Origin of the sequence: Chryseobacterium viscerum, assembly GCF_025949665.1 — a bacterium.
Classification (GTDB): Bacteria; Bacteroidota; Bacteroidia; order Flavobacteriales; family Weeksellaceae; genus Chryseobacterium; species Chryseobacterium viscerum_A.
This window is the reverse complement of record NZ_JAPDFT010000003.1, coordinates 1-57671: the sequence shown is the minus strand read 5'-3', so window position 1 is coordinate 57671 and position 57671 is coordinate 1. Positions and strand designations below refer to the sequence as shown.

Sequence of the window (57671 nt, the reverse complement as noted above, 5' to 3'; positions counted from 1 at the left end):
ATCTTAATACAAGCTGAGAAAGACTTGCTCCTTTTTCCTGAGCAATAGGTTCAATTTTTTCTAAAAAAGTTTTCACTTTATTCAAATCAAACTGTGAGAAATATCCATTTCTGTGGTCATTATCTTTTAATTGGGTTTCTTTAAAATATTTACCTGTTAAAAGACCTCTTTCCATTGGGCTGTATACGATAATTCCTGAATTGTTTTCCAAAGAATAAGGAACAAGATCTTTTTCAATAGCACGGTTCAGCATACTGTAAGAAACCTGGTTGCTGGAAAGCTTTAAAGTTCTGTTAGCTTCTTCCATTTGAGCTACACTATAGTTACTTACCCCTGCAGCACGGATTTTCCCCTGCTGAATTAATAATTCCATAGCTTCCATAGTTTCACAGATAGGAGTAGTGCTGTCCGGCCAGTGAAGCTGTAAAAGGTCTATATAATCTGTCCCTAATCTTTGTAAGCTTTCTTCAACTTCTTTGATGATGTTTTCTTTGGAAGCTAATTTATAAACAGGAAGAGTTTTTCCTTCGTCTTCTGCATCAAAGAAAAATTCGCCTTTTCCATTGTTGCTTCCGTCCCATACCAGTCCGAATTTTGTTAAAAGCTGGATTTTTGAACGGTCTTTTCCTTTGATGGCTTCACCGATCATTTCTTCACTCAATCCGAAACCATAGAATGGTGCTGTGTCGATAGAAGTTACTCCGTGATCCAATGATGCATGAATGGAGTTGATAGAATCCTGTTTTTCATTACCGCCCCACATGTTTCCGCCGATAGCAAAAGCCCCATGGGTGATTGTTGATAATTCTAAGTCAGTGTTTCCTAATTTTCTGTATTCCATTTTGTTTTATACTTAATTATTTTTTTTATTAACCACTCCGTCAAACCTTTTATTTGCTAAAAGCTATCACAAAAATGTCATTCTGAATGAAATGAAATGTAATGAAGAATCTCAGGTGATTGATTGCTAATGAAATTCTTCCTTCGTCAGAATGACAAAGTCCAAATAATTTGACTTTTGAGACAATCTCAATTTTCAGTACATCGATTAACTTGTTGTGGTTAAAAATTGTCTGTTATTTATTTAATTCTTTTACTATAGCTTCTCCAACGCTTTTTGCAGATTGTGGATTCTGTCCTGTGATCACTCTCTGATCAGTTACCACATGATTCTGCCAAAGTCCTGATTTTTCAAATTTTGCTCCTCTTTCTTTCAGCTTATTTTCCAGCAAGAAAGGAACAACGTCTGTTAATTTTACTTCAGATTCCTCTTCATTGGTGAAAGCATTGATTTTCTTTCCGTCTACAAGATATTTCCCATTATTGAGTTTGATATTCACCAAACCTGCAGGACCATGACATACAGCCGATACAATACCTCCGTTTTCATAAATTTTAGAAGCAATATCTGCCAGTTCCTTATTGTCTGCAAAATCCCACATGGCTCCGTGTCCTCCCGCATAAAAGATCGTTGAATACTCTTTCGGGTTCACCTGTGATGGGGTCATAGAATGATCAATCTTGTTTTTGTACTCCTGATTTTCCCAGAACTCTTTGTTTACAGGATCTGTCAAATCGAAGCCGTCTACAGGAGGAGTTCCGCCTTTCGGACTTACGAAGTCAATTTCATATCCTGCTTTGTGAAGAACTTCCCATGGATGGGAAACTTCCCCAAGATAATATCCTGTATCTTCACCGGTACTTCCTTTTTTATCATGGCTGGTTACCACGAATAATATTTTCTTTTTCATATTTTTTGATTTTTTGGTTTGTGCCTGAGCGAATCCTATCGTGAGGATCGCCAGCATTAAAAACGCTAATTTTTTCATATTAAATGATATTGGTGGTATAAATCTGTGGTTTTTCCTGAAGTTTTTCATCCACCAAAGCTCCGAAAGCCTGAATGTAAGGTTGTTGATTGTGCTGAGCCAGCCCTTCTTTACTTTTCCAGATTTCGTAGAAAACAAATTCGTTTTTGTCTTCAATTCCCTGGTGAAGATTGTAAAGCTCGCAAGCTTCTTCCTTTCTTGTTTCTTTTACCATATTCTGAAGAGCTTCCAATACTTCTGCCTGATGTTCTTCTTTGGCTTTTATAATTGCTGTAAGATGAATTTTCATATTAAATAAAATGTTCAATTGAGTTATAGATAGGTTTCCATTCCAGTTCTGTTCTTGCTTTGTCTGCATTACATCTGCTGTTGGATGCAAAACCAAAGTAGCCGCCTGCAGGTCCGAAATTGTCAACAGCATCCTGTATACTTAAAGATTGTGCTGGTTTCAGATTATATTTTTTACTGATAACTTCTGCGATGTTTTTTAAAGAGAAAGAACCATTTTCTGCATAATAGATGGAACCTCCTTTAGCCTTTTCCAGGGCCAGTACATACAGATCTGCCAAATCTTCAATATGTAAGTTGGACCAGATGTTTTCACCTTCCCCAAAATAAATACCGGCCCCTTTTTTCTGAGAAAAATTAACCAAAGCCGGAATCTGGATGCTGTCTTTTTTTATTCCAAGACCTTCTCCATAAACCATGGTAGGAACAATAATGATACTTCTTATATCTTTTTGAACAGATTGAAGAACATAATTGTTAATAAGTACTCTTGATGCCATTTCCAGTCTTGGAGTCAAAGGAAAATCTTCTGTAAAAACAAAATCACTTCTTTTACCATTTTCTTTACCTCCGAAAATAGCAGATCCTGAAGTAAATATGAATGTTTTATGGCTTCCTTCCATTGCTTTGATAAAATTATCCACAGCATAGGCATCATCTGCAGAATCAGCATTATGGATTACTGCATCAACACCGTTAATGGCTGTTTTTATTAAATCTTCATTGTGAATATTCCCGATAATGGTTTTGATTCCCAATGATTCCAGTTCCTGTACATGAGCTTCATTACGAACTAATCCTGTCACTTCATAATTTCTGTCAAGCAGTTTTTTTGCGATACTTCCGCCAATATAGCCGGTAATACCTGTTATCAGTATTCTTTTCATGATACTAATTCTTGTTTTAATTCTTTTTCAAATACGTTTCTTACATGTTCTCTGTAAAGCTTCATATCACGCTCTACATTGGCATTTTTCTCCACATCATGGAAGTGGAAGCTTTCCATTTTCTCTAATGAGACAAAAGCATTCATTCTATGGAAACCAAATAACGGTCCATCATCCACACTTTTTTCACTGAAAAATTCTCCGGGAAGTGTGAAAGCCGTTGCAGGAGCGTTCCAGCTTGTGGTCAGCATATATTTTCTTCCTCCAAGCATTCCTCCAGTTCCATAGTTGATTTCCGGATTCTCAGCTTTTCTTCCGTCACTCATATAAATTCCTTTGGCATGTCCTGCTGTGAAAACTTCATCAATATATTTTTTCAATCCGTTCGGAAGCTGGAACCACCAGATAGGAGTATGGTAAATGATGTAATCTGCCCATACAAATTTTTGCACTTCTTCATTTTTGTCGTAGTTTTCACTTACATTGGTTATCTTTACTTCTACATTATCAAATTCTTTAAGAGCTTCTAATGTATTTTCTGCGATAGTCTGATTATATTTTCCTCCGGAATGTCCGAAATTCTGTCCTCCGTTGATGATTAGTACTTTTTTCATTTTTTTATGATTGTTTAAATTTTACTCTGCAAAGTTAGGATGGATGTTTGTATAATAAAAATAATATAAATTATAGGGAAGTATTATTTAAATTATAGTTTGTTGGGTTCAATGTTTTGGGTTTAAAGTTGAAGGTTGAGAGTGAGCGGGCAATCTGCTTTGCTTTTGAATTTTTTACACGGTTCGGGGTGCGTGGTTCGGGGTTTGTTGATTGTGAATGGTGAAAAGTCAATTCGCTTCGCTTGTGAATTTTTTACAGGTTTGGGGTGCGTTGTTCGGGATTGAGTGCAGCCGATTTGTTTATATATAACAGGTATTTCTAATCAGCAGTTAATCATTCACTATTGACTTTGCGCAGCAAAAATTGACTATTGACTATTTCCCTTTCATGGTAAAATGTCATATCATATCCGGACTGAAATTCCTTTCCGTCATGTAAATTTGTTTAACAAATTGAAGGACAATGATACAGGTAGCTGTTTTTAGTGATGTGCATGGAAATCTCCCTGCATTGGAAGTAGTGTTGAAAGATATAGAACAGAGAGGAATCAGGCAGAAGTTCTGTTTGGGAGATCTGGTGGATTTTGCACCCTGGGGAAATGAAGTGATAGAAAAAATAACAAGCCTGAACATTCCTTGTCTGATGGGAAATCATGATGAAAGAATTGCTTTTGATATTCCTGTTGTTCCTTTGTCCAAACATTCGGAAGAAGAGACGAATGCCAGATTCATAGCGATTGATCATTCTAAAAGACATATTACAGAAGAGAACAAAAAGTTTTTATCAGAGCTGCCTTTTCATTTAAAATTAAACTATAAAGTTGGGAAGAAGCACTGGAATATTCAGCTGGTTCATTCCAGTTTATCGAGCAATGATACCTATTTATATGAATCAGAAAAGGATGATATTTTTACTAATATGCTGAAAGACTCTCAATCTGACGTCATCGTGATGGGACATACTCATTTATCTTTTAAAAAGCAGTTTGAAAATAAGACATGGGCCATTAATTGTGGCTCCGTGGGCCGTTCTAAAGAAGAAAACAGACTGGCTTCTTATATCATATTGACTTTAGATGAAGAAAAAATAACACCTGAAATTGTACAATTACCCTATCCGATTGAGGAAACTGCCCGTCAGATAAAGGAAAGCGGGATTCCGGATTATTATGCATCATTTCTAAAGAATGAAAATGTATTAATATTATAATTATTTTGTAACTTTGTATCAGAATATTAATAATTAAATCATGGTCAATTTAGAATGGTATCGTACTTTTAAGGCGATATATAAAACCGGAACATTGACGGGAGCTGCGGATGCTTTATTCATATCACAGCCGGGAGTGAGCCTACATTTGAGCTCATTGGAAGCTTATGTAGGATACAAATTATTTGACAGGACCGGTAGAAAAATGATTCCGACAGAACGTGGGAAAGTATTATTTAATGCCGTTGCTGAACCTATTGCCAAACTGGAAGATGTAGAAAAAAACTTCCAGAAATCTACTGAAAAACATACGCCTACCATTAGTGTTGGAATGTGTTTTGAAACTTTTCAGACGACTTTGGAACAATATGTTTCTTCATTGCCTTTTAATCTGATTATCAGTTTTGGAGAATATCCGGAAATGCTGGATCAACTGGATAAAGGAATTCTGGATCTTATTATCACCCCGAAAAAAGGATCTTCACCCAATATAGAACATGAAGCTTTCTCTTCTGAGCAGATCATTCTGGTAGGAGGAAAGAATGTAGATACTGCAGCTTTCAGTAAAGTTTTAAAAACAAAAGATGCAGAACAGATTGAAGAGTGGCTGAAGAACGAAAAATGGTACGGAACCACCGGAGATATGGAACACCTTTTCCAGTTCTGGACCCTGAATTTTGGTCATAAACCGAATTTCCGTCCGAATTATATAGTACCCAACCTGAATTCAATTATCCGATGTCTGAAAGGAGGAACAGGATTAGCTGTTGTTCCCGATTTCCTATGTAAGAATGATATTGAAAGCGGTGAAGTAAAGCTGATCTGGGAAGGAAAGAAAAAGCTGGAAAATACACTGTATTTCGGATGTCGTAAGAAAACGAATTATCAAACCGAGATAGAGCATATTAAAGGCTTATTCCGTCAGGTGATGGGTTAATACAACCATATCGCGCATTTGTAAACCGTTTTCATAGATGGGAACCGGATAATTTTCAATAAAAAAATCTTTCAGAATTCCACTTTTGATGAAACCGTTTTTCTCATAAAATCTGATCTGTTGGAAGCCGGTATCCGACGTTCCAACAGTCAGTGTTTTATAATGGTTTTCTTTGGCAATTTCCTTAGCTTTATTCATCAGGATCGTTCCGATTCCTTTGCTTCTGTAGCCTTCAATCACTGCAATATTTTTAATTTCCAGTTCTGTATCACTGATTCTGCATAACGCCATTACAGCAATGCTTTCAATGCCATCTTGTAAAAGATAGATATCAGATTTGAAAATATATTGATTGATCGCTTCCTTGGTTTCGTCTGCCAGGAGCAGCAAATGATAAGGTATCTCCGAATCAGGATGTAATTGATTGAACGAAAAATTTTCCATTTACAGACTCATATGAATAAGTGGATAATCCTTTCCTGAACCGTCTTTTTCCGATCTTCCGATCTTTTTAAAACCCATTTTTTCGTAAAACCCTATCGCTTGTGGATTTTGTTCATTGACGTCCACTTTGGTGAGCCCGGTTTTCTCTTTCATAAACTGATACAGTGTTTTACCATAACCTTTTCCACGCGTATCATTGTGAATGAAAAGCATTTCCAGGTTACCTTCTGCAACGGAGGCAAATCCTTTAGCTTCGTTGTCTTCAGTGATTAAATACACTTCCAGATTAGGAAGATAATCTCTTGGAATAACTTCTTTAAAATAATTGAAATCCTCCTCAGCAAGAAAATCGTGAGTTGCTTTTACTGCTGATTCCCATATTTCCATAATTCTTGAATAATCTCCCGCATTAGCCAGTCTGATGTGTTGTGACATGATTTTTAAATTTAAACAAAAATAGAGAAAATAGCGATGGGATGCCAGCTGAGCCATAAATTTGCAACCAACAGCCAACAACCAACAACCAACAACCAGCAACCGACAACCAGCAACCAACAACAAGTAACTAGCAACCAGCAAAGCTAGAATTAGATCACAATTTTTTAAATGAAACAGTAAAATTGGTAGGCAGAATTTTCAAATTTTTGTTGCAAATTTGTTTATCACTTTATATTAATAATTAAAATAAAGACTTATGCAAAAGAAAACCTATACAGGACAGCCTGTGGTAACCTTAAATAACGGAGTGGATATTCCTGCTTTAGGCTTTGGAGTATGGCAGATGGAAGACCTGAAAGAATGTGAGAATGCGGTAATAAAAGCTATTCAGAGCGGATATAGAATGATTGATACCGCTGCTATTTATCAGAATGAAACTGCAGTAGGTGCTGGGGTAAAAAATAGCGGAGTAGACAGGGAAGCATTGTTTATCACATCAAAAGTATGGGTTCAGGATCATGGGTATGAAAAAGCTAAAAGTGCTTTTCAGAGAACATTAGACAGATTGCAGATGGATTATCTTGATATGTATCTTATCCACTGGCCTTATGGAGATTTTTTAGGAACCTGGAAAGCTTTGGAAGAATTATACAAGGAGGGAAAGATCAAAGCTATAGGTGTATGTAATTTTACGATCGAGAAACTGGAAGAATTAAAAGCTAATTCAACAGTGCTGCCGGTAATCAACCAAATTGAGCTGCACCCTGTATTCCAGCAAAAAGAATTACAGGTGTATGACAGAGAAAATAATATCATAACGCAGCCATGGAGTCCGCTTGGAAATGGAAACGCCCAGCTTTTAAGCAATCCTGACCTGCAGGCTATTGCTGAAAAATATGGTAAAACCGTAGCTCAGGTAATTCTGAGATGGCATCTTCAGGAAGGGTTTGTAGTGATTCCAAAATCTGTGACGCCATCGAGAATTGAAGAAAACTTTAATGTATTTGATTTTGAACTGACGGAAGATGAAATGAATGTTGTCCGTTCTTTAGATACAGGGAAAAGATTATTCTTTGATCCTAAAGATCCGGATTGGGAACAAAAAATGTTGAATTCCGTAGCGGATATTTAATTTAAGAAATACAGAGTAACTCCCGCAGTTTTCATGAATGTACAGATCAGAAATCTGAGTTATTGTGAAACCTGTGGGATTTTAAATTAATAATACTCATGACTGCAGCAGAATTCATAGAAACACTTTCATTATTTAAAAATGAAAAAGAACTCAATAAAGTTGAGAAGTTTTTCAAAGGAAATGATGGAACTACAAAGAGCTTTGGAGTGAAATTCGGAGATGTCTTTACTATTGCTAAAGAGTTTTCTGCGATGTCTTTAGATGAGGTCAATAAACTTCTTGACAGTGATTTTTATGAAGTGAGAATGGGAGCCGTGAGTATCATGGATTTTCAGGCCAGAAGTAAAAAAACAACTGAAGATCAGAAAAAAGATCTTTTTAATCTGTATCTGAATCGCCATGATCGTCTGAATAACTGGGATTTTGTGGACAGGGCGGCCAGAAATATTATTGGGGAATATCTCATAGATAAACCCAGGGACATCTTATACAAGCTTGCTTATTCCCAAAGTCCATGGGAAAGAAGAACAGCTATTGTAAGCACTCATGCATTTATCAGAAAAAATGATGCGGAGGATACTTTTGCCATTGCTGAAATTCTTGTTCATGACCCGAATGAGCTGGTGAATAAAGCTGTGGGAAGCTGGATAAGAGAAGCTGGAAAAAAAGACAAAAAGAAATTACATCATTTTCTCACTACTTATGTGAAAACAATGCCTGCTGCTACATTTTCTTATGCAACAGAAAAGCTCGATCCAGCATCAAAATTACATTATAAAGAACTCAGGAAAGCAAAATAAATCTTGCTTTGTATTATGTACAATGGATGTGATGTTTATCAACAACCTTAAACCTTGAACTTTAAACCATATTCTGAGCAATATCATAATACTGAATGATATTCATTACTGCTTTCTTCGTACATTTTAATAAAAATAATTCTTATGTTTTGGCCAGATACGATCAGTAAAAAACTAGGGATAAAATATCCTGTTATTCAGGCTCCGATGTTTGGAGTAAGTACGGTACATATGGTGGCAGCTGTTGCAAAAGCAGATTGTTTGGGATCATTAGCGCTGGGAGATCTTTCTGCAGACCAGTCTGTTGAATTGATCAGGGAAACGAAAAAACTGACTGATAAACCTTTTGCAGCCAATATATTTGTACATCAGATTCCTGAAGTGACCGATGCTTTAAAAGAAAATTTTGTCAAAACAAAGCAGTTTCTTGAGCAGCTGGCCAGAGAAAATAATATTGTAGTAAACCTTCCTGATCTTGAAGTAATCAGCATAAACGGTTACCATGAGCAGGTGGATGCCATCATTGAAGAAAACTGTAAGATCTTGAGTTTCACATTTGGAAATCTGGATGATCAGAGTATTCAGAAATTAAAAGATAACGGAGTTACCCTTATCGGAACCTGTACGTGTGTGAATGAAGCTTTGCAACTTGAGAAATCAGGGATTGATATTATCTGTGTTCAGGGAATAGAAGCGGGAGGTCATAGAGGAAGTTTTGAGGCAGAGCATATTCCGCAGATCGGAGGCTTATCTTTGCTGTCACAGGTGTATGATCATGTGAATATTCCTTTGATCTATGCAGGAGGAATCTATGGAGCTAAAACATTAAAAGCCGTTAAGGATTTAGGAGCACTGGGCTTTCAGGTGGGAAATCTTTTATTGGCTTCTCAGGAAAGTGCTTTACAGCCTTTTGAAAAGGAAAAACTGAAAAGAGTAAAAGAAGAAGAGATTGTTTTAACAAAAAGTTTTTCCGGAAGATATGCCAGAGGAGTGAAAAATCAATTTATAGAAACCGTAGAAAATTCAGAATATATTTTACCCTATCCTTATCAGAACAAACTGACCAATGCCTTACGTAAAGCGGCAAAATCTTTGCAAAACCCCGAATTTGTAGGAATCTGGGTTGGACAGTCTATTCATCAGTATAGTGAACTTTCCACAGAAGAAATTTTGAAAAATCTGATCAAAGAATGTGAAAGATAGATCAATATACTTTCAATTTGCTGTTATTTTTCTATTTTCGTGAAATATAAAAACTAAAATCAACGAAAATATAAATGAAATTTTCAGAAGGAATTCAAAGATCACTCCCGTTCGGCTATCTGTTTCTTGTTGTAATGGGAATACTAAAAGAGAGTGTCTTCTACTATCAGATAGGCATTAATATTCTGAAATATTCAACGATAATGGATATTTTGATAAGCCCGATTGCCACTTTAACTGCTCATCCGGTAATCCTCATTGCCCTGATTATTATAATCGTATTTTCATTTGCTTTTCCATCTTATTTATCAAAACAAAGCAATAAAAATAAAAAATGGGCACAAAAAATGGCTTCCCTTAAAGAACATGAAAATATGAGTAAAGAGGCAATTGAGAATCATTTTACCAATATGTTTGTAAGATTCCTGGCGATGATGTTGTTATCTTTCTTCGTAGGAATAGGATGGGGAGAAGGCATGACATTAACAAAAAGAATAAAGGAGAACAGACTTAAATATGATTATAAAATAGATTATGGCGATGATAAGTTTGAACAGGTTCATCTGATTGGATCGAATAGCATGTATTATATCTATCTGGCAAAAGGAAACAAAACAATAAAAATTTCTCCGGTAGGATCTATAAAAAGTATTGAGTTGACCAACAACAAAAGATTGAATAATTAGAAATAATGCTTAATAAAAAAGCTTCAGATGATATTCTGAAGCTTTTTGTTTATTTTGTTAAATCAAGACCACCGAAATTTCCGGAACTCATCATGAGATAAACACCATCTGTTTTATCCAATGTATTCCAATAGGCATGAAGATCTTCAGCATTCGTGAAAACCTTTAAATTTTCATTCTTGAATTTTTCTTTGATAAACTCAGGAGAAATAGGTTCCATTCTTTTGATCTTTAAAGCATCTTCAGAGTAGAAAACGATAGCTTCATTCAAACCGTCCATGGCATGATCATACTGCTCCAGGAAGGCCGGATTTAAACTGGAATAGGTATGAAGCTCCAGAAACCCGTATTTCTTATCATTTTTAAACTGTTCTGTGAATGCTTTTACAGCTGCCTTCACCTTGCTTGGTGCATGGGCAAAGTCTTTATAAAGTGTTCCTTTATCTTCTCTTTCTACTTTTTCAAGACGTTTGGATGCTCCTTTGAAGCTCATGATAGCCTCATAAAAATCTTCATCCATAATACCAAGCTGTCGGCAGATATGTCTTGCTCCTTCCATATTCAACAGGTTGTGTGCCCCAAAAACAGACAGAGGAACGTCTCCCATTTCAGTTTTTAAATACACTTTACCATTATTGATTTCGTATTCAGGAGTTTTATAAGGAATCTTTCTGAAATAGTTCTCTGCATTTTCGACTACTTTTACTACTTCAGCATCTTCTTCATTGTATACCAGAACTCCTCCTGCTGTAATGCTTGCCACAAACTTTCTGAACTGGTCAATATAGTCATCAAATGTTTTGAAAACATTGATATGATCCCATGCAATACCACTCATTAAAGCGATATTAGGCTGATACAGTAAAAATTTGGAACGAAGATCAATAGGAGAAGAAAGATATTCATCACCTTCCAAAACCATAAAATCATTATCCTGAGTCAGTTTTACCATACAGTCGAAACCTTCAAGCTGTGCTCCTACCATGAAATCCACATCTTTCTGATGAAAATTCAGAACGTGAAGGATCATTGAAGTGATGGTTGTTTTACCATGTGATCCGGCAATAACAACTCTCGTTTTATTTTTGGACTGTTCGTACAGGAATTCAGGATAAGAATATATTTTCAGGCCCAGTTCTTTTGCTCTTGCCAATTCAGGATTGTCCTGATGGGCATGCATTCCAAGAATAACAGCATCAATATCCGGAGTAATCTTTTCCGGGAACCAGCCCATTTCCTGAGGCAGAATTCCTTTCTTTTCCAACCGGGATTTTGAAGGCTCAAAAATAGCGTCATCAGAACCTGTCACCTGATATCCTTTGTCTTTTAATGCAATCGCAAGATTATGCATGGCGCTTCCGCCAATGGCAATGAAGTGGGTTTTCAATTGTATTTACTGTTTTTTAACATTAGTATTAATGATCTGCTGGAAAGCTTCAAGAATGTTGTTCCAGTTGGTCTGGTAATTCGGAATTATAAGACTGGCATCTGTTTTACTGCCTTCATTAGGACCTTTCTTGATGTTGATGGAAGTTGAAATATTGTCGTACAATTTTTTGCGGTCTTCCTGTATTCTTCTGAAATTATTCTGAGAAAGCACCTGATCCAGTTTCTTTAAATCCTCATCAGAAATTTTAAAATCCTGTTTATATTTTTTACCCTGCCCTTCAAAAGAGTAGTGTACATTATTCCCTTTTATAAGCATATTTTCATATACAGGAGCATAGCCTCCACTTTTCGAATAGCTAATATCAAAATCCGAATATACTTTCTGGCTGTTGCATGAAACTAATACTATGATTGCGAATAAGATTCCAAGTATTTTGTTCATAATTTTTGTCATTACTTTAATTATTTGAGTCCTTTTGTTCTAATTTTTTAGCTTTAAGTTCTTCATCATAACTGTGTAATAGGTTGAAATCTTCTGTCTGCTCAATGGCAGTCATGATTTTCAATAAAATTTCCGGTGCTTTTTCATTATCATAATCAATATCCAAAGGAGCCTTGAATTCCATCGTAGGTTTTACACCGGTTACCTTTACGCGGAGTCCTTTTTTATCAAAAGCTCTTCTGAATCCGTTTATTTTGATTGGAATTACAATAGGACGCTGATTTTTCACCAATTTGGCCGTTCCTCTTCGTCCCTGTGCAAAAGCGGAAGTAGTTCCTTGAGGGAAAGTCGCTACCCAGCCATTGTCCAATGCTTTCATAATATTGTCTACCTCGCTCATGTCTACCATTCTGTTGACATTTTTCCCTTCAGCTCTCCATGTTCTTTTTACCGTTACAGCACCCGCAATTTTGAAAATTTTAGGAAGAATACCTTTGTTCATGGTTTCTTCAGCTGCTACATAGTAAAAATCGATCTTGGGGTTCAATAAGTAGATCGGGTTTTTTATCGTGTTCAGATATCCATTATTTACAGCACAGAAAGCATGGTACATTGCTGCCACATCTGCAAAATAAGTCTGATGGTTGGATACAAAAAGCACGTTAGAGTCCGGAAGATCCACAAGGTGTTCTGTTCCGGTTATTTTTAACTTATTAAAGCCGTTGAATCTTCTGTATGATACAACTCCTAAAATAAAAATAATAAACCTTTTCAAAAAATAAGGTGTTCCGAATGCATCGGTGAAAATATTTTTCTTCGCCATTTCTCAATTAAACACGGTACTGCAAAGTTACATTTTTTTCAGCAACTGGCTGAATTCACTTAATATCATCGCTGTGGCACCCCAGATAATGTATCCGTTGAAATTGATCACAGGCACCTCATATCCGTTGGCATTAGGCAGTGCCATGATTTCGGGGGTATCAGACAGGTTGAGAAAGGAAGTGATTGGAAATTCTATGGTTTCCACAGCTTCCGTCTGCTGAAGAACGAAGGCGGGATTCTTTTTAGTATAAGAAATATAGGGATATACATAAAAATTGCTCGGTGGAATGTAAATAGGAGACATTTCTCTGATGATCCTTACATAATGTTTGTCTATTCCGATTTCTTCGGAAGTTTCCCGAACTGCGGTTTCCGCAAAATCTCTGTCCATCTCCTCACGTTTTCCTCCAGGCAGTGAAATCTGCCCGCTGTGTCTGTCGTGCTCATTAATTGTCCTTTGAATTAATGGAAAATACCACTCATTGTCTTTCAGATACAGAACGATATTGACAGCTGCAAATTTGGGATTCTTTGCCAATACTTCATCATAAGTAAAAACAGGGCGGGAGGGAGGTGAGAAAACTCCATGGGCATGTTCACCGGGAAGTTCTACACTTTTTATTTTTCGTAATAAATCTTTTCCAAAATTTTCCATACCTCAAATTTAACAATATATCTTGAAGAAATAAGGGCCTTAACATTAATTAACCATGTAATATTAATATGAAAAGATGAGTTGTGGTAAATTTTAGTTCACGGGTGAAAAGTGGATAGATGATAATAGTAAAGCATTTAAAACCCGGAACTGTGAAGTTTTAATGCACATGGTGAATTTGGAAAAATGAGTGAAAATCGTGGCCGGGAAAAATTAAATATTCACCACTAAATGAGCTGTTTACAGTTCTGAAAAAGACTCCCGTATTTTTCCGTAACTGAAAACAATGACTTTCGTACAACGGCAAATAGTGACCCTTGCAACTATAAACAGTGACTTTTGAAATTTACACTTTGGTGGTGGTTTTTCATTTTGACTTAGAGGCTACCTTTGCCTTACTATTAACCAATTAATTTTTACTAAGATGAAAAATTTACTTACAGGTGTACTTACACTATTCGCCATGAGTTTCGGATTCGCACAATTCAATATTGATGTGACTACCCAGACAGGAAACTTAAATGTTGCTACTGTGGATCAGACTGGTCTTTTGAATATCAACTCTTTGACACAGACAGGGAATCGTAATACTGCAGACATAGATCAGGTAGGTATTTTGAACGTTAATACTGCACAAAGTATCGGAAACAGAAACTCTATAGATGTAGATCAGGTGGGTATCGGAAACTCAAATGAAGTAATGCAGATGGGAAACAGAAACTCTGCTTCAACATGGCAGCTTGGAGTTCTTAACTCTACAGAGCAAACTCAGATCGGAAGACGAAATGATGCTTCTTCGGTACAGGTAGGATTAGGTAACTCAGTTTTTCAATATCAGGACGGAAGAAGAAATGATGCTTCAGCTATTCAGTTAGGTAGTGGTAATGACGCTTATCAAATTCAGCTGGGAAGAAGAAATGATGCCAGCGGACTTCAGATAGGAGCTAACAATGTTCTTGTTCAGTATCAGGATGGTAATGATAACAGTGCTACTCATGCTCAAGTGGGATCAGGTAATATTGCCGCTTCAGTTCAGGTAGGAGATGATAATACATCTGCCGGATTACAGATAGGTAGTGCCAACCAGCTTTATCAGTTCCAGATAGGAGATTCCAATACAGCTATTGACCTTCAGATGGGTAATGGTAACTTTACCTGGGTAGCTCAAAGCGGTACTGGTCATTTCCACTTAGGAGCTCAGGTGGGTAACGGAAACTCAATGATTGTGAATCAATCCAATTAAGCCCTATAACACATACTGTAAATCTTAGAAATTGTAAAGGAGAAACTACAGGGTTTCTCCTTTTTTACCTCCAATTTTCTTTGGTTTACATCAGTATCTTTAATACATAGAGGCCATGTTTACTTTAAGATGGAGTGTTTTTGCTCTTTTCATAATATTGCCATTGCAGGCACAGGAAATAGACTGGGATAAGATCAACAGCAATACAATCTTTAATCTTATAGCCAGGCAGCAGATTGATCAGACTTCATACGGAACCAATATCATTCAAATGGGTGATTATAACAATGCCGAGCTTTCTCTTAATGCCAGAACTAATGTTGCTGTAAAACAACTGGGAGACTTTAATACGCTTTATTTTATCAATTCATTTACAGATAAAGAAACTAAAGCTGCCATTACTGCACAAGGAAACAATAATATTATTGATGTCACGGGAAGCAACAGTATTTCGGATGGAATTCAGATCAATGTAAAGGGAGACAATAAAACAGTTTTCATGAGAAACTATTAAAATACAAATGATGAAACTTTTATATTCCCTTAGCCTGAGCACATTTTTTAGCTTCCTGTCTGTATGGATGTATGGGCAGGAAGATAAAAAAGTAAATGCAAGAATAGAGAGCAGTCTCCTTGAAAATCAGATTATCCTGAAAGCAATTGTAATGAACAATACCACCGTTTATAAGGAACTGAATTACCTTTTGGTTTCTATTAAAAAAGGAAACGGCGGGAACCTTTCAAACAATCAGCAGAGTGGTAAATTTTCTGTTAATCCCAATGAAGTCAAAATACTATCGGAGATCAGTGTCAATCTTGAATCAAAAGATGCCTTGAAAGCCTTTCTTTATATCAGGGATGAAGAAACACAAAAACTGGTCGCCAAAGACAGCCTGGAGCTTAACAGCGATCTTTTTAAAAAGAAAACAGCAAAGGTTGAAGAAGATGCTGCTTATGAACTGAGAGGACTTACCATTGATGAAACCAAAACCAAGGTTGGAAAAGATTTTTATGATCTGTTTTATATGCAATACAGCCAGCTTCCGGATAAAAGCAGCAGTGCCGTTACCATTACAGAACTTCCCCTTCGCGGAACAAGCGGCCAGATTAATATTCAGATTGAGGATAAAATTATTTATAGTTTCATGACCAACCCTGCAGAAGATTATTTAAAAGAGCAGCTGGTCTACAGCTTAAAATATATCAAAGAATTTAACGCTAAGAAAAACCTTATTAAAAATGAATTTATCTACTAAAAATGTCCGCCATGAAAACCTTTATCATTTTTTTGACCTTTATTGCGGGTATTTTCTACGGAAAATCTCAGCAGCTCGTCTACAAACCGGTCAATCCTGCTTTTGGAGGAGACACGTTTAACTACCAGTGGCTTTTAAGCTCTGCCAATGCACAAAACCAATTTGACGAGAAAAATGATTTTAGCGATCTGCTGGATCGTGTAAACTCTCTTGACAGCTTTACCCAGAGTCTCAACAGACAGATTCTCAGTGAACTTTCAAGAAAACTGTTTGATGAACAGTTTGGTGATGGAAATATAAAGCCCGGAAATTATCTTTTCGGATCGCTTTACTTACAGATTACCAATACTAATCAGGGACTTTTAATCAATATTTTGGATACCAGTAATGGCGATCAGTCCGAGATCGTAATTCCGAAATAGGAAATAACTAAAAATAAACTTACCATGACAACCTACACTTACACCAGAATCTTTTTCTGTAGTTTCCTGCTATGCATTCTGCAGGCTTGTAGTTCAATATTTGGTTTACCTTCGGATCCCGAAAAACCAACAATGGGTGAGGTTACTTCCTCTACCGCAGAATTGAAAAACCTTCCCCTTCCCAAAGAGAAAATTGTAATAGGGGTCTACAAATTCCGGGACCAGACCGGCCAGTATAAACCTTCCGAAAACGGAAACAACTGGAGCACGGCAGTCCCTCAGGGAACCACCACTATTCTTATCAAAGCACTGGAAGACAGCCATTGGTTTATTCCTATTGAAAGGGAAAATATTGCCAATCTTCTCAATGAAAGACAAATCATCCGTTCCACACGACAGGAATATATAAAGGATGCAGATAAAAACAGCCAGGCACTTCCTCCTCTTTTGTATGCCGGAATTCTTCTTGAAGGCGGCGTAATCTCCTATGACAGCAATATTCTCACCGGAGGGCTTGGAGCAAGGTATTTCGGAATCGGGGCTTCTACACAATACCGCCAGGACAGAATTACTATTTACCTCCGTGCTGTCTCTACCCTTAATGGAGAAATTCTTAAAACAGTTTATACTTCTAAAACCATTCTTTCAACCAGCGTCAACGGAAGTTTTTTCAGATATATTGATACGGAAAGACTCCTGGAAGCTGAGGTAGGACTCACCCAGAATGAGCCCGTTCAGCTTGCTGTAACCGAGGCTATTGAAAAAGCTGTAAAATCACTTATTGTAGAAGGAATAAGAGATAAAATATGGGGGAAAGCAGTGGATCCCAATGGAGGATATCAGACTTTAATCAATGAATATAACAGAGAGCAGGAGCAAAATGATGGAAGAGTAGTGGGTGGTAAATATCCGGAGAACTACAGACAGAAAGTTTCCATATTTGCCAACGTTGAAGGACAGAAAGTGAAAGATGATTATGTAGGCCCTAAAATGAATGTTGGAGGCAAAATAGGATTCAAATATTTCCTTACTCCCTACCTGAATGTAGAAGTGAATGGCAGTTATTTTACTCTTGAAAATTCAAATATTGTGAAAAGAAACTATTTCGGTCCCGAAGTGAACCTGGAATATGTACCTTTTCCTAAATATAGATTCAGCCCATACATTTATGGTGGAGCAGGAGCTATGTATTCAAAATATAAACCTCAATATAAAGCTCAGTTCGGAGGAGGGCTGGAATATATGATCAGCCGGAATGTTTCACTGAGAGCTTCGGCTCAATATGATCTGGGCTTCAAAGATAACTGGGAAGGCCTTGTGAATGGGAAAAGGAAAGATCAGGCTTTACGCTTTGGTATAGGAATCAATTTTTACTTCGGAAACAAATAAAAACACGAATTATGAAAACTTTAATTAAAATACTCAGCATATTCATCTTTGCTTTTTGTCTGTTTTCATGCAATGAAGACCTTGTAGAACAGGCTCAAACAGGAATGTTAAAAGGAAAAGTTGTAAAAAGAGGCAGTAATGTGCCGCTTTCTAATGTGAAAATCTTTACCAATCCTACAACACAAACGGTTTTCAGTGGTACAGACGGTTCTTTTGAAATCGCAGCCATGCCGGTAGGAAATTATTCTGTAAAAGCAGAACTTTCAGGATATATTACCAGCTTTCAGTCTGTCAATATACAGAATCAAAATCAAGTGGTAACAGCAGTTTTTGAAATGGATGATGACACATCATTGAATTCTCCTCCTGCTACACCACAGTTGCTAAGTCCGATAGATAACGCAGTAAATCAACCTTTGAGCGTCGAATTAACCTGGAGCGCAACAGATCCGGATACAGCGGATGTTTTAAAATACAGTTTGGCAATTAAAAATAATCTTGACACTAATGTGATTCAGGTTAATGATTTGACAGCTAATCATTATACGCTTTCAAATCTGAAGTTTGGTGTAAGTTACTTCTGGCAGGTGTCTGTTTCGGACGGCATTCACCAGCCAGTTTTAAGCTCTATCAGTAAATTTACCACCAATACAGTGCCGGCCAACAGGTACCATTATACACAAAAACAGAATGGGAACTTTGTTATCATCTCCAGTGATGATCAGGGAAATAATTTCCAGTTTACCAATTCCTCCTACAACAGCTGGCGGCCACGCAAGAACAATAATGCAGGTCTCATTGCTTTCCTTCGTACAGAAGGTGGAAGTACTCATATTTATACTGCCAATCCTGACGGCTCCAATCCTTTTAAAGTAACCACTGTGGCTGTAGCAGGTTTTAATAATTATGAAATGGATTTTGCATGGAGTACAAACGGTAAGGAGCTCATTTATTCTAATTTCAATAAATTATACAGAATTAATAAAGATGGCAGCGGGCTGAGTCTGGTATATACCACTCCTGACGGAAGTATGATATCCGAATGTGACTGGAGCTATGATGGTAGTAAAATAGCTTTGAAAACCAACGATTATAATGGTTATAACACTAAAGTTTATGTTATAGACATGACGGGAACTGTCCTTAAAACCGTGTTATCCGGTTCTCCGGGAGCCAGCGGTGGATTGAATTTCTCCGTAGACGGACAGCTTCTTCTCTTTACCCGGGATGTTTCAGGGTACCTGGATGGTAGTGGAAATTACCGACAGCTGGATTCTCATATTTTTATCTACAATCTGGTCACAGATGTTGTAAGTGATATTTCTGCCGAAAGCGAAAAAGTGATGGGAACCAATGATCTTGACCCAAGGTTCTCACCTAATAATGCACAGATCATTTTTATGAACACTTCCAATGATAATATTTCGCAAAGAAATGTAATGGTAATTGATCTTAACAGTAGTCTGACAGATCTTACCCGAACTGCACTTTTCAGCAATGCTGAGATGCCGGATTATGAATAAAATTCAAAGTTTAAAGTTCGGGGTTTTAAAGTTCCAAGTTGTGAGCCGGAGATTAGAGATTTGAGTTGTTTACAGATAAACAATAAGGTCAAAGTTATATAAGCTTTTTCATAGTTCAATTTCTGATCTCTATGCCTCACTTCTAACCTTAGAATGAATAAGGATTATTAATAGTTGCGCCTGATACACATCATAAGAGTGAATTCAGGCATAAAAAAATTCCAGGCTGTAAAGTCTGGAATTTTTGAGTTTTTCATGGGAGAACTTCAGTCGATAATATGATTCTCAATAGCATATTTTACAATTCCGACTGAGTTTTTCGCATTGAGTTTCAAAAGAATTCTTTTTCGGTGTGTTTCTACCGTATTGATACTGATAAAAAGTTTTTCAGAGATATCTTTGCTGCTGCACCCGTCACAGATCAGTTTTAGGATTTCCATTTCTCGGCGGGTGAGAGGTTCTTTAATGTGGGGATTTTGTTTTTCTTGTTCACTGCTGATGAAATTCATCATTTTTTCCTTAGCATGATCGCTGATATAGATTTCATTAAGGAGCAAAACATTAATGGATTTCAGGAACTCGTCATAGGTGCAGTTTTTGTCCAAATAACCTTTGATGCCTTTGTTGAAGAGCTTCCGCATATCTATCACGTCATAAGAGCTTCCAATGACAATGATTTTGGTGTTTTTATGTTCAGAAACAATGCTTTCTACCAATTTGCAGATTTCCGTAAGCATGAGCATGTTTGAGCTCATAACAAGCATTTCCGATGGTTCTTCTTTTAAGTGTTTGGAGAGGGTTTCTAAAGAGTTACAAATGTCAATGGTACTAAAAATTTTGCTTTGTGTAAGCAGTCTTGATAATCCCTCGGTATAAAGCATGGGCTCATCAAAAATGGTCAATCTTGGTTTCATCATGGTTTGTTTTGTTTATGTAAAAATATGAAAAAAACTTCATATTTTAAACAAAATTGCTAAATAATTTTAATTTATGCTGTTTTTGTTAGTAGTAAAACGTTGTTTTTATTAATTATTTAGCAAATAATTCTCTTTTTGTGGAGTTTTTTGGAGTTATTACTGTTAAAACGTTTTATTCATCATTGTTTTTGAAGTTCGTTTTCAAATGTGGTATCATATAACTAACGTGGTAGGGATATGCTTTACCGGAAAATTAACTGAGTTGGCAATGAAGCAATATTCGTTGGCTTTATGATGAAGTTCCTCTGCTTTTTCCTTCATAGATTCTTCTGCAACGGTTACTGCAGGATGTAAAGTTACTTCTGTGAAATGTCCGCTTCCGCTGGCTGTTTCTGCCATTATACCTGTTGCTTCATCGGTGTAATCTGTCACTATAATACCAGCTTCGGAACAAAAATGAAGATACCACAGCATATGACAGGAAGAAAGTGAGGATAAAAACATCTCTTCCGGATTATGCTTTGTTTTATCACCTCGGAATGCCGGATCGGATGAACCCTCAATAACAGCTTTGTTTTCTGCTGAAATAGTATGGCTTCTTTCATAGTCTCTATATCCACTGGTTCCGGTTCCCTGGTTTCCTGTCCATTGGGTGGTGATTTTGTAATGGTGATTTTTCATGTTTTAAAGATAAATAATTAATGATGAATGATGAATGATGAATGATGAATGATGAATGATATTGTTGTTAAAATTCAATAGGGGTGGGCTTTAGCCCGCCTTTAAAAAATGCAAAATTCACGGGCTTTAGCCAAAACTTAAATTATACATCATATTCTATGCTTATCAATGCAAAATAAAAAAACCTTCAGTACAACTGAAGGTTTTAAATTTTTTAATTAGAGAATTCTATTAATTCTTCTTTTTTAGCATTGTAGATTTTGTATTCCAGGTATTTAAAAGAATCCCTTGGAACGATGGTTACCCATTTTTTGTATTTGATAAACCATTTCATCTGGATACTTTTGATACCTTTTGTAAGGTAGGCTTCCACAAACGGATGCACGTGCAGGTAGATTTTTCCTTTTTCTTTCTGCAAGATGTTTCTTAAGGTTTCACCCATTCTTTCCACGATCACAATTGGAGCTACAATTTCTCCGTCTTTGTTCGGGTTTTCTTCTTTGGTGTCGATCTGCTTTTCCGGACGATTTCTTTGTCTGGTGATCTGGATCAGACCAAATTTACTTGGAGGAAGGATTTTGTGGCGGGCTTTGTCGCGCTTCATTTCCTCTTTCAGATGCTCGTAGAGATCTCTTCTGTGATCAGAATTCGGCATGTCTATGAAATCGATTACGATGATACCTCCCATATCGCGGAGGCGAAGTTGTCTTGCGATCTCAGTAGCAGCCATTTTGTTCACTTTTAGTGCATGTTCTTTATTGACAGCGGTTCCGGTGGTAATATTGTTACCGGAGTTAACGTCAACGACGTGAAGTGCTTCTGTGTGTTCAATAACAAGATAGGCGCCTTTGGAACTCGGAATATTTACGTGTTTTCCGAAGCTCTGTTTAAGCTGTTTTTCAACGTTGTAATATTCCAGAAGAGGAATATGGGAATCATAAAACTGGACAATATTTTTCTTTTCAGGGGCAATTACTTCCACGTAATTAGTCATTTCATTTACCATTTGCTCATCATCGCAGATGATATTGACGAAATCCTGATTAAAATTGTCTCTTAAAATAGCTGAAGCTTTGTCTTCTTCGCTTAAAACTTTGGACGGAACTTTATTTCTCTGGATGTTTTTAAAAGTGCTTTCCCATTTCTGAACCAGCTGGTTCATGTCATTATGAAGATCCGCTACTTTTTTTCCTTCGGCTACCGTTCTGATGATAACTCCGAAACCTTCAGGTTTAATACTGTCGATAAGGGTTCTCAGTCTTTCCTTTTCTTCAAAGCTTCGGATCTTTTTAGAAATAGAAACTTTATTGTCGAAAGGGATCAGAACCAGAAAACGTCCTGTCAGAGAGATTTGGGTAGAGATTCTTGGGCCTTTTGTAGAAATTGGCTCCTTAGTGATTTGCAGAAGAACGATATCATCCTTGGCGATCACTTTATCTACCGTTCCATTTTTGTCTATTTCGGGTTGTATCTCGAAATTCTTTAAGCTTGAAGTGCTTTGTTTTTTAGAAATAGTATCTTTTAAAAACTTTCTGTATGTAAGATACTGAGGTCCCAAATCCTGGTAGTGCAGAAATGCATCTTTGTCATATCCGATATTGACGAATGCTGCATTCAGATTGGGTGCGAGTTTTTTTACTTTTCCTATAAACAGATCTCCAACTATAAAATCGCTTTTGTCCTCTTGCTCATGAAGTTCACATAGTCTTCCGTCTTCCAGTAATGCAATCTTTGTAAGATCATCTTCATGCGAAACTATTAGTTCTTTCTTCATTTTTTTAAGATAAAATTGTTAAGATTATAGGAATTGGATGTTTTTCTCGATTAATTAATCTATTAAATATAAGGATTTTGAATGAAAACCATTATATGTTTATTAAAATAATATTTGAAACCATCTGCTTTCCGCGGAATCTTATAGTTGCAAACAAAAATATAGTTAGTGAACTTTAAGAATTTAAATCCACCAACTATATTATTATATTGTAAATCTCGAGAAGAAGAGATTATTTTTTCTTATGTCTGTTTGCTCTTCTTCTTTTCTTTCTTTTGTGAGTAGCAACCTTGTGTCTTTTTCTTTTCTTTCCGCTTGGCATAATTTTAATTTTTTAGTAACTAGTTAATATTCAGTTAATGTTCTTATTTTACTGCAACTTTAGTTTTTACTTTCTCAACAAAAGATTTTGAAGGTTTGAAAGCAGGAATGTTATGAGCAGGAATCTCAATTGCAGTGTTTTTAGAAATATTTCTTCCTGTTTTAGCAGCTCTTGTTTTAATGATAAAAGATCCAAAACCTCTTAGATAAACGTTATCCCCATTATACATAGAAGTTCTGATCTCCTGCATAAAAGCTTCTACAACTTTCTGTGTTTCATTCTTTTCTGTTCCCAACTTATTTGAGATGGTGTTTACCAATTCTGCCTTTGTCATTTCCTTATTTTAATTTTAAATTTTAGGTGTGCAAATTTAGTTAAAAAAATTGAATACTAGCAAATTAGTGGCAAAATATTTTTATTCAAATCGTTGAGCTTTTAATGTATATGCTATATTAAGGCAGGATTATAATAATTTAACAATAAAATAATCTAGCGGCATAAAGGTACAAAAAAAATAATGAACAAAATTTAATAAACGCCGGTAGCAATAGGTTCTGCAGGGTTTTCTTACTTTATATTAAGTATTTATCCCCCTGCTCAGTCTCTATCAGTTATCCGAAATTTTAAATTTTAAATCTTAAATCAGAATTTTTATAAACTGGAATTGTAATATCCGTTTTCTACGCAGAAGCGTATAAGGTGAAGCTTGGTTTTCAGTCCCAGCTTTTCTGTAAGCCGGTTGATATAAGTGTCAATAGTTCTTGTGCTCAGGTTAAGTTTTTCTGCAATTTCTTTATTACTGAATCCCTCATAGCAGAATCTCATCAGCTGGATTTCAGCCGGAGAAAGCTCTTCCTGACCCTTTTTCTGTCTGTCCATATATTCCTGCACCGCAAGAGGCTGCTGCTCCCATTCTTTAGAATACGTTTGGTAATCAAAGTCTTCGGAAGCAATACTTCCTTTAATAATATCCTTTATAATGGTGCTTTTTTTCTGGCAGTAATAGATATTAGGAATTTTTGAAAGAATTTCAGCCATATCTTCCTGATAAGTGCCGGAATAGGTAATAATAGGAGTTTCTGTGTTGTTTTTCCGGATGTATTTGATGGCTTCAATTCCACTTAATACTGGCATAAATAACTCAATAATGAACACATCCTCCTGTCTCCTGTAAATTCTGTTTACCAGCTCGTGTCCATTGTTACAGTCATTCAGAAGCATATAGAAAGGATTCTCCATGAGGGTTTTGATCATTATTTTTTTAAAATAAAAATCACTGTCAGCAATAGAAAAACGTACGGTATTAGATAATATTTTACTCATTCTTAATATCGATTTGGCGAATGATATTTAAAATTTAGAGGTCTAATTTATGAAAAACTTATCAAAGTGGAAATTAATATTAATTTAATCAGGGTTTTCACGAAACAGGTCTGGGGAAACTACGTATTGTGCATGAATTTTTTTTTTTATATTTTCACAGGCCAAACAAATCGCAAATTATGTCTTCTAACAGGGAAAAAAAATTAAACAAATCTGACGTCAGAATAGGCATTTGGAAGTTTATTCTGTCTTTTGTTGTTTTGTCGGTTGTCACTTTTACGTGCTTATTTCTCTTCTTTAAGAGTTATGATATACAACGTGAGGGGATCAGCCGGGAAGCTGAAGCCTATAAAGAACTGATGCTTAGAAGTGACGTTCTGAAAGATCACATTGATGATATTTATGACAAAATGAACCAGCTTAGTATTAATAAGGTGGAGAACGAGTTATTCCTCAGAACCAGCATTATGGATAACGTGAGAGATGCCAAAAATATTATGGGTAAAGACAGTGTGCAGAACTTTAAACATTATGCCATACTGATGAAGCAGATAGTGCCTATGATGACCTTAAAGGCTAAGATTATTGAGGTAGAGTATAAGAAAAAAACCGTTTTAAGGGATCTGGATGAATGTATGGGTAAAATAAAAGTAACCAATAATGAGCTTAGAAAAGACCCTACAAGAAATTTTACAGGAAGTAAAAGAAGAAGATAAAAAATAAAGATATGCAAGGACAAATCACATTATCAAAGAAAGAAAGGCATTATCAGTTTTTTTATTTAATACTGATGCTTGTGACTGCCATGTTATTTTTGGGAGTAATCTTTTTAAAAGGTTTTGTATCTCCATTTTCTGATGAAGATGTAAGAGGGATTCAGAATCTTGAACAGAAAGCTGAATTTGAGCATCATCAAAAAATTGTTATTCCTATCATGGACAGTACTTATACGATGATCACAAAGCTTACCGATGACAGTCCACAGCCTTTTATAGAAAATAATATTCAGTTAGGGGTTAATGATATCAACAGCTATTTTAGCAGTACCGATGTTATTGATATCAGAAAAGATGCCTATCCTCAGATTGCAAAATTCTATAAAATGTATTATGATGACAAAAAAGTTATTTCAACTACTTCAGAAGACATTAAAATTTTTCAGAAGCAGGTGGATGAATGCAGAATCGGATTCAAGGATAAACAAAATAAGCTTTATCAGCGTGAGCAGGATCTGAAGGCGAGAGTACAATAAATACTAAATACTAGGAACTTTACATAAAACACATCACAATTATTAACTATGAATTATTTTCAAAAGAACAAGAAAAACATTATTATCGGTGTTGTTGCAACTTTGCTCATCGCAGCATTGGTTGCTCTATGGCTGCAGAAAAAAGTTATCCATTCTGCCGATGATATTGTTGGGGTAGTTTATCCGTCTTCACTGGCGGTAGGTGACACACTTTTATTTGAAGACAAAACCCAGTTTGCGAAAACCAAAAGATGGAATTTCGGAGACGGTACAACTTCAGATAAAAACAGTGGGATTCACTTCTATAATAAACCGGGGTATTATCAGGTAAGTTTGATCGTTGACAATAAGTATACGAAATCTTTCCCTGTAATGGTAAGCGCAAGAAGCATTCAGAAAGCAAGAGATACTGCAAAAAGTGCAACTACTATTGAGGCTGTAGCTCAGGCTATGCAAAATGAAAGTGTATCTTTCCGTGCCATTTCTGATGCAAAAGTGTTTGCATGGAAATTCGGAGAAACAGGAAATACAGATTCTAAAGATAAATTTACGATCTATTCTTATAAAAAGCCCGGAGATTATGTGGTAACGCTATACACTGAAGAAAGCCAGGAACCTATCTATCACCATATCAAGATCCTTCCGGCTTATGATGCTCTTGCAGAAGAGGAAGTGTCAGTAGAAGATTCTTATGCTAGAGTAGATAGTGATTTCAAATATCACCTGCAGCAGATCGCCAATGGAAACAGTTTCAATATGCACTACAATTACCTGTTGAAAACTTATCTGTGTAATAATGAAAATACAGTAGTAAAGGTAAATGACAGCAAGGTAAACAATTTCTACATGTATTGTGCCGGTCTTCAGTTTGACAAAAACACGGTAATTCAGACTGTAAAAGTGAATCTGGATGATAAACAGGAGTGTGTAACTAAAGTAGAAATCAACCAAAGCAAATAATATCATCCGGCTTTTACGGATGCGCCAATCATTAAAGATAAAATAGGATGAAAAATAAATTTCCTCTAGCAGCATATTATATAGGGTTATCAGTATTATTGACGAGTTGCCAGGTAAAACTGCCGTCAAAGAAAACCCCGGAGCCATCACAGTATGGGCAGGTGGATGCTTCCCCTGTCGTTAACGGTTATCCTAAAAAATCAGCCCCATGGATCGTTATTTCAGACAGATCGAGAAATACGGCTTATCTGGATAAAGATGATGAGAAATCTTACAAAGAAGTAAAATTCCTTGAACCTTTAATGGTTTTAAAACATAGAGACGGAATGGTAAAAGTAGCGGAATATGTTCCGGATGCTTTAATGAAAAAAGTTTCGTCAAAATCCATCAAAACATATGGATGGATTCCGGAATCTGACCTTCTTCTTTGGAACAACGCTTTAAAAAGTGAAAAAACAGGGTATCCTGTAAGAGTAGCTGTAGTACCAAGTAACAGCGAAGTTATCAAAAGCGCTGAAAGATACTATAAGAATGACTCTATTATGGTGTTTAATTCACCAAGTCTTATTGAAACAGCCAATGTAAAGATTCCAAACGGACAAATTGTATATGTCTACAAGCAGGCTGAAAACAATAAACGATTTTTAGTAGGTAAAAAACCTTCCATTGATATAGACAGCATCGGCAAAGGACTTTACGGATGGGTAAGTTCTAACGTGATTTCCAGTTGGGGAGAGCGTTCTGCTATTAAATTGAAAAATACCACAGGGATCAACGATTCTACGTTAGGAATCTATGAAGGATATCCGGGAGGATCGGGATCAGATGCCGAAAATAAAAAAGCCATTCTTCTTACAGATGTTAACAAAAGAACACAGCTTGAGAATATATTTCCTGTAAACCTTCCATTGGAACAGGCTCCAACTCCGGATTCAAAAACAAAATATTTTACCAATATTTTAGATTACAGCAAGAACTTTGTATCGAACGTATTGGGTGAGCCTATTTATTTTGACCGTTACAGGGAGATCACAGAAAGAGACAAAAATATTAATATTGTTTTTGCATTGGATGTAAGTGCAGGAAATGCACCTTATGCACCCATTGTAAAATCATTACTGCAGGATCTTCAGCTTAGATTCGAAAAACCATCTTATTTTAACAATGTTAAATATGGAGTGGTTTTATATAAAAATAATCCTTGCGGGGAAAATATTGCTGTATCGAACCTAAGTGCAGACTACAGCAAAATGACAACATTTATTGATCAGAAAACGAATGAAATGAACTGCGCAAGCACTAGCGGGTATCAGCCGGTAGGAGAAGCTCTTACTGCAGCTGGGAACCTTCTTTCAAACGTACCTGATGAAACCAATATTGTAGTCACTGTAGGAACTTCTGCCAACCAAAGCGGAAATATGTACAGTGTGATCAGCTCACTTACCCAGGCTCAGGCAAGACTGATTATGTTCCAGACGAGTGCAAGATCATCTGATACCTATAACGATTTCGTATTGATGGCAGAAAATGTTGTTACCAATACAGCCAAAAATATTGCTGAACTTAAAAAACAAAAAATCATCGACCAGTATGATGTTCTTACCAAGAATAACTTCAGCCTGGTAGAAGGTGATGCAGGATTCTTCTCATTGGCATATCCTAAACAGAGTATGTCTCAGGGATTCGTTATCTTCCCTAAAAAAGGGGATATTACAACTCCAGGATTCCTGAAAAAATCTGTTGACAGCCTTATTTCGCAGGTTACTTTAGACAACCAGAATATTGATAAATCGCTTAATGAATATTTCCATTCATCAGTGGGAGCAGGAAAAACAGATGTTGATGTAAAATATAAATATCTGTATCCGGGTCTTACCAATCCGGTATCTGCAGGAATTGCAGCACAGCTGATCAACTACGGAAGCCCATTCCTTGTAAAAGGATACATCCCGAAAGATCTAAAAGATTATACTCCGGGAATAGAAAAAGGAATCCTTATTTCTGAAGCGGAATATGACAACCTAAAAGCTTTCTATACCGAAGTATACAGGAATACTCAGGCAGACCGTCCGGACTTTAATCAGTCAAGAGCAATAAAAGAGTATGTGAAGCTGCTGAAGAAATATAACCCGACTATAAAATTCCTTGATAAAGGAGATCTTTATGAGCAGCCAATGGCTTATGCTATTGGAATGAGTACAGGATTTGATCTTTCTGAAGAAGAACTGATGGCTAAGTACAAACTGAAAGGTTGGAAAAAATCAAAGGTTGTTCCTAGTGAAACCGTGAAAAATTATTTCTATCACTACAAAAATTTAGCAGACAGAATGCTTGCCAACAGAAATAATCCAGCTGTAAAGATTCAGCAGAACGGGCAGACTTTCTACTGGCTTAATGAATACTTTACACCTTCAAGAATTCCGACGGAACAACCGGAATACACAAAGCATTAAGAAATTCATTTTTTATAATATCAAAAGCAGGAGTACATACTTCTGCTTTTTTGTGTCCAAAAACCGGAAATGAAAAGTTGAAGTACATCAACCTTGAACCTTGAACCCAAAATTCACAGAAAAGCGAATTGACCATTCACAATTTACCTATAATTTCTCAATTATCTCTCTTAATAGTGTAAAACTGTTTTTTATCTTAAAAATGGGATTTAATTTAAAATACTGTGTTGGTGGGTGTTGTGATGTGGTGTTTAAATCTATTGTCGTAGAATTACGACAAGAAATCGTAGAACTACTACAATTTTTCAGATTTATATTGAAAAGTTTTTTTTAGCGAAATAGAGCCTCTATATTTGCTAAACAATCACCGAATCACAAAATATTACTAACGATTAAAATTTACTAATCATGGCCGAAAGAAATTCAAGAGGAATCTTAAAATTCAACAACGGTGAAGGACAGAAGCTGTTAAAAATGAATTACAGTGTGTCAAGATCTACAGACGTGTCAGGACGTGTAGCATCAGATCCTTCTAACGCATTAATAAAGGTTACAGTAGAAGCTACTGAGAAATCAGATATCCTTGAAAGCCTGTTAAACGGTAAATACAAACCGACTGTAGGAGAGATTACATTCAACAAATCTCACGAAGAAGGAACATTAATCACTTTAAACTGGCAGAACGGATATGTAATCCAGCATCAGGTAGATTTTGACGCTATTGACAGTAACAGCATGCTGATCAGCTTCGTAATAAGTGCCGAAACAATTGATTACGGTACTTCTCAATACGCTGGTCTATGGCCATCCAGCTAAAATTTACACACATTATCAACATTCATAAGAAAAAAGACTGTCCCTATTTATAAGGCGGTCTTTTTTTGCCTGGATGAGAAAACTTATACCAGAAAATTTTACTCTAACATATTTATATACTATCTGTTATATAAAATATTGTTATCTTTAATCAAACACAAAGCATATGAAAACCGAATCAAAGACAAAAGGATCTTCCTTCCGCCCGTCACAGAATGCAGACGGAATATCCGAGAATCATCATGCAGGAATCAACCGGCTGGTTAAATTGTCACTGGTTGTGGAAGGTAAAATTATTAAGTACTACAAACACTTCACTCTTAAACAGAAAGCCAGCCACCACCATGAATTCAGCCTTACCCTTGCCCACGACGCATTGGGAGACAGGCAGAGCCACACCCTTGAAGAAGCTAATAAATTTTTAGGAAAACGCCTTACTGCCGTTATTTCTTACAAAGATATTGAGAAAAGCCCTGAAAGAAACTTTGTGGGTATCATTACCAAAGTAGGATTCAGCCAGGAAAAAATGAGTCTTGGAAACATAGTGCTTTCCGGATACAGTCCAACGATTTTACTTGATGGAGCTCCGCATATTCAGAGTTTTGGCGGCGGGCAGCCCGTTAATATAGGGATTATCGCTGAAGAAGTAATCAAACAGGGAATTGATAAAGAACGATTTGATATAAGAATTGACGCAAATGATTATTCCCAGATTATCTACAGCAGCCAATACAATGAAACCCATTACAATTATCTGGCAAGAATGGCAGAAGCTTATGGGGAACAATTCTATTATGATGGCGAGGTAGTGCACTTCGGAAAACTTCCTCCACAGAATAAACCTATCAAACTTCTTTACGGAAGCAATGCAGATAACATTAGAGTAGAGTTAAAAGCTGTGCATACGAAACCTCAATATTATGGCTACAACAGCAGTAAAAATGAAAAGCTGACTTCCGGAGAAACTCCTGTAAGTCATATGGGCGACCTTGCCCGTACAGCATACAGTCATAACGATAAAATATATAAAACTCCGGCGCTTCAGGTTGCACCTATTAAAGCAACAACCCATCTGGATGTGGAGCACTCTCAAAGAAGCACATCAGGAAGTGAAGCAGTAAATGTATTTTCTGTTTCCGGATCTACAACAGTTCCGTTTTTGCATCCGGGATGTATTGTGGATATCCACATGAGAAAGCCGGACAGCAATGAAACATCCTATTTTACCAAAGTGATGGTAACAGAAGCCGTTCACGAAATTGATACGATCGGACATTATTCAGGAACCTTTGAATCTATTGCGGCAGATACTGGTTTCTTACCCAAACCGGAATTTACCACTCCCGCAGCACAGCCACAGATCGCCACCGTAATTTCAAATACCGATCCGGAAGGGCAGGGAAGAGTTCAGGTAAGATTTGACTGGCAGATGAATGATACCACCCATTTTGTCCGTGTAATGAGCCCTGATGCAGGAGGAACGGATCAGATCACTCAAAACCGTGGGTATGTAGCCATTCCTGAAGTTGGAGATCAGGTGATGGTTAATTTCGTACACAACCATCCTGACAGACCTTTCGTTATGGGAGGAATGTTCCACGGAGGAATTGGCCTTGGAGGAGGTGCAGAGAACCGGGTAAAGTCTATTCAGACGAGAAGCGGCCACAGAATCGTTTTTACAGAAGATGAAAGCATCATTATTACAGATAAAAGTGGTAATGAGATTCATCTGGATACAACGGGAAGCAATATTAACATTACAGCACCGGAAACAATTAATATTAATGCAAAAAATATAAATATAAGTGCTTCAGAGAATATTACTTCTACTGCCGGGCTAAATATTACCGAAGGAGCCGGAGTAAATCATATGAGTACCGCAGGAGGAATGATGATGCAGAATGCGGTATTGGATTATTCTTTAATGGCAGCTAATATTTTGAAAGTAGCAAAAGGTGATATCTCTTCTGAATCAACAAATGTGAAAAGAAATGCAACTAAAGATATAGAAGTTATTTCTGCTGAAGGTACCATTCATCATAATGCCCAGAAAGAAGTTAAAAATAATAGCGGAGAAAAAGGAGCTAACTATTAATCTGATATTATGGGAAATATTACAGAAATAGCAGGCGGAAAGATATCTGAATTATCAACCCAAGAGATTGAAAATAATGCCGGAAACTTTATAAGCAATTTTGCTTCGGGATTTGTTAAACAAAAAGGAGATCAGGCAGGGGTTACTTACGCAAATCCTCCGGGAGATGAAAGAAAAGTTAAAAATTCAATAAAAGGACTGGCTATTTTTCGGAGAAAAAGTAATTATGCTAATAAACCGGAATTTGGGTTTGATTGGTATGCCGGAGAAAATTACGAGACAGCCTATACTGAACCGCTTAATTACGAAAGTCTGGTATTGGATGGTGTTGATAGCCTTAAAAAAGAATATACACCTTATTTAAAATACATCTCTTTAGGAGAGTTTGGTTATATTAATGCAGGTTCTAACAGTGGAAAATCTGGTTTAAACATAAATGGAAAACCTTATTATGTTCCTTGGTTTTCTGGTTTTGCAAAGGACGAATCTGATAATAACAAGAGCTATGAACTTGAAGTTTTTTTCAATATTGAAGAACCTGTTGAAGGAAGAATCGAAATAGATAGCGGGAATGAAGGGATAGAATTAGAATTTACTGATGAAGGTAGTTCTGGTTTTGAAATTTCTGAAAGTACTCCAAACAAGTTTAGTAAAAATATTAAAATAACATTTTTAGATTATATAACGGAAAATACATGTATAATCATTACGTTTCATAAAAAGTCTGAGGAGGAAAAAGCCGAAGAAAAACAATGGAAGGAAGACAAGGCTGCAGGGAAAACAGTGAATTCAATGCCAACTATTTATATAACTGCAGGAGAATTGATGGGAGTGCTTAATGTGTATAACAACAGCATCGAATATGATTTAAATGTCCGTTATGTAAAAGTTCACTTTAATGGATGGATCAAAGTGGATGGATATGATGAGAAAATATATCTGTCAAAAAGAAACGGTACTGCCACACCTGATTATTTTGAAGATAAAGATATTATTAAAAGACAGCAGAAGCTACAGAAACAAAAAGCAGATCTTGAAGCCGAATTGGCAGAGGTGCAAAGTGGTAAAACAGGCTGGTTCAGTAGTAGCGAAGAAACATTGTTGAAGAAAATTGCAGAAAAAAATGAAGCTATTCTTAAAATTGATATTCAGAATAAAGCGAGATTAAAAATAAACCAGGAGTTGAATACCTATGAATTTAATACTTTAGAAACTAAATTCAGCAGTTCATTTTTGAAGACTTATGAACAAAAAATCAAAGATACCTTTGCTCAGACATTAAGTCATTTCAAAATCGATAAGGATGAGTATATGGAGGTAGATTTTGATGATATGGATGATGACTTATATTTGAAAAAAAATGGTGCTACCTGGGAATTAATGGAAGACGGAATATTTTCTGATAAAGGAGATGCAGGATATGTTCAAAACTATTTAGAAAAAATATATAGAAAAAATAATCCTGATTATGAAGATACCATTGTATTTTTTGTTCCTTTTGATATAGATGATTTATTTGGTAAATCTGAAAGTATATTTGCAGGTGCTGATAATGTAATTGTAGGGCCTGCCATCATGGCGAAAAAAGATTGGATAACGATCCCTCATGAAGTTGCTCACTCGTTAGGTCTGGCTCATTCTTTTCCTGATATGGGATCAAATAAATTTGCTGGCTTTGTTGAAGATGCTTTCAAACCAGGACACATGTTTAAAAAAGGAACTACAGAGAATGTAATGGATTATATTTATGGAGATGTTTTGATCACTTTTTGGAAGTGGCAATGGGATAGAATTCATAAGGACGCAGATGATATGAAAGCAATAGATAAATCGAAAAAAAATGAAACTGAAAAATAAGAAGTCAATCATCCTAAAGATGTTAGTTTTTATTGGCATAGTAATAAGTTGTCATTCAAATAGTCAAAATATGCAGGAATATAATAAAGAGGTTGAGAAGTTTAATACTAAAGAACTGTACCCAAACCAGGAGATTGCTTATGAAAAGAATGGAGATGTTGTACTGTTTTATACACCTGGCAAGCTGCATGAAATATATGCAAAGATTGATATTAAATCGCATATTTTTGATATACAAAATTCAAAATTTCTAAATACGGATGATCTGCTGGAGATTAACCATCTCAAATATTTTTCTCCCAAAAAGTATTCTACCTTTTATAAATATCCTATTGGAAGAAGCGGAACGGCAGGAGGTGATTTTTTTACACTCATAGAATTTAATGAACTTGGACTCATTAAAAGTATCGAAAAAAATCTCCCCGATGCTAAAAACAAATATTTATATCACTACAATAAATATGGGCAGTTACTGAGAATAGCTGAAGATAAAATGGTTGACAAAATCCTGCTGGAGAATACATATGATGAAAACGGAAGACTTATTTCTCAAAAGAAAGATACCAAAGATATACAGTCAGAAAGAGAATTTACTTATGATAAAAACGATCATATTCTAAAAGAAAACATAAAAGAAAAAGAAATAGCCCCTAATGGAAAAGTAGTAAAGGATGAAACTTATACCTTACTCTATCAATATAATAATAAAGGGCAAATCGTAAGGAAATATACTGAAAATGAAAATCATATTATTGAATTTCAGTATGACCTGACAGGTAATGTCCTCATGAGTGTTGTTGAATACTATGGAGCTTCAGATAAATCTGATACTAAAAAATGGGCGAATCACTTTACGAAGACAACCTATAGGTATGTTAAAGATCAGATTACCGAAGAGAAAAAGTATGAATATACGATTGTAAATGCTTCAGTTCTTGTAGATAAAAAATGGACTCCAATAACTGTTGAACAACAGAAAATATTAGGCTGGAAAAAATTTAAAGAAGAATCTGAAACACCGCTGTCAGGAATTGAAAAAAAATATAAATACGAACCAGAAGCGATTACTATAGAAATCAATACTTACAATTTTTCCAATCATTTTAAAAATGGCAAAACAGAAGTAAATAAAGAGCTTACCAACGCTGAAAGAATCAAGTTTACACTGGATCATAATGGAAAAATAACCCAGAAAGAAATTAATAATACCACAAAAAATACATCAGAAGTACAAGTGTTTTATTATTAGATTTCTGTAAATATATATCTTCAACAACTCTAACTATTAAATAATCAATATAAAAACAGCTTTTCATAAAAGCATCTCATAAAACTAAATAACCTTCAATTATCAATGAACAAAATCACGGATCACCTGAAATATTTCTCCAAGCTATCCGCAGCATTCATCCTCAGTATATTTAAAATTTATGCAATAGGGCTTATTTCGACTATTATTACCCTGGTATTGGGAATTTATATTTTATCTGATCGTTTAGGCCCATCAATAGGGCATACAGGAGCTATTGCATTTTTGATAACGACAATTAAGGCTAAACCTGTTTCAGCAAGTATTTTTTATCTGCTGATTATTATGGCTCCATTTTTAACCATTGTCTTTGCTTCAAAATATGCAATGTCTGTAGTAATCAGCAAGCTGCTTCAGGATCATTCCAAAACAATTGTAATTCCGTTTATAGATAAAGTAATTGGGATTTTTAAAGCCAAACAGCCAACTGTTATCCGTACAAGTGCTGATTTTGCAATCGCCAAAGTAAAACTTCTGAATGAATTCAAAAATAGTTCAGAAAACAAAATACTCAAACGGATTTTATCTTACGCTTTAAATAAAATAAAGTTTGATGAATTGAACCTGGGAGACGAAAATGCAGACTTTTCCGAAATTATAAAAACTACTCTGATTGAAAAATTGCATGAACTGGCAGAACCTTCGGCGATGTTATTCTATATCTACATAGGACTTCAGTGGATCAGTTTGATTTTATTATACTTTTTGAATATATAAAAACAAAAAAGAAAGTTTAGGTTAGTAATTTGTCACAAAACTTTACCAACAGAATCATGTTTAAAAACAAAAAAACACCGTTCTTACTTCTCTAATTGAAGAATTAACTATCTTTATCTCGTTTAGAATAAAATAATTAATTTTAGCTACACAAAAAAGAAGGACTTTTGATTCTCTGAGAGAAAGGGAAGAAAAATACAGATCAATACCATCAAATCTGAAACACATACAACAGAACGCAAATTATTAATATAAGAAAATTATAAATGGGAGTACTAGTAACCAACGAAACCGTAAAGCAGCTATTTCACATTGCTCAGTCGATAGCGAAGGAAAATTATAATGGAACCTATGGAGGCCCGCATATTCTGCAGGCTTTGATGCATAAAGATATCGGACTAAATGAATTCCTTAAAAGTATAGATAAAGATCCCGGTTATTTCTATGAATGGGCAGATGTCCGCATTGAAGAATACCCCAAAACCAACCATCTTCCGGATGAAGTAGGCCAGGATGATGCTGTGGATACCCTTGTAGAAGAAGCAGATGATATTCGTTTAAAATTAGGACTGGATGAGATCACACCCATCTGTATACTTACAGCCATTGTAAAACCACAAGTTGTATTTTCACTTCAGCAGCTGAAATCACTTCCGTTGAGAGAACATGAGATTTTCAATCTGTACAGAAAAGATACACCGTTTACCGTTTCAGAAGACGGTGATTTTTCGTCACTATTTTCAAATAACGGTTCAGACTATTCAGATTCTTCTTTTCCTTCCATTAAAAGCTACTGTGTAGACAGAACAGCACAGGCAAGAAAAGGAGAAATTGAAAATATCATTGGTAGAGACAAAGAACTCAGAATGCTGGTAGAAATTCTTTGCCGCAGAAGCAAACCGAATGTAATCATCATTGGTGAACCAGGAGTCGGAAAAACAGCATTGGTAGAAGGATTTGCTACAGAAATCATCAAAGGAAATGTTCCTGAAATGCTTAAAAATGGCACCCTTTTAGAGTTGGATACCGGAGCATTATTAGCCGGAACTTCTTATAAAGGCGAAATTGAAGACCGTCTGAAAAAAGTAATCAATGAATGCAAGAAAATTGAAAAAGCTATTCTTTTCATTGACGAAATTCATACCCTTTTAGATCCTAAAGGAAGCATTGGAAACGTTGCCAACCTTTTGAAGCCTGAGCTTGCCAGAGGAGAAATTACCGTAATTGGAGCTACAACCCAGGAAGAATACAGAAAAATTATAGAGCCGGAACAGGCTTTCAACCGTCGCTTTGAAGTTTTAACAGTGCACGAACCGGATGAAAAGACCTGTGTGAAAATGATTGACGTACTTCTTGATGGTTACAAAAAACACCACGGCATTGAAGTAGAAAAAACAGCCATTCCGGAATGTGTACGCCTGGCTAAAAGATATGCAAAAGGTAAAAAACTGCCCGATGCCGCTATTGATTTATTAGACAGAACAATGGCAGCCATCAAAATGCTGGATGAACTGTCAGAAAAAGAACTCAACAGCTGGAAAGAAAGCTATGATGCTATTTTAACAGAAGAATATACAGACAGTAAAGATAAAGCAGACGAGCTGATCTGGACTTACAATTTGTTAAGAGATAAAATAAGCCCAATCCTTTGGGGTTCGTTGAGTGAACAACCTGCTATTGACAATTCTATGCCGGTAGATCAGATTCAGCAGATTATTGAAGATACGTATGCCGAACTTCTACAGCATGCAGCGAAGAAAAGAGAAAAAGTAGACAGACTGGAGCTGGCAGCAGTAATGGCAGCCAAAACCAATATTCCAATCGGAAAGATCCAGGCTCAGGAAAAAGAAAAACTTTTGAATATGGAATCCCTTCTGCTAAACAGGGTAGTAGGACAGGATCACGCATTAAAAATCCTTTCTGATGCTATTGTTGAAAACCGAAGTGGATTGAATAAACCGGGACAGCCTATCGGATCATTCTTCCTTCTGGGACCTACCGGAACCGGTAAAACAGAGCTGGCAAAATCAATGGCAGAACTACTCTTCAATGATGAAAAGGCCATGGTGCGTTTTGATATGTCAGAATTTAAGGAAGAACATTCTGCCGCTCTCCTTTACGGAGCGCCTCCGGGATATGTAGGATATGAAGAAGGAGGTATGCTTGTCAATAAAATCAGACAACAGCCATATACCGTTGTTTTATTTGATGAAATTGAGAAAGCCCATCATTCAGTTTTTGACGTATTTCTTCAGATTATGGATGAAGGAAAAGTTCATGATAAATTGGGGAAAGAAGGAGATTTCAGCAATGCATTAATCCTGTTTACCTCCAATATAGGAAGCGAAGAAATTGTAAAACAGTTTGAAGAAGGAAAAGTTCCGGAATCATCTTCCCTGATGCAGATTATGTCAAATTCAGGACGATTCAGACCTGAGTTTTTAGCAAGAATTACAGAGATTATTCCTTTTGCCCCGATCACGGAATCTATTGCAGAAAGAATCTTTAATATTCAGCTGAAATCACTTCATACCTCACTGACAAGATTGGGAATTACCTTAAAAATCAGTGATGATGCAGTAAGAAACCTAGCGTTAGGAGGATTTAGCAGCAAGTATGGAGCAAGACAGATCTCAGGAGTAATCCGTGCACAGCTTGCCAGACCGATCTCTAAAATGATTGTTAGAGAAGAAGTAAAATCCGGCCAGACTATTCATGTAGATTGGAATAATGAGGAAGAAAAAACCAGCTGGAAAGTAGATTAATTAGGAAGCGAAAGGGTAAAAAAATAAATTTGCCTTTTTGCTTATAAATACAAATAAAATGAAAACCATTGTCAGAAATATTTTTACAGGCTTACTATTATTGGGAACTGTTATTAGTGTAAACGGACAGTTTCTTGCCGCTTCAGATACTTCGGAAAGCAGTGTGAGAAAATATAAGGGCATCATTAATGCCAATAAAGATCTTGTAGAATTTATTGAACAGTTACTTCTTCAGAAAGGTCTTCCCAAGCATTTAAGAAACCTGGCACTGATAGAATCCCATTTCAACAGAAATAGCACCTCCGGAGCCGGAGCAGTAGGTATATGGCAGTTGATGACTGCTCATGCTAACCAATACGGACTTACAGAACAAAATCGAACCGATGTTTATAAAAGTACAAAAACAGCTGTCATCTCATTAGGAAACCTTTATAAAAAATATAACAATTGGGTAACCGTTGTAGCAGCTTATAACTGTGGTGAAGGAAATATTGCCAAAGCGATGGAAGCTGCAGGTTCCTCTCAATATCACGAATTCTCTAAATACCTTCCCGGAGAAACCATTAATCATGTGAAGAAATACCTCAATGCATGCTATGCTACCGGAGAACTTCAGAGTGTTTTAAGTAACTATAATTCTTCAAGAATCAACAAAATTTTCTTTGAAGATGGAAACAGAAGAGCCGCCACTGAAGCTCTTTCAGAAACGGAAATTAATGCCGGATTCAACCTGAAAGTTGTCGCTGATGAACTTAATGTAGACATGGATAAAATCCTCACCTGGAATCCCGGTATTGTGGAAGAACTGCAGAAAAAAGGAGAAAGTCCTTTCTATCTTCCGGTTGACCTGATGCCTGATTTTCTGCTGAGAAAAAATAAAATACTGGTTCGTTCCATCAAAGAAGGAGCAAGCATTCAGCAGTAAATAATCTTAAATACAAAAAAATAGCAATCTGTTTTTAACGGATTGCTATTTTTTTTGGAGAATTGATCTGTTAAAATAGGCCAACTTTATACTAAAGAAATCTTAATATTTCTCACTCATGTGGAAAATTTTTCATTTTTTTGTTGTTTTTCAATAAGTTAAAATCCTTTACTGATGGCGTTTTAAGTGGGTTTGTTAAATCCATTGTAGTAGAATTACGACAAGAAATCGTAGAACTACTACAATTTTTCAGATTTATATTGAAAAGTTTTTTTTAGCACTAAAGAGCCTCTATCTTTGCTAAACAATCACCGAATCACAAAATATTAACGATCAAAATTTACAATCATGGCAGAAAGAAATTCAAGAGGAATCTTAAAATTCAACGGAGGAGAAGGGCAGAAACTGTTAAAAATGAACTACAGTGTATCCAGATCTACAGACGTATCAGGACGTGTAGCATCAGATCCTTCTAACGCATTGATCAAAGTAACAGTAGAGGCTACTGAAAAATCTGACATCCTTGAAAGCTTGTTAAACGGTAAATACAAGCCTACAAAAGGAGAAGTGGTATTCAACAAATCTCACGAAGAAGGAACATTAATCACTTTGAACTGGGAGAATGGATATGTAATTCAGCACGAAGTAGACTTCGATGCAATCGACAGCAACAGTATGCTGATCAGCTTTGTAATAAGCGCTGAAACTATTGACTACGGTACTTCTCAGTACGCTGGACTATGGCCTTCTACAGGTAGTAATTAAGCCTATTCATCATCTTAGTAAAAATAAAATTGGTACAGAACAGTACACCCATCCGGGTATACTGTTCTGTTTTTTTATATAGGAGCAAGCTGCTTATGAAAAACGGAATGAAATGACAAATATTTATAGTCTCAACCTGTACATATTTATAGTGAATAAATAGAATGGTTTTAATTCCTGTAAAGTTTAATTTTTAACAATTTATCTCTCTTATTAGTGTATTATTTAATGAGATGTTCTTATTTTTTAATACTATTTAATATGTTTATTTATAATATGTTATGATTGGTTTTAAATCTTTTGTCGTAGAATTACGACATGAAATCGTAGAACTACGACATGAAATCGTATAATTACTACACTTTTTCATATTTCTGTTCAAATGCTTTTTTTTCAAAACCAGGGGAGCTATCTTTGTTATATAATTATTGAATAACAATTTATTACTAACGACTAAAATTTACAATCATGGCAGAAAGAAATTCAAGAGGAATCTTAAAATTCAACAACGGTGAAGGACAGAAACTGTTAAAAATGAACTACAGTGTATCAAGATCTACAGACGTATCAGGACGTGTAGCATCAGATCCTTCTAACGCATTGATCAAGGTTACAGTAGAAGCTACTGAAAAGTCAGACATCCTTGAAAGCTTGTTAAACGGTAAATACAAGCCAACAGTAGGAGAAATCACTTTCAACAAATCTCACGAAGAAGGAACATTAATTACTTTGAAATGGGAAAACGGATATGTAATTCAGCACGAAGTAGATTTCGACGCAGTAGACAGCAACAGTATGCTGATCAGCTTCGTAATCAGTGCTGAAACTATTGACTACGGTACTTCTCAGTACGCTGGACTATGGCCTTCTACAGGTAAATAATCCAATATTACTTAAAGAAAAAAGGAACAGTATACCATTGGTATGCTGTTCTGTTTTTATCCATAATTAATAACCATTTATATAACAAAAAAATGTTCAGACAAATTCTGTTTATTCTTGTTTTTACCATGACTTTTCTTTCTTTGCAAGCGCAAAACAGTTCCACTTTATATAAGGGAACTATTAACGGGAAAATGCCAATCACATTGTTCTTCCAGTCTGTAGACAGTGACTGTGGAAGTGGTGTTTACTATAATGCAATGTACAAATATGAAAAAGTAAGCAATTGGCTTGAATTAAATGTTACAGAAGGTGTTCAAAAACAGTTTTCAATGGTAGAAGAACACTTTACCGGATTAATGATTATAAAAAAAGAAGGTGATATGATGAATGGAATCTGGATAAGTCCTGATGGTAAAAGACAGCTTCCAGTACAATTAAAAAAAGTAACCATAAGCAGCAAAGAAATGGAAGGTTACCAAAATAAAATGGAACAAGTGAACTACGAGAACCATGACTGCTAGAAAATGAATTGTGAATGATTACTGCTGCATAAAATTGACAAGCAAAGCGAATTGACCATTCACTATTCATCATCTGAACCCTGAAACCCTTCCTCAAACTACCAACTTTTACTCCTATTTTCTTATATTTGTTCATTATTCAAAATATGGACGCAACACAAGATAAAAGGCTGTTTCTCATCGATGCCTATGCGATGATTTTCAGAGGATATTACGCATTAATCAGGAATCCGAGACTTACCAGTAAAGGGCTGGATACTTCTGCGATCTTTGGTTTTACCAATTCTTTGATCGAATTGATCAGAAGAGAAAAACCTACCCACCTGGCAGTAGTTTTTGACGTAGGACAGGCCAGTGTAAGAACTGATGACTATTCGGATTACAAAGCCAACAGAAGCGAAACTCCTGAGGCCATTAAAATTGCTGTTCCATATATCCACAGAATTCTTGAAGCCATGCATATTCCACGCTTGGGAGTTGAAGGATATGAAGCGGATGATGTAATAGGTACCATTGCATGCAAAGCAGAAAAAGAAGGGTATACCACTTTCATGGTAACACCGGATAAAGATTTTGCACAGTTGGTAACAGATAAAATTAAAATTTATAAACCAGGCTTAAAAGGTGGTGATATTGAAATTCTGGGAGTTGATGAAGTAAAGGCAAAATACGAGATTGAAGATCCTAAACAGGTTATCGATTTTCTTGCTATGATGGGAGATGCAGTAGATAATATCCCTGGATTGGAAGGAGTAGGAGAGAAAACTGCTATGAAATTCCTGAAAGAATTCGGAAACATAGAAACTTTATTGGCCAACACAGATAAGCTGAAAGGAAAACTGAAGGAAAAAGTAGAAGCTTCTGCAGAACGTGGTATTTTGTCTAAAAAATTAGCTACCATTATTTGTGATGCTCCGGTAGAATTCCATCAGGAACAATATGACCTGGAAACTCCGGATTTTGAAAAAGTAAAAGAAGTCTTTGATGAAATAGAATTCAGAAGACTGTACGAAAACCTTTACAGAGCCTTTGCTCCCGCTCCTGCAGAAACAGTAGTGGTAAGCGAGGTGGAAGTGAAGCAGACTCCTGCAGGAACAGAAATAAAAGGACAGGTGATGCAGCTTGATCTTTTTGCCAATTTCGAAGAATTGGAACAGGCTACTTCTACAAAATCTACAATTGAGCAGAACGATCATCTTTATCAGTTCATCGATAATCCGAAAGCACAGAAAAAACTGGTAGATAATCTCCTGCAGCAACAGGTTGTTTGCTTTGATACAGAAACCACTTCATTAAACGAGTTGGAAGCAGAATTGGTAGGAATGAGTTTTTCTTATAAAAAAGGGCTTGCTTATTATATTCCGCTTTCTGAAGACAGATCCGAAGTTTTGCAGACGTTAGAGATTTTCAGACCGTTTTTTGAAAAAGAAGACCTGCTGAAAATTGCTCACAATCTGAAATATGATTACAAAGTTTTAAAACAATACGACATTACCGTAAAAGGAGCGATGTTTGATACCATGATTGCCCACTATCTGTTGAATCCGGACGGAAGGCACGGTATGGATTACCTTTCAGAAGTATACCTGAACTACAAGCCGGTATCCATAGAAACCATCATTGGGAAAAAAGGGAAAAAACAGGGCAGCTTCAGAGATGCAGATCTGAGAACACAGACAGATTATGCAGCAGAAGATGCAGATATCACCTTCCAGTTGTATGAGCTTTTTGCACCACAGCTGAAAAAAGAAAATCTGGAAGAGCTTTTCTTCAATATAGAAATGCCTCTGATGGAAGTACTGGCAAAAATGGAATTGGCAGGTATTTCTCTGGATGAAAAATGGCTGGCACAGGAAAGTGTAGATCTTGAGAATGACCTGAAACAGTTAGAAACTACAATTTTTGAACTTTCCGGAGAAGAATTCAATATGAATTCACCAAAACAACTTGGAGAAATTCTGTTTGAAAAAATGCAGCTGGATCCGAAAGCCAAAAAAACAAAAACAGGGCAATATGCAACCTCGGAAGATGTTCTTCAGAAGTTAAGTTCAAAACATGAGATCATTAAACATATTCTGGAATACAGAACTTATCAGAAATTAAAATCAACCTATGTAGATGCTCTGCCTTCACAGATTGATAAAGAAGATAACAGGGTACACACCAATTTCTCACAGACTACAGCTGCTACAGGCCGTCTGGCGAGTGTAAATCCGAACCTGCAGAATATTCCGATCCGAACGTTGAGAGGACAACAGATTCGTGGAGCCTTTGTTTCTGGAGAAGGAAAGAAAATTATTTCTGCCGATTATTCACAGATTGAACTTCGCTTAATAGCTGAAATATCGGGAGAAGACAATATGATCAAAGCATTCCAGGACGGAGAAGATATTCACGCTTCTACAGCAGCAAAACTGTTTAAAATTCCTTTGGAAGAAGTTTCCAAGACCCAGAGAAGTCAGGCTAAGACCGTAAACTTTGGTATCATCTACGGACAGGGTGCTTTTGCATTAGCAGAACAAACCGGGCTATCCCGTACAGAAGCCAAACAGATGATCGAAGCCTATTTTGAAACTTATCCGAAGCTGAAGGAATATATGGCAGAACAGGTGAATAAAGCACGTCAGCAAGGTTATGTGGAAACTATTTTGGGAAGAAAACGTCACCTGAAAGATATCAATTCCAATAATTTCGTGGTGAGAGGACATGCTGAAAGAAATGCCGTGAATGCACCGGTTCAGGGTAGTGCAGCAGATGTCGTAAAGCTTGCCATGATCAAAATAGACAGGGAACTTGAAGAACAAAAGCTTAAAACAAAAATGCTGCTTCAGGTACATGACGAATTGGTGTTTGAATCTCCGGCAGATGAGATTGAAGCCGCTTCAAAACTGATCAAAACTGAAATGGAAAATGCTTTAAAAACGCAGGTTCCGTTATTAGTAGAGATTGGAGTAGGAGACAACTGGCTGGAAGCACATTAATCAATACAGGAGATTATATCTTAAATAAAAAACTTCCGTCTTTTGGGCGGAAGTTTTATTTTTATTAGGGCTAGGAGACCTTTATTTTTTTTTCTACAAAATTGTATGCATTACTGACGATATCGTCCAGAGAAATATTTTCAAATAAAAATTTCTCTTTTTTTACTTGAGCTTTTTGAGTAGTTGACGGCATCTCTTCTTCCATAGTACTAATGACCTCAAGTGTAATTTTACCTTTCATCGGCTCGTAATAGAGTGCAGAGTGAGAGCCTGCTCCCATATTATAAGTTTCAATATAACTGAGAACTAGGTGATCACCAATATATTTGAACTTACTGAACTGATTGCCGTTGGGCCCGATATCATACAGATTGATATTTAATGTTCCTTTCTCAATACTGATGTCTTCTGTATCATGCATTTTATAACCAAACTCATTGTATTCTTCAGGAAGAACAGTTTTTGAACTTTTAAATAACCGGTATGTTTTATCAGGATTTTTTAAAAGAATGATAGTTTCTCTCTGTGCTAAAGTGTCCTCTTTTTTTCTTAAAACCAAAGCTTTGTCAGGAAGACCATCCTGGTTGAGATCACCTTCGGTTTCATATTGAATCTCATAGTCATTTGAAACAAAATCGGAGATATGCTTTCCTGCTGGTGATCGTTCGTTTTGAACTTGTATACTATTTTGTGCTGAATCCTTTTTTATAATGGTCGAAGAATCTTTCGGAGCATCTGCTTTAGTTTTATCACAAGAATAGACAACCAAAGAAGACAGAAGTAAAATAGAAATGATTTTTTTCAATGGTGTTTGTTTTTATAAGATACAAATCTAGCTTTTATTTCCTGATAATGTAAAAGTGAAACACACAAACATCCCAGAAAGATAACCGGAAGAAAAGAAAGCGATAGTGTATATTGAATCTCTGTATTGAATTCATAAGTACTCCATGAGGATTCTCTGTCTACAAATATGGAATAATTCCAAAATAACCAGACAAAGGACAGCAATAAGAACTCAATGCTCATTTTGACCAACATTCTTTTCATAAAGGAAAACAAAGAAAAAATCACAGAAAGAAAAATGCCGGTTATCATTGACATAAATAATGCATCTTCAACAAACCAACATTCCAGACAGCCGCTTGACATACGATCTGAAAAGGTTCCCATTGACCAGTAAAATTGTACAAATGTGACCGCAGAAATTAGGACAGCGTTGATGGACAGCCTTTTCAGAACTGAGTAGAACCGATGAGATTTAGATTGTTCCATGATATTCAGAATGTATGAATTATTTTATGATTCTGATGATAGCCAAGTCATCTGTAGGTTTTACCCTATATTGATGTTCCAGTTGTTTAAGCTTTCTGTTGAGCATATCTTCCGTATCGTTGTTGTTTTGATTAATCATTAGATATTCAACAAAGTTGATGACTTCATCAGAATTTGTTTTTTTAATTTGTGAAAAGCTTGAAATACCATCAGTAGCAATTGAAACATCGTCTAAATGATCAAAAAATATTTTTTGAGACTGCACAGAATACCAGTTTTCAAAGTCTTTATGAAGATGATAGGCTAAATAATCGGGTTTATTATTACGATCAAATTCTGTGATATTTCCATTGATGCAAACAACTCCGTCACCAATGGCTAAGACTAATCCTTCATCTTTTGTGATGTCATAAATTAAGATAATAAGAGTGGTTAACAACTCTTTTTCATCTAGCATCAGATGATTTTTAGCAAATATGATTTCTTTAAATAACCCTTTTATGATTTCTTTGAGTTCCTCTTCCAAACTGTGTTGGTTGTCTTTTTCGTATAATGCTCTGTAACCAGCTTCAATAATGACTTTACGTAAAAGTTTTGCAATGAGTGTTGAAGCAAAATGACTGTCCATAGCTGTAGAACATCCATCCATAACAGCACATACAACTTTATCCGAACTAATTTTTTTGATAAGAAGATCATCTTCACAATGATTAAGGTGATAATCTCCTATCTGTAGGGTAGAATATAAATTCATCAGATGCAAAAATACTTCTATTTTTCAAGATATAGTCTCATTACTTTTGTCCTTATTAATTAAAAAATGGCAACAGGTGGTTCATATGTACAATGAAACCAACTGTTGCCAGTGTTGAGAAAACAATTTTGTTTTCAGTTTTAAATATCGTATTCTATTTCACCCACATAATGAAGTGAATAATCATCATTCTCTACAGAAACAGGATTCGGAATCACAAATCTTGTTGCGAAAATGATGGCATTCACAGGAGTGTCCAGACTTAATTCATTCAGCTTTCTTTCAAGGATTGGAAGCCATTGGTCAGCATAAGAATATTCTGCAAACTTGTCATAAAGACTAAGATTTTCATCCTCAAAGCCATATTCTATAAAATCATCATCAAACCATTTGATGTTCTGTGATTCTGCAAATTTGGAAACATACTGATCGTCGGTTTCTTCCTCTATATAATAATTTTCATCCTCTTCTACAAATTCATAAAAGTCTTCTTCATTCTTGAAATATCCTAACCAGAAGTGTGAAATTTCTTTATCCATAATATTATTTTTTATTCTAATCTTTTTGATTGTTTACTTATATCAATAGCCTTTTCAAGCCGTGAAAGCCTTGTCTTTTCCTGTTTGGCGCTCATGATCCAGTGTATGATCACCTTTTTGTAGGATGGAGCCTGACCTTCAAAAAAATCCCAGGCAGCCTGATGATCCATAAACTGTTTTTGATAAATCGGATCAAGAGAAACATCCGCTTTCTCATGAGAGTAAATTCCGGATTTATGCTCTTTTCTGAGATCAAATGCTTTTTGCCCTGAATGAGTCATCAGCCCTGCTTTGGTGAGCTCCTCAACTTTCTTTATATTGATGTTGCTCCAGATGCTGGAAGGTTTTCTTGGCGTAAAACGGATAGAATAACTTTCATGATCTATTGACTTCCTCACACCATCTATCCAGCCAAAGCACAAAGCCTGATCTACAGATTCAGACCAGCTCATAGAAGGTTTTCCGCTTCCGGTTTTGTAGAACCCTGTTAAAAGTTCCTTCGCATCTTCGTGGTGCTTCTCAAGCCATTCTCTGAACTCTTCTTTTGTCGAAAAAAATGTAGGTTTCATAACTTTTGTACTTGCCTTTTCCATTTAATCTGTAATATTACGAAAGTTTTTCAGTCCAATAAAATCTTCCTGCCCTAAACAAAGTTTAATGACAGCCCCGAGGATAAATTTTTTATCGTAATTTTATTCTACATTTAAATTGTAAAAAAAATGGATTTTCTTCAGGACCATTACGCTATCAAAAATGAATTGCTGCTCATTCTTATTTCTGTTATTTTAGGACTGTTCATTGGTGCTGAACGCGAATACCGAAATAAATCTGCCGGTCTCAGAACTTTTATTCTGGTGTGTTTCGGAGCCTGTTTGTTTACAATTCTTTCCATCAAAATAGGAGTGGCAAATCCGGACCGTCTTGCAGCCAATATTATTACCGGAATCGGATTTTTGGGAGCAGGAGTGATTTTTAAAGGTGACAATAAAATTGAAGGGATTACCACAGCAACCACCATTTGGGCAACGGCTTCAATAGGAATGGCGGTAGGTTCCGGATATGTTTACATTGCACTTCTAGGAACTGCTTTGGTTCTGATCATTTTGAGTGCCTTAACCTATCTCCAGAATTTTATTGATAATTATCACAAAGTAAGAGAGTATAGAATTACACTTGCCAATTCAGGAGACATTAAATATTGTGAAAGTATTTTTAAAGAGCAGCATTTAAACTATCAGATGATCAAACAGCAGTATTCACAAGGGAATTTAGCGGTAATATGGAGATTAACAGGTAAAAATACTCATCATGAAGAAGTCATCAAACGGTTGGTAGATGATCCGAAGATTACAGCTTATCAGTTTTAGAGGATATAAAAAGCAAAAAAATAAAGGCCTGAGCCTTTATTTTTATTTTTTCTTGAATATATAAAGATCTTTGTTGGGACCGTCAATTTCTTTTCCTTCAAGATCTAGCTGGATCAGCATATTCTCACCCACTTTATATTTATAGTTTGCTGTTTTTCCTTTTAAAGTGATCATACTTCCTGTAGCATCCCATGCGAAAGATCCCTTATCCTGATTCTTTGAATTTCTGTCAAGATATTCCTCAGAAATAGTGAACGTTTTATCATTGCTCAGTGTTAAAGAAGTCTTGATACCCGGACAGTCAGCACAAGGAATTGTGGCTTCATAAGTACCAGCCCAGTCTAATGCATTTTCAGAAGTGTCACCAGCTGCCGTAGGAGTAGCTTTAGTAATGCTGTCCGCAGTAGCAGGTTGTACAGCTGTTGCAGAATCTGTAGTAGCTGTTGTTTCGGTGGTTTCTTTTTTAGAGCATGAAGCTAGGAACAGAGTGGCTGCCATTCCAAACATGAGCATTTTGCTTTTCATCATAATAATTGATTTAAGTATGTTTTAATAAATAAAGTTACTTCCAATCAACAAAAACTAAGCCATAGGGAGAAGAGTTTAATGTTCAATGTTCAATGTTCAATGTTCTGGGTTGATAGTTGTCGGTATATGGTTACGGGGTTAAATTTATGAATCACTAAATGAGCATTCTGTTTTACTTGTCATTAATACATTTTACTTTTTACATTTTACAAAAACCTACTCTTAACAACTTTTCCGCCTGTTTTATAAGGTCTATTCTTATTTTTCTTTGTAAATTCGGGCAAAATTTTGATTATGACAAAAAAGATACTTTTATCTGTATTTCTTTTGCCGGCTGCAATGGCATTTGCACAACAATATGGCGGAATGTGGATTCCTACAGAGCTGAATGAAAAGGAAATGAAGGATTTGGGAATGAAGATTTCTGCAAAAGATATTTTCAACCCTCAGAAACCAAGCATAAAGGATGCAGTAGTACAGTTTAACGGCGGATGTACTGCAGAAATTATTTCGCCTAAAGGATTGCTTTTAACCAATCATCACTGTGGTTTCGGTCAGATCCAGGCACATTCTACCGTTCAGAATGACCTTCTTTCAAACGGATTCTGGGCAAAAAATACACAAGGAGAGCTTCCTAATCCGGGAGTAAAAGTAGATTTTATTGTAGATATAAAAGAAGTTACTGATCAGATTTTAGAAGGTACGGACAACCTAACGGAGCCGGAACTTACCAAAAGGATCAACAACAATATTGAGGTTTACAAAAACTCTCAGAAAATTGAATCTTACCAGTCGATCATGGTAAAGCCTATGTATTATGGAAACAAATACTATGCTTACACCATCGAAACTTATAAAGACATCCGTCTTGTAGGAGCTCCGCCTCAAAGCATCGGAAAATTCGGAAGTGATACAGACAACTGGGTTTGGCCTAGACATACCGGAGATTTCTCTATGTTCAGAATCTATGCAGACAAGAATAATAAGCCTGCAGAATATTCAAAAGACAACGTACCTTACGTTCCAAAACACTACTTACCGGTTTCTATAAAAGATAAAAATGAAAACGATTTTACTTTTGTATTCGGATTCCCGGGAAAAACTACAGAATATCTTCCTGCAGTAGGTGTAGAGAAAATCATGAAGGATATTGATCCTGCAAGAATTGCTGTACGTGATGTGGCTTTAAAAACATTAGACGAAAAAATGCGTGTTGATAATGAAACACGTATCAAGTATGCTTCAAAATACGCTTCAGTAGCCAACTATTGGAAAAAATGGATCGGTGAAGTAGAAGGATTGAAAAAATCCAATGCTGTAGAAAAGAAAGTAATGTATGAAGGTTCTTTGGTAGCTAAAAATCCGGAGATCAAAACTACTTTGGACCAGCTGAATAAACTGTACAATGATCAGGCTCCTTATGCATTAAACAATGCTTACTACACAGAAGTAATCAGAAATGCAGAGACTTTGAAACTTGCAGGTGATTATTATGATTTCATAGCATCTGTAGAAGCAGGAAGAATGGATGAAAAGGAACTTTCAAAGTTAAAAACAAAATTAACTTCTTTCTATAAAGACTACAGTGCAGAGCTTGATGCTAAGGTAACAGCAAAGCTATTGGCTTTATACGTTAATAAAACGGCACCTCAGTTTTTGCCGGCAGGATTCAGCAAATATAAAGATGAAAGCCCGAATATTCCTGTAATAGAAGATATGTCTAAAAACTCTATCATCACAGGAAGAACTGCTGTGAATGGAGGAACATTGACTACAGATATTGATAAAGCGTTTTCTAACCAGGATAAACTGATCAAGACTTTAAAGAAAGATCCTATCTACCAGCTGTATGTTGCTATGAAAGAAACGTACATGAAAACTGCAGATCCTCAGTATACTTCAATGCAGGCAAAAATTGATGCATTACAGAAAAAGTTTATGGCTCAGCAGATGCAGACGGATAAAGACAGAAAATTCTTCCCGGATGCTAACTCAACGCTTCGTGTAACGTATGGTAAAGTAAAAGGGTCTGCTCCTAGAGATGCAGTTTCTTACGGGTATCAGACTCACCTGGCAGGAGTAATGGAAAAATATGTTCCTGGGGATTATGAATTTGATGTTCCCAAAAAACTGATTGATCTTTATAACAAAAAAGATTTTGGAAATTATAAGGATAAAACGGGTGATGTTCCTGTAGGATTCACTGCAACAAACCATACAACAGGAGGAAACTCTGGAAGCCCTGCGCTTGATGCGAACGGAAACCTTGTAGGATTGAATTTTGACAGACAGTGGGAAGGAACAATGAGTGATATCAACTATGACCCACGTTTCAGCAGAAACATTATGGTAGATACAAAATATATTCTTTTCATCATCGAGAAGTTCGCTGACTCAAAGTGGCTTGTTGATGAAATGAAGATCATAAAATAATTTTAAAAGTTATACCTTTAAGAATCTATTTGAATTTAATTTTGAATAGATTCTTTTTTATTTAAAATAGGATGAAAGACAGAATCATCAATGTTTTGGCAGCTTTTGAATCTGAGAATATCGGGAAATCATTTCCGCTGGATTATTGTCTGCCGCTTTATCATAGCGTTTCAGACAAAGAACTTCCTCATTTAAAACATGTGATCCGTTATAAGACAACTAAACAGTTTGAAGACGATCTCGATCATATGGCCAGAAATTTTCAGTTTGTTAATTGGCAGGAGTTCAAAGACTGTATGTCCGGGGATTTTAAACCTAAGAAAAAAATTGCCCTTCTAACTTTTGATGATGGTTTCAGAGAGTTCTACGATATTGTCTTTCCTATTTTGGAACGAAAGGGAATTTATGCCTGTAATTTTGTAAACCCTGCTTTCATTGATAATAAAGACATGATGTTCAGATGTAAGGCGAGCCTTCTTGCTGATGCTGCTGAAAAAATAAAAACCATAGATCCTGAAATTTATTTTATCCTATCATTGAAAAATATTGATAGGCGCGGTTTACAAAAGAAGATTTTATCTATAAATTATCAGGGAAAAGATATTTTGGATAGGCTTGCTGAAAAGTTAGAGGTAGATTTTAAAGCGTATTCAAAAGAACATCAACCTTATTTAAGTACAGAAGAACTAAAAATGCTTACCAGAAAAGGTTTTGGAATCTCTTCTCACAGCTGGGATCACCCGAAATATGGAGATTTATCTTTGAAAGACCAGATGGAAACTACGGATAAAACTTTTGCTTATTTAAAAGAAAATAGTTTCCTCTATGAAAGCTTTGCATTTCCGTTTACAGATTTTGGAGTAAGGAAAGATTTTTTTGATGAGCTCTTTAAAAATGAAGAAATCTATTGCAGCTTTGGTTGCGCTGGTATAAAACTGGACAGTGTAAAGAGAAATTTTCAAAGGATTCCAATGGAAATGGGTGAGAGCGGAGAACAGATCCTGAAAAAAGAAACTGCTTATTTCAAACTGAAGAGACTGATTAATAAAAATACCATTCTGAGAAAATGATAGTGCTGAGAACATTCAACAGAAAAGAGCTGGAAGATTTTATATTCTCCGGAGATTTTCAGCAATATGATTTTCTTCCTATTACAAAACATCGTGCATTGTCACATATTCAGAATCCTAAGGCGACAGAGGAAGACACCCTTCTTATTCTGGCATTTTTTGAAGAAAAGCTTATTGGTTATGTAGGATGTTTTCCGGATTGCTTTGAGGTTGATGGAAAGGAAATCCGCTATGCCTGGCTTAGTACCTTGTATGTAAACCCGGAATACAGAAAGAAAAGGCCGGCGAAAGCATTACTGAAAAGAGTTTTTGAAGAATACGAAGGCAGAATTGCCATCACAGAATTCACCAAAGAAGCAGAAGCACTCTACAATATTATGGGTGTTTTTGAATATGTCTTTCCTAAAGAAGGGAAACGCTATTATTTCAGAACCGATGCTGCTAAAATGATTCCTGAAAAGAAACCGGGAACAAAACCATTGAAACCTCTTTTTCACACTCTGGATGCTGCTGCCAATTTATTAGTCTCAATAAAGAACTTACCGGTACAGAAACCGGATTTCAAATATGAAGTTCTTTATCGTATTGATAAAGAAAGTGCAGACTTTATCAATGGATTTTCATGGATACGTAATGCAGATGAAATTAATACTTTTATAGAAAACCCCTGGGTCCTGAAAGGTAAAAAAGATGAGAAATACCTGTTTTCAAGTTTTGCTGACAGCTTTAAATATTTCTGGATTAAAATTTGGGATCAGAATAATAAACTTACATCTTGTTTTCTGTTGCAGCTCCGTGATGGCTATCTTAAAATCCCTTACCTTTTTGCGGATGATAATTTAGATGAGGTTGTCCGGGTTTTAAATTATTTTATTGTTACTCATAAAGTAAAAGGTTTTACTTCTTATCAAACTGTATTGAATAAGAAAATACAACAATCAAAAACATTTTCTCATATCTATGACCGTGATTTTAAAAGAGAATACCTGTTTCATAAACAGCTGTTGGAATTACTTCCGGACAATTTTAACCCCAACTATCAGGATGGGGACGGGGATTGTATGATGACGTAAAAAAATTATAAATTATAAATTATTAAAAAACAAACCGCCCGATAAAGTTATCGGGCGGTTTGTTTTTAATGTCCGAAAATATCTTTCAGACTTACTTCTTTAAATGTTCCCATTTTATTAACGGCTTCCATATTAAGATTCTCTTTTTTACCGATAATGGCTGTATTAAAATCTATGGACTTGACTTCTGTCTGATAAAAATGTTTGATATCTTCAAATTTAAGATCCTGAATCTGCTTATAGATGTCTTTCCTGAAGTCATGATAAATATTCAGTTTCTTCAATCTTAATGTATTGAAAAATATATTATTCCGGGTAACTCTTGTTGAAGCAATCTGTTTCAGAGCCGCATTTCTGGCATTTTCAAACTGAATAGGTACTTCAGGAAGCTCGTTCATCAGTTCATTCAACGTATCCACAGCGATCATCAGTTTATCAGGCTGAGTTCCGATATAAGTTGTTACATAATCAGGATGGTTAAGTTCAGAGTTCGCTGCATACGAAACGTAAGCAGAATAAGCAAGACTCTTACTTTCACGGATTTCCTGGAAAACAATGGATGATAATCCCCGCCCAAAATATTCATTAAATACATTGATCTTTCCAAAATGAAGTGGGTTCACCTGATTTCCTTTTCCTATCTTGCTCATTTCCATCTGAACCATGTCATAATTGATGAAATTTACATTTCCTCCGGTAGCAGGCTCAGGATATTGCTTAGCTTCCGGGATCTGAAGACTTTCAGTTTCTATATACTGACCAATATATGTCTTGAAATTTTCAAAACTTTTGCCATAGAAGAATACCTGATATGGATATTTGAAAAGCTTTTTCATTCTGTCTGTGAAGACTTCAGAATTGCTGTTTTCAAGTTCTTCTTTGGAAATGACATCTGTAAAACGTGAGTGATCACCTAATTTCGTATAATTGGTAAGGGCTGTCATAATACGGTTTTTATCTTTCTTGATGGCCTGTCGGTTTTCCAGTACAGTTCCTACAAACTGATTGTAGATTTCCTGGTCTGGTTTTACATCATGCATCCAGTGCTGTAGAAGAGCAATTCCTTTTTCTATATTTTCTTCCAGCCCGCTTAGAGAAATGATCAACTGATCATTCGTGGTTTTAAAATCATTACTGATTCCTATTTTGAAGAATTCTTTTTTTAAATCTTCTGGAGAAAGAGTATCCGTACCCAGATATTGCAGCAATTGAGTGGAAACCCCTAAATCTCTGTCATTGTCACTTCCAAAAGGAAAGATGAAATGCAGCTGTGCAATATCATTATATTTATTCTTGACGAAACTCAATTTCTTTCCGTTAAGCTGATCAGTGGCAATTTCTTTCTGATAGTCGATAAATTCAGGCTTAATATCCTCCGTTTTATCTGCTAAAATCTCTTTTAAAAATTCAGACTGGGCATCACGGTTTATTTTAACAGGAGTGATTCCAGGATTCTCAACCCTGATCAATTTGTCGTTTACACCTTTTTCTTTGTTGACCACCACATAATTTTCTTTGAAAAAATCATTAGCAAAATTCACCACATCTTCTTTAGTAAAAGCAGCGTATTCATCCATCTCATTCAGTTCCTCTTCCCAGGTTCTTCCTTTTATATAAGAATCATAAAGAGTAGTAGCAAGTCCTTCTGCAGTTTCGAGCCCCTTCATTCTCTGAAGTTTGAAATCATTGATGATGGCTGGCAGCATCCAATCCGGGAAGTCTCCTTTCTTTATCAGTTCAATTTCTTCCAGGACCATGTTCTTTGCTTCCTCTAGAGTTTGGCTTTCTTTAGGAACGGCTACAATAGAAAAATATCCATATTGTCTTAAGCCCACAGAAAATGCCTGAGCCCAAAGCATTTTTTGAGTCTGATTGATATGCAAATCCAGTAATCCGGCTTCGCCTCTGTTACTAAGAATATTGGCAACAACATCTGCAAGCATAGCATCCCTTGTTCCATAGCTTTCTGTTCTCCATGCAAGCTGAGTTCGTGGGGTAGTAGGGCTTTTTACCGTTTTTGTTACAATTTTTGTAATAGGTTGTTCAATAATCGGTGTCTTTTTAGGAAGCTCTTTGTAAGGTAAAGTGCCGAAATACTGATCGATCAACTGAATGGTTTCTTCAAAATCAAGATCCCCAACCAGTACCATAGCATAATTATTAGGAACATAATATTCATCGAAGTACTTATGAATAGCCTTCATGGAAGGATTCTTCAAGTGTTCCGGTTTTCCCAATGTCGTTTGCTGTCCATTAGGATGAGTAGGAAAAAGAGCATCCATTAGTTCGTAGTTCACAAGTCTGGTGTCATTGTCCTGAGCTCTGTTGAACTCTTCATATACAGATTCCAGTTCCGTATGGAAAAGACGAAGTACAATCTCAGAAAATCTTTCCTTCTCTATTTTCAGCCACTTTTCAAGCTCGTTGTTTGGAATATTGTTTTTATATACGGTTTCATCAAACCAGGTATGGGCATTCGTTCCCGTAGCTCCCAGAGAAGAAATAGCTTTGTCGTATTCATTGGCAATAGCATATTGACTGGCTTCCTGAGATACTTTATCGATCTTTTTGTAGATTTCTCTTTTCTTTTCAGAGTCCTGCTCTGCTTTATGCTCTTCATATAAAGCCGAGATCTGGTCAAGAAGCTTTTTTTCCTTTTCCCAGTTCTGAGTTCCGATGTGAGAAGTTCCTTTAAACATCATGTGCTCGAGATAATGAGCCAGCCCTGTATTATCTGCAGGATCATTATTACTTCCTGTTCTTACAGGAATGAAAGTCTGTATTCTCGGAGCATCAAAATTTTGAGCAAGAAAAACTTTCAACCCATTTTTCAAAGTATAGATTCTGACTTTATTTTCGTCGTGGGCTATTGTAATATATTCGTATTGGTTTTTATCTGTGTGAACCGTTTCCTTATATTTTCTGTCTGTCATATAAAACTCATTTCATTCCTTAGAATCCGGAATGCACTACAAATGTAAGGAATCAAAAAAAGATGATGGCCGGTTTTATGACAATTACATCTATTATAATGATTGGAAAAGTAGAAAAGCACTAATGTTTAGAAACTATTTTATAACAATTTTGTTATTTCTGAATTGCATTGATGGTTTTTAGTTTAGCAAGCAAATATAACAAAAATTAACACCCTTCTGTATCCTACACTGTATAATAATATATAGATCACTTTTACTCTATCTTTATATAAAAACGTTTGTGAAGATCTGCGTTATCTGCAGTTTACTATACTCACAACAAAGAATAACCTTATCTATTCAACTCTATATTCCATATAAATGGGCTTTATCCGAACCTTAAATAATCCGCTTTAAGAAACTCTACTATTATATATATGTATACCTTCCATTACTCATTACTCATTACTCATTACTCATTACTCATTACTCATTACTCATTACTCATTACTTATTACTTATTACTTATTACTTGAACCCCCTCTCCAACGCCCCAACTCTCCAACCCTCCAGCCCCCTCACCCAATACTCCAAACAAATGTTTAAAATTTTTCTCACTGCCTTCCAGTGGTTTAGGACTAAATATTACGAAACGGTAAAATTTAAGTTAAATAAGTTTGTTTTGCGTTGCAATAAGTTGTTATCTTTGCCCCACTGAAAAACGAGAGTATAACAGTAGCGCAGAAGAGCCTTTAGATAGGCGGGAACATTATGAAACTTCAAA

53 protein-coding genes (1 of these 53 running past the window's edge) are annotated in these 57671 nt (G+C 35.9%); 31 read left to right on the top strand and 22 right to left on the bottom strand.

What is annotated here, in order from left to right:
• From OL225_RS17065 to OL225_RS17045, 5 genes are all read right to left on the bottom strand, one after another.
• Window positions 1-841 carry the 5' portion of an aldo/keto reductase gene (locus tag OL225_RS17065; protein ID WP_264519029.1) on the bottom strand. 143 nt of this gene lie to the left of the window's left edge, so the window shows 841 of its 984 coding nt (coding positions 1-841); it begins with the start codon at window positions 839-841; the stop codon falls past the left edge of the window.
• 235 nt (window positions 842-1076) lie between these two features.
• Window positions 1077-1829: a type 1 glutamine amidotransferase domain-containing protein gene (locus OL225_RS17060; protein WP_264519028.1), complete on the bottom strand. Its 753-nt coding sequence runs from the start codon at window positions 1827-1829 to the stop codon at window positions 1077-1079.
• A gap of 1 nt (window position 1830) precedes the next feature.
• Window positions 1831-2118, bottom strand: a complete 288-nt coding sequence (locus OL225_RS17055) for a putative quinol monooxygenase (RefSeq protein ID WP_264519027.1) — start codon at window positions 2116-2118, stop codon at window positions 1831-1833.
• Window position 2119: 1 nt separating this feature from the next.
• Window positions 2120-3004: an NAD-dependent epimerase/dehydratase family protein gene (locus tag OL225_RS17050; protein WP_264519026.1), complete on the bottom strand. Its 885-nt coding sequence runs from the start codon at window positions 3002-3004 to the stop codon at window positions 2120-2122.
• Window positions 3001-3618, bottom strand: coding sequence for an NAD(P)H-dependent oxidoreductase (locus OL225_RS17045; RefSeq protein ID WP_264519025.1), 618 nt, complete (start codon window positions 3616-3618; stop codon window positions 3001-3003). Before OL225_RS17045 ends, OL225_RS17050 begins: the two co-directional genes overlap by 4 nt.
• Window positions 3619-4081: 463 nt before the next feature.
• Here OL225_RS17045 and OL225_RS17040 point away from each other — a divergent pair, with 463 nt between their 5' ends.
• Together OL225_RS17040 and OL225_RS17035 are read left to right on the top strand one after the other, a co-directional pair.
• Entirely contained in the window at window positions 4082-4828 is a 747-nt protein-coding gene (locus OL225_RS17040; protein ID WP_264519024.1) for a metallophosphoesterase family protein, read from the top strand.
• Window positions 4829-4868: 40 nt separating this feature from the next.
• On the top strand, window positions 4869-5765 hold the full coding sequence (locus OL225_RS17035) for a LysR family transcriptional regulator (RefSeq protein ID WP_047373731.1): 897 nt from the start codon (window positions 4869-4871) through the stop codon (window positions 5763-5765).
• Here OL225_RS17035 and OL225_RS17030 read toward each other — a convergent pair.
• On the bottom strand, window positions 5742-6209 hold the full coding sequence (locus OL225_RS17030) for a GNAT family N-acetyltransferase (protein ID WP_264519023.1): 468 nt from the start codon (window positions 6207-6209) through the stop codon (window positions 5742-5744). The genes OL225_RS17035 and OL225_RS17030 overlap by 24 nt on opposite strands.
• Window positions 6210-6644: a GNAT family N-acetyltransferase gene (locus OL225_RS17025; RefSeq protein ID WP_264519022.1), complete on the bottom strand. Its 435-nt coding sequence runs from the start codon at window positions 6642-6644 to the stop codon at window positions 6210-6212.
• A gap of 259 nt (window positions 6645-6903) precedes the next feature.
• On the opposite strand from OL225_RS17025, the gene OL225_RS17020 reads away from it, so the two are divergent.
• The 4 genes from OL225_RS17020 (at window position 6904) to OL225_RS17005 (ending at window position 10471) form a co-directional block, all read left to right on the top strand.
• Entirely contained in the window at window positions 6904-7779 is an 876-nt protein-coding gene (locus OL225_RS17020) for an aldo/keto reductase (protein WP_047373735.1), read from the top strand.
• A 98-nt stretch (window positions 7780-7877) separates the two neighbouring features.
• Window positions 7878-8582: a DNA alkylation repair protein gene (locus OL225_RS17015; protein WP_047373737.1), complete on the top strand. Its 705-nt coding sequence runs from the start codon at window positions 7878-7880 to the stop codon at window positions 8580-8582.
• Between the two features lie 144 nt (window positions 8583-8726).
• A complete protein-coding gene (locus OL225_RS17010; protein WP_264519021.1) occupies window positions 8727-9785 on the top strand; it encodes an NAD(P)H-dependent flavin oxidoreductase in 1059 nt (352 codons plus the stop codon).
• Window positions 9786-9859: 74 nt separating this feature from the next.
• Window positions 9860-10471 (top strand): hypothetical protein, encoded by a 612-nt coding sequence (locus tag OL225_RS17005; RefSeq protein WP_047373742.1) that lies wholly within the window; start codon window positions 9860-9862, stop codon window positions 10469-10471.
• Between the two features lie 49 nt (window positions 10472-10520).
• Here OL225_RS17005 and OL225_RS17000 read toward each other — a convergent pair whose 3' ends face one another.
• The 4 genes from OL225_RS17000 to OL225_RS16985 are packed head-to-tail and all read right to left on the bottom strand — an operon-like array spanning window position 10521 to window position 13782.
• Window positions 10521-11858, bottom strand: coding sequence for a UDP-N-acetylmuramate--L-alanine ligase (locus tag OL225_RS17000; RefSeq protein WP_047373744.1), 1338 nt, complete (start codon window positions 11856-11858; stop codon window positions 10521-10523).
• Between the two features lie 6 nt (window positions 11859-11864).
• Window positions 11865-12302, bottom strand: coding sequence for a hypothetical protein (locus tag OL225_RS16995; RefSeq protein ID WP_264519020.1), 438 nt, complete (start codon window positions 12300-12302; stop codon window positions 11865-11867).
• A 16-nt stretch (window positions 12303-12318) separates the two neighbouring features.
• The gene (locus OL225_RS16990) at window positions 12319-13125 is read right to left on the bottom strand and encodes a lysophospholipid acyltransferase family protein (RefSeq protein WP_047373745.1); all 807 of its coding nucleotides are present in this window, start codon (window positions 13123-13125) and stop codon (window positions 12319-12321) included.
• A 27-nt stretch (window positions 13126-13152) separates the two neighbouring features.
• Window positions 13153-13782 carry an NUDIX hydrolase gene (locus OL225_RS16985; protein WP_047373747.1) on the bottom strand — a complete coding sequence of 210 codons (630 nt, stop codon included), beginning with the start codon at window positions 13780-13782 and terminating at the stop codon, window positions 13153-13155.
• A 424-nt stretch (window positions 13783-14206) separates the two neighbouring features.
• On the opposite strand from OL225_RS16985, the gene OL225_RS16980 reads away from it, so the two are divergent.
• The 6 genes from OL225_RS16980 to OL225_RS16955 all read left to right on the top strand — a co-directional run bounded on the left by OL225_RS16980 (window position 14207) and on the right by OL225_RS16955 (window position 19615).
• Complete coding sequence (locus OL225_RS16980) at window positions 14207-15025, top strand: RIP homotypic interaction motif-containing protein (RefSeq protein ID WP_047373749.1); 819 nt, start codon at window positions 14207-14209, stop codon at window positions 15023-15025.
• A gap of 115 nt (window positions 15026-15140) precedes the next feature.
• Window positions 15141-15539, top strand: coding sequence for a hypothetical protein (locus OL225_RS16975; protein WP_047373751.1), 399 nt, complete (start codon window positions 15141-15143; stop codon window positions 15537-15539).
• Between the two features lie 7 nt (window positions 15540-15546).
• A complete protein-coding gene (locus tag OL225_RS16970) occupies window positions 15547-16281 on the top strand; it encodes a curli production assembly/transport protein CsgE (RefSeq protein WP_264519019.1) in 735 nt (244 codons plus the stop codon).
• 11 nt (window positions 16282-16292) lie between these two features.
• Entirely contained in the window at window positions 16293-16703 is a 411-nt protein-coding gene (locus tag OL225_RS16965; protein ID WP_264519018.1) for a curli production assembly/transport component CsgF, read from the top strand.
• Window positions 16704-16727: 24 nt separating this feature from the next.
• Window positions 16728-18092 (top strand): CsgG/HfaB family protein, encoded by a 1365-nt coding sequence (locus tag OL225_RS16960; protein WP_264519017.1) that lies wholly within the window; start codon window positions 16728-16730, stop codon window positions 18090-18092.
• Window positions 18093-18103: 11 nt separating this feature from the next.
• Window positions 18104-19615 (top strand): carboxypeptidase-like regulatory domain-containing protein, encoded by a 1512-nt coding sequence (locus OL225_RS16955; protein ID WP_264519016.1) that lies wholly within the window; start codon window positions 18104-18106, stop codon window positions 19613-19615.
• 266 nt (window positions 19616-19881) lie between these two features.
• Here OL225_RS16955 and OL225_RS16950 read toward each other — a convergent pair whose 3' ends face one another.
• The 5 genes from OL225_RS16950 to OL225_RS16930 form a co-directional block, all read right to left on the bottom strand.
• Window positions 19882-20532 (bottom strand): response regulator transcription factor, encoded by a 651-nt coding sequence (locus tag OL225_RS16950; RefSeq protein WP_264519015.1) that lies wholly within the window; start codon window positions 20530-20532, stop codon window positions 19882-19884.
• Between the two features lie 213 nt (window positions 20533-20745).
• Complete coding sequence (locus tag OL225_RS16945) at window positions 20746-21213, bottom strand: OsmC family protein (RefSeq protein WP_047373756.1); 468 nt, start codon at window positions 21211-21213, stop codon at window positions 20746-20748.
• Window positions 21214-21427: 214 nt separating this feature from the next.
• Window positions 21428-22987, bottom strand: coding sequence for a ribonuclease E/G (locus OL225_RS16940; protein ID WP_047373759.1), 1560 nt, complete (start codon window positions 22985-22987; stop codon window positions 21428-21430).
• A gap of 365 nt (window positions 22988-23352) precedes the next feature.
• Window positions 23353-23643 carry an HU family DNA-binding protein gene (locus tag OL225_RS16935; RefSeq protein ID WP_002984212.1) on the bottom strand — a complete coding sequence of 97 codons (291 nt, stop codon included), beginning with the start codon at window positions 23641-23643 and terminating at the stop codon, window positions 23353-23355.
• A 317-nt stretch (window positions 23644-23960) separates the two neighbouring features.
• Entirely contained in the window at window positions 23961-24632 is a 672-nt protein-coding gene (locus OL225_RS16930; RefSeq protein ID WP_047373763.1) for a response regulator transcription factor, read from the bottom strand.
• A 179-nt stretch (window positions 24633-24811) separates the two neighbouring features.
• Between OL225_RS16930 and tssO the strand changes: the two genes are divergently transcribed.
• The 15 genes from tssO (at window position 24812) to polA (ending at window position 44933) form a co-directional block, all read left to right on the top strand.
• Entirely contained in the window at window positions 24812-25348 is a 537-nt protein-coding gene (gene tssO / locus OL225_RS16925) for a type VI secretion system TssO (protein ID WP_047373765.1), read from the top strand.
• 11 nt (window positions 25349-25359) lie between these two features.
• Window positions 25360-25884, top strand: coding sequence for a type VI secretion system transmembrane protein TssO (locus OL225_RS16920; RefSeq protein ID WP_047373766.1), 525 nt, complete (start codon window positions 25360-25362; stop codon window positions 25882-25884).
• A gap of 48 nt (window positions 25885-25932) precedes the next feature.
• Window positions 25933-26844 carry a PKD domain-containing protein gene (locus OL225_RS16915; protein WP_047373768.1) on the top strand — a complete coding sequence of 304 codons (912 nt, stop codon included), beginning with the start codon at window positions 25933-25935 and terminating at the stop codon, window positions 26842-26844.
• 47 nt (window positions 26845-26891) lie between these two features.
• A complete protein-coding gene (tssR, locus tag OL225_RS16910) occupies window positions 26892-29297 on the top strand; it encodes a type VI secretion system protein TssR domain-containing protein (RefSeq protein WP_264519014.1) in 2406 nt (801 codons plus the stop codon).
• 408 nt (window positions 29298-29705) lie between these two features.
• A complete protein-coding gene (gene tssD / locus OL225_RS16905; protein ID WP_034697144.1) occupies window positions 29706-30113 on the top strand; it encodes a type VI secretion system tube protein TssD in 408 nt (135 codons plus the stop codon).
• A 166-nt stretch (window positions 30114-30279) separates the two neighbouring features.
• Complete coding sequence (locus OL225_RS16900) at window positions 30280-32208, top strand: type VI secretion system Vgr family protein (protein ID WP_264519013.1); 1929 nt, start codon at window positions 30280-30282, stop codon at window positions 32206-32208.
• Between the two features lie 9 nt (window positions 32209-32217).
• On the top strand, window positions 32218-34065 hold the full coding sequence (locus tag OL225_RS16895) for a hypothetical protein (RefSeq protein WP_264519012.1): 1848 nt from the start codon (window positions 32218-32220) through the stop codon (window positions 34063-34065).
• Between the two features lie 70 nt (window positions 34066-34135).
• Window positions 34136-35314: a hypothetical protein gene (locus OL225_RS16890; RefSeq protein WP_264519011.1), complete on the top strand. Its 1179-nt coding sequence runs from the start codon at window positions 34136-34138 to the stop codon at window positions 35312-35314.
• A gap of 105 nt (window positions 35315-35419) precedes the next feature.
• Window positions 35420-36091, top strand: coding sequence for a hypothetical protein (locus OL225_RS16885; RefSeq protein ID WP_264519010.1), 672 nt, complete (start codon window positions 35420-35422; stop codon window positions 36089-36091).
• Window positions 36092-36357: 266 nt separating this feature from the next.
• A complete protein-coding gene (locus OL225_RS16880; protein WP_047373780.1) occupies window positions 36358-38856 on the top strand; it encodes an ATP-dependent Clp protease ATP-binding subunit in 2499 nt (832 codons plus the stop codon).
• Window positions 38857-38914: 58 nt separating this feature from the next.
• Window positions 38915-39781, top strand: a complete 867-nt coding sequence (locus OL225_RS16875; protein WP_047373782.1) for a lytic transglycosylase domain-containing protein — start codon at window positions 38915-38917, stop codon at window positions 39779-39781.
• 348 nt (window positions 39782-40129) lie between these two features.
• Window positions 40130-40546 (top strand): type VI secretion system tube protein TssD, encoded by a 417-nt coding sequence (gene tssD / locus OL225_RS16870; RefSeq protein ID WP_047373784.1) that lies wholly within the window; start codon window positions 40130-40132, stop codon window positions 40544-40546.
• Between the two features lie 468 nt (window positions 40547-41014).
• Window positions 41015-41428, top strand: a complete 414-nt coding sequence (gene tssD, locus OL225_RS16865) for a type VI secretion system tube protein TssD (RefSeq protein ID WP_047373786.1) — start codon at window positions 41015-41017, stop codon at window positions 41426-41428.
• Window positions 41429-41520: 92 nt separating this feature from the next.
• Window positions 41521-41952 carry a hypothetical protein gene (locus OL225_RS16860; protein ID WP_264519009.1) on the top strand — a complete coding sequence of 144 codons (432 nt, stop codon included), beginning with the start codon at window positions 41521-41523 and terminating at the stop codon, window positions 41950-41952.
• Window positions 41953-42098: 146 nt separating this feature from the next.
• Complete coding sequence (gene polA / locus OL225_RS16855; RefSeq protein ID WP_264519008.1) at window positions 42099-44933, top strand: DNA polymerase I; 2835 nt, start codon at window positions 42099-42101, stop codon at window positions 44931-44933.
• Between the two features lie 70 nt (window positions 44934-45003).
• Here polA and OL225_RS16850 read toward each other — a convergent pair whose 3' ends face one another.
• The 4 genes from OL225_RS16850 to OL225_RS16835 form a co-directional block, all read right to left on the bottom strand.
• Window positions 45004-45738, bottom strand: coding sequence for a hypothetical protein (locus OL225_RS16850; RefSeq protein ID WP_264519007.1), 735 nt, complete (start codon window positions 45736-45738; stop codon window positions 45004-45006).
• A 489-nt stretch (window positions 45739-46227) separates the two neighbouring features.
• Window positions 46228-46962, bottom strand: a complete 735-nt coding sequence (locus tag OL225_RS16845; protein WP_264519006.1) for a protein phosphatase 2C domain-containing protein — start codon at window positions 46960-46962, stop codon at window positions 46228-46230.
• A 140-nt stretch (window positions 46963-47102) separates the two neighbouring features.
• Window positions 47103-47501, bottom strand: coding sequence for an immunity 22 family protein (locus tag OL225_RS16840; RefSeq protein ID WP_264519005.1), 399 nt, complete (start codon window positions 47499-47501; stop codon window positions 47103-47105).
• A gap of 11 nt (window positions 47502-47512) precedes the next feature.
• Window positions 47513-48070, bottom strand: coding sequence for a YdeI/OmpD-associated family protein (locus tag OL225_RS16835; RefSeq protein WP_047373838.1), 558 nt, complete (start codon window positions 48068-48070; stop codon window positions 47513-47515).
• Window positions 48071-48220: 150 nt separating this feature from the next.
• Between OL225_RS16835 and OL225_RS16830 the strand changes: the two genes are divergently transcribed.
• Entirely contained in the window at window positions 48221-48868 is a 648-nt protein-coding gene (locus OL225_RS16830; protein WP_264519004.1) for an MgtC/SapB family protein, read from the top strand.
• Window positions 48869-48910: 42 nt separating this feature from the next.
• Here the strand turns inward: OL225_RS16830 and OL225_RS16825 are convergent, their stop codons facing one another.
• Complete coding sequence (locus OL225_RS16825) at window positions 48911-49396, bottom strand: copper resistance protein NlpE (RefSeq protein WP_264519003.1); 486 nt, start codon at window positions 49394-49396, stop codon at window positions 48911-48913.
• A 294-nt stretch (window positions 49397-49690) separates the two neighbouring features.
• Between OL225_RS16825 and OL225_RS16820 the strand changes: the two genes are divergently transcribed.
• The 3 genes from OL225_RS16820 (at window position 49691) to OL225_RS16810 (ending at window position 53972) form a co-directional block, all read left to right on the top strand.
• Complete coding sequence (locus OL225_RS16820) at window positions 49691-51829, top strand: S46 family peptidase (protein WP_081995407.1); 2139 nt, start codon at window positions 49691-49693, stop codon at window positions 51827-51829.
• A gap of 71 nt (window positions 51830-51900) precedes the next feature.
• Window positions 51901-52899, top strand: coding sequence for a polysaccharide deacetylase family protein (locus OL225_RS16815; RefSeq protein ID WP_264519002.1), 999 nt, complete (start codon window positions 51901-51903; stop codon window positions 52897-52899).
• Entirely contained in the window at window positions 52896-53972 is a 1077-nt protein-coding gene (locus tag OL225_RS16810) for a GNAT family N-acetyltransferase (protein WP_264519001.1), read from the top strand. The genes OL225_RS16815 and OL225_RS16810 overlap by 4 nt, the downstream gene beginning before the upstream one ends.
• Before the next feature lie 65 nt (window positions 53973-54037).
• Here the strand turns inward: OL225_RS16810 and OL225_RS16805 are convergent, their stop codons facing one another.
• Window positions 54038-56905 (bottom strand): M16 family metallopeptidase, encoded by a 2868-nt coding sequence (locus tag OL225_RS16805; protein WP_264519000.1) that lies wholly within the window; start codon window positions 56903-56905, stop codon window positions 54038-54040.
• Between the last annotated feature and the right edge of the window lie 766 nt (window positions 56906-57671).

Excerpts from the sequence above, each read along its gene's own strand:
- OL225_RS17050 (WP_264519026.1), bottom strand. The coding sequence starts at position 3,004 with ATGAAAAGAATACTGATAACAGGTATTACCGGCTATATTGGCGGAAGT.
- OL225_RS16960 (WP_264519017.1), top strand. The coding sequence starts at position 16,728 with ATGACAACCTACACTTACACCAGAATCTTTTTCTGTAGTTTCCTGCTA.
- OL225_RS16950 (WP_264519015.1), bottom strand. The coding sequence starts at position 20,532 with ATGATGAAACCAAGATTGACCATTTTTGATGAGCCCATGCTTTATACC.
- OL225_RS16810 (WP_264519001.1), top strand. The coding sequence starts at position 52,896 with ATGATAGTGCTGAGAACATTCAACAGAAAAGAGCTGGAAGATTTTATA.
- OL225_RS17060 (WP_264519028.1), bottom strand. The coding sequence starts at position 1,829 with ATGAAAAAATTAGCGTTTTTAATGCTGGCGATCCTCACGATAGGATTC.
- tssR (WP_264519014.1), top strand. The coding sequence starts at position 26,892 with ATGAAAAATAAATTTCCTCTAGCAGCATATTATATAGGGTTATCAGTA.
- OL225_RS17015 (WP_047373737.1), top strand. The coding sequence starts at position 7,878 with ATGACTGCAGCAGAATTCATAGAAACACTTTCATTATTTAAAAATGAA.
- OL225_RS16830 (WP_264519004.1), top strand. The coding sequence starts at position 48,221 with ATGGATTTTCTTCAGGACCATTACGCTATCAAAAATGAATTGCTGCTC.
- OL225_RS16945 (WP_047373756.1), bottom strand. The coding sequence starts at position 21,213 with ATGAAAAATCACCATTACAAAATCACCACCCAATGGACAGGAAACCAG.
- OL225_RS16915 (WP_047373768.1), top strand. The coding sequence starts at position 25,933 with ATGAATTATTTTCAAAAGAACAAGAAAAACATTATTATCGGTGTTGTT.
- OL225_RS16895 (WP_264519012.1), top strand. The coding sequence starts at position 32,218 with ATGGGAAATATTACAGAAATAGCAGGCGGAAAGATATCTGAATTATCA.
- OL225_RS16975 (WP_047373751.1), top strand. The coding sequence starts at position 15,141 with ATGTTTACTTTAAGATGGAGTGTTTTTGCTCTTTTCATAATATTGCCA.
- OL225_RS16880 (WP_047373780.1), top strand. The coding sequence starts at position 36,358 with ATGGGAGTACTAGTAACCAACGAAACCGTAAAGCAGCTATTTCACATT.
- OL225_RS16885 (WP_264519010.1), top strand. The coding sequence starts at position 35,420 with ATGAACAAAATCACGGATCACCTGAAATATTTCTCCAAGCTATCCGCA.
- OL225_RS16970 (WP_264519019.1), top strand. The coding sequence starts at position 15,547 with ATGATGAAACTTTTATATTCCCTTAGCCTGAGCACATTTTTTAGCTTC.
- OL225_RS17045 (WP_264519025.1), bottom strand. The coding sequence starts at position 3,618 with ATGAAAAAAGTACTAATCATCAACGGAGGACAGAATTTCGGACATTCC.
- OL225_RS16980 (WP_047373749.1), top strand. The coding sequence starts at position 14,207 with ATGAAAAATTTACTTACAGGTGTACTTACACTATTCGCCATGAGTTTC.
- OL225_RS16805 (WP_264519000.1), bottom strand. The coding sequence starts at position 56,905 with ATGACAGACAGAAAATATAAGGAAACGGTTCACACAGATAAAAACCAA.
- OL225_RS16930 (WP_047373763.1), bottom strand. The coding sequence starts at position 24,632 with ATGAGTAAAATATTATCTAATACCGTACGTTTTTCTATTGCTGACAGT.
- OL225_RS17025 (WP_264519022.1), bottom strand. The coding sequence starts at position 6,644 with ATGTCACAACACATCAGACTGGCTAATGCGGGAGATTATTCAAGAATT.
- OL225_RS17030 (WP_264519023.1), bottom strand. The coding sequence starts at position 6,209 with ATGGAAAATTTTTCGTTCAATCAATTACATCCTGATTCGGAGATACCT.
- OL225_RS16845 (WP_264519006.1), bottom strand. The coding sequence starts at position 46,962 with ATGAATTTATATTCTACCCTACAGATAGGAGATTATCACCTTAATCAT.
- OL225_RS17005 (WP_047373742.1), top strand. The coding sequence starts at position 9,860 with ATGAAATTTTCAGAAGGAATTCAAAGATCACTCCCGTTCGGCTATCTG.
- OL225_RS16890 (WP_264519011.1), top strand. The coding sequence starts at position 34,136 with ATGCAGGAATATAATAAAGAGGTTGAGAAGTTTAATACTAAAGAACTG.
- OL225_RS17055 (WP_264519027.1), bottom strand. The coding sequence starts at position 2,118 with ATGAAAATTCATCTTACAGCAATTATAAAAGCCAAAGAAGAACATCAG.
- OL225_RS17040 (WP_264519024.1), top strand. The coding sequence starts at position 4,082 with ATGATACAGGTAGCTGTTTTTAGTGATGTGCATGGAAATCTCCCTGCA.
- OL225_RS16835 (WP_047373838.1), bottom strand. The coding sequence starts at position 48,070 with ATGAAACCTACATTTTTTTCGACAAAAGAAGAGTTCAGAGAATGGCTT.
- OL225_RS16820 (WP_081995407.1), top strand. The coding sequence starts at position 49,691 with ATGACAAAAAAGATACTTTTATCTGTATTTCTTTTGCCGGCTGCAATG.
- OL225_RS16825 (WP_264519003.1), bottom strand. The coding sequence starts at position 49,396 with ATGATGAAAAGCAAAATGCTCATGTTTGGAATGGCAGCCACTCTGTTC.
- tssD (WP_047373786.1), top strand. The coding sequence starts at position 41,015 with ATGGCAGAAAGAAATTCAAGAGGAATCTTAAAATTCAACAACGGTGAA.
- OL225_RS16985 (WP_047373747.1), bottom strand. The coding sequence starts at position 13,782 with ATGGAAAATTTTGGAAAAGATTTATTACGAAAAATAAAAAGTGTAGAA.
- OL225_RS16815 (WP_264519002.1), top strand. The coding sequence starts at position 51,901 with ATGAAAGACAGAATCATCAATGTTTTGGCAGCTTTTGAATCTGAGAAT.
- polA (WP_264519008.1), top strand. The coding sequence starts at position 42,099 with ATGGACGCAACACAAGATAAAAGGCTGTTTCTCATCGATGCCTATGCG.
- OL225_RS16935 (WP_002984212.1), bottom strand. The coding sequence starts at position 23,643 with ATGACAAAGGCAGAATTGGTAAACACCATCTCAAATAAGTTGGGAACA.
- OL225_RS16920 (WP_047373766.1), top strand. The coding sequence starts at position 25,360 with ATGCAAGGACAAATCACATTATCAAAGAAAGAAAGGCATTATCAGTTT.
- OL225_RS16995 (WP_264519020.1), bottom strand. The coding sequence starts at position 12,302 with ATGAACAAAATACTTGGAATCTTATTCGCAATCATAGTATTAGTTTCA.
- OL225_RS16860 (WP_264519009.1), top strand. The coding sequence starts at position 41,521 with ATGTTCAGACAAATTCTGTTTATTCTTGTTTTTACCATGACTTTTCTT.
- OL225_RS16900 (WP_264519013.1), top strand. The coding sequence starts at position 30,280 with ATGAAAACCGAATCAAAGACAAAAGGATCTTCCTTCCGCCCGTCACAG.
- OL225_RS17020 (WP_047373735.1), top strand. The coding sequence starts at position 6,904 with ATGCAAAAGAAAACCTATACAGGACAGCCTGTGGTAACCTTAAATAAC.
- tssD (WP_047373784.1), top strand. The coding sequence starts at position 40,130 with ATGGCAGAAAGAAATTCAAGAGGAATCTTAAAATTCAACGGAGGAGAA.
- OL225_RS16875 (WP_047373782.1), top strand. The coding sequence starts at position 38,915 with ATGAAAACCATTGTCAGAAATATTTTTACAGGCTTACTATTATTGGGA.
- tssD (WP_034697144.1), top strand. The coding sequence starts at position 29,706 with ATGGCCGAAAGAAATTCAAGAGGAATCTTAAAATTCAACAACGGTGAA.
- OL225_RS16840 (WP_264519005.1), bottom strand. The coding sequence starts at position 47,501 with ATGGATAAAGAAATTTCACACTTCTGGTTAGGATATTTCAAGAATGAA.
- OL225_RS17010 (WP_264519021.1), top strand. The coding sequence starts at position 8,727 with ATGTTTTGGCCAGATACGATCAGTAAAAAACTAGGGATAAAATATCCT.
- OL225_RS17035 (WP_047373731.1), top strand. The coding sequence starts at position 4,869 with ATGGTCAATTTAGAATGGTATCGTACTTTTAAGGCGATATATAAAACC.
- OL225_RS16955 (WP_264519016.1), top strand. The coding sequence starts at position 18,104 with ATGAAAACTTTAATTAAAATACTCAGCATATTCATCTTTGCTTTTTGT.
- OL225_RS16990 (WP_047373745.1), bottom strand. The coding sequence starts at position 13,125 with ATGGCGAAGAAAAATATTTTCACCGATGCATTCGGAACACCTTATTTT.
- tssO (WP_047373765.1), top strand. The coding sequence starts at position 24,812 with ATGTCTTCTAACAGGGAAAAAAAATTAAACAAATCTGACGTCAGAATA.
- OL225_RS16940 (WP_047373759.1), bottom strand. The coding sequence starts at position 22,987 with ATGAAGAAAGAACTAATAGTTTCGCATGAAGATGATCTTACAAAGATT.
- OL225_RS16965 (WP_264519018.1), top strand. The coding sequence starts at position 16,293 with ATGAAAACCTTTATCATTTTTTTGACCTTTATTGCGGGTATTTTCTAC.